The 45,659-nt window shown below is 74.4% G+C and carries 39 protein-coding genes; 15 read left to right on the top strand and 24 right to left on the bottom strand.

What is annotated here, in order from left to right; translation table 11 throughout:
* Positions 1-406: 406 nt before the first annotated feature.
* Complete coding sequence (locus tag ACFVXH_RS40650) at positions 407-1,411, bottom strand: stage II sporulation protein M (RefSeq protein WP_049660346.1); 1,005 nt, start codon at positions 1,409-1,411, stop codon at positions 407-409.
* A 320-nt stretch (positions 1,412-1,731) separates the two neighbouring features.
* Here ACFVXH_RS40650 and ACFVXH_RS40655 point away from each other — a divergent pair, with 320 nt between their 5' ends.
* Entirely contained in the window at positions 1,732-2,763 is a 1,032-nt protein-coding gene (locus ACFVXH_RS40655; RefSeq protein ID WP_387831183.1) for an RDD family protein, read from the top strand.
* Positions 2,764-2,820: 57 nt separating this feature from the next.
* Here ACFVXH_RS40655 and ACFVXH_RS40660 read toward each other — a convergent pair whose 3' ends face one another.
* A complete protein-coding gene (locus ACFVXH_RS40660) occupies positions 2,821-3,459 on the bottom strand; it encodes a hypothetical protein (protein ID WP_074003857.1) in 639 nt (212 codons plus the stop codon).
* Positions 3,460-3,567: 108 nt separating this feature from the next.
* Here ACFVXH_RS40660 and ACFVXH_RS40665 point away from each other — a divergent pair, with 108 nt between their 5' ends.
* On the top strand, positions 3,568-4,080 hold the full coding sequence (locus tag ACFVXH_RS40665) for a SigE family RNA polymerase sigma factor (protein ID WP_049661338.1): 513 nt from the start codon (positions 3,568-3,570) through the stop codon (positions 4,078-4,080).
* Positions 4,077-5,102, top strand: coding sequence for a hypothetical protein (locus ACFVXH_RS40670; RefSeq protein WP_387831184.1), 1,026 nt, complete (start codon positions 4,077-4,079; stop codon positions 5,100-5,102). The genes ACFVXH_RS40665 and ACFVXH_RS40670 overlap by 4 nt, the downstream gene beginning before the upstream one ends.
* A 72-nt stretch (positions 5,103-5,174) precedes the next feature.
* Here the strand turns inward: ACFVXH_RS40670 and ahcY are convergent, their stop codons facing one another.
* The 6 genes from ahcY to ACFVXH_RS40700 all read right to left on the bottom strand — a co-directional run bounded on the left by ahcY (position 5,175) and on the right by ACFVXH_RS40700 (position 11,603).
* On the bottom strand, positions 5,175-6,623 hold the full coding sequence (ahcY, locus tag ACFVXH_RS40675; protein WP_049659437.1) for an adenosylhomocysteinase: 1,449 nt from the start codon (positions 6,621-6,623) through the stop codon (positions 5,175-5,177).
* A 369-nt stretch (positions 6,624-6,992) separates the two neighbouring features.
* Positions 6,993-7,970 (bottom strand): cation diffusion facilitator family transporter, encoded by a 978-nt coding sequence (locus ACFVXH_RS40680; RefSeq protein ID WP_387831185.1) that lies wholly within the window; start codon positions 7,968-7,970, stop codon positions 6,993-6,995.
* A 79-nt stretch (positions 7,971-8,049) separates the two neighbouring features.
* Positions 8,050-9,300, bottom strand: a complete 1,251-nt coding sequence (locus ACFVXH_RS40685; RefSeq protein WP_387831186.1) for an SIS domain-containing protein — start codon at positions 9,298-9,300, stop codon at positions 8,050-8,052.
* A gap of 96 nt (positions 9,301-9,396) precedes the next feature.
* Entirely contained in the window at positions 9,397-9,579 is a 183-nt protein-coding gene (locus ACFVXH_RS40690; RefSeq protein WP_049659271.1) for a Trm112 family protein, read from the bottom strand.
* Between the two features lie 144 nt (positions 9,580-9,723).
* Entirely contained in the window at positions 9,724-11,109 is a 1,386-nt protein-coding gene (locus tag ACFVXH_RS40695; protein WP_387831187.1) for a phosphomannomutase/phosphoglucomutase, read from the bottom strand.
* A 128-nt stretch (positions 11,110-11,237) separates the two neighbouring features.
* Positions 11,238-11,603: a DUF3499 domain-containing protein gene (locus ACFVXH_RS40700; protein WP_049659269.1), complete on the bottom strand. Its 366-nt coding sequence runs from the start codon at positions 11,601-11,603 to the stop codon at positions 11,238-11,240.
* A gap of 164 nt (positions 11,604-11,767) precedes the next feature.
* Here ACFVXH_RS40700 and ACFVXH_RS40705 point away from each other — a divergent pair, with 164 nt between their 5' ends.
* The gene (locus tag ACFVXH_RS40705; protein WP_049659268.1) at positions 11,768-12,220 is read left to right on the top strand and encodes a metallopeptidase family protein; all 453 of its coding nucleotides are present in this window, start codon (positions 11,768-11,770) and stop codon (positions 12,218-12,220) included.
* Between the two features lie 51 nt (positions 12,221-12,271).
* Here the strand turns inward: ACFVXH_RS40705 and ACFVXH_RS40710 are convergent, their stop codons facing one another.
* The 3 genes from ACFVXH_RS40710 to ACFVXH_RS40720 all read right to left on the bottom strand — a co-directional run bounded on the left by ACFVXH_RS40710 (position 12,272) and on the right by ACFVXH_RS40720 (position 18,415).
* Positions 12,272-14,053 (bottom strand): DUF5719 family protein, encoded by a 1,782-nt coding sequence (locus ACFVXH_RS40710; RefSeq protein ID WP_387831188.1) that lies wholly within the window; start codon positions 14,051-14,053, stop codon positions 12,272-12,274.
* Between the two features lie 6 nt (positions 14,054-14,059).
* Positions 14,060-17,917 carry a glycosyltransferase gene (locus tag ACFVXH_RS40715; RefSeq protein ID WP_387831189.1) on the bottom strand — a complete coding sequence of 1,286 codons (3,858 nt, stop codon included), beginning with the start codon at positions 17,915-17,917 and terminating at the stop codon, positions 14,060-14,062.
* Between the two features lie 225 nt (positions 17,918-18,142).
* Positions 18,143-18,415: a WhiB family transcriptional regulator gene (locus ACFVXH_RS40720; RefSeq protein WP_030062195.1), complete on the bottom strand. Its 273-nt coding sequence runs from the start codon at positions 18,413-18,415 to the stop codon at positions 18,143-18,145.
* Positions 18,416-19,038: 623 nt separating this feature from the next.
* On the opposite strand from ACFVXH_RS40720, the gene ACFVXH_RS40725 reads away from it, so the two are divergent.
* From ACFVXH_RS40725 to ACFVXH_RS40735, 3 genes are read left to right on the top strand one after another with little or no spacing between them, the layout of a single operon-like run.
* Positions 19,039-19,719 (top strand): cysteine dioxygenase family protein, encoded by a 681-nt coding sequence (locus ACFVXH_RS40725; protein ID WP_234348590.1) that lies wholly within the window; start codon positions 19,039-19,041, stop codon positions 19,717-19,719.
* Between the two features lie 41 nt (positions 19,720-19,760).
* Complete coding sequence (gene cofD, locus ACFVXH_RS40730; RefSeq protein WP_387831190.1) at positions 19,761-20,720, top strand: 2-phospho-L-lactate transferase; 960 nt, start codon at positions 19,761-19,763, stop codon at positions 20,718-20,720.
* A complete protein-coding gene (locus tag ACFVXH_RS40735) occupies positions 20,717-22,009 on the top strand; it encodes a coenzyme F420-0:L-glutamate ligase (protein ID WP_387831191.1) in 1,293 nt (430 codons plus the stop codon). Before cofD ends, ACFVXH_RS40735 begins: the two co-directional genes overlap by 4 nt.
* Before the next feature lie 15 nt (positions 22,010-22,024).
* On the opposite strand, the gene ACFVXH_RS40740 is transcribed toward ACFVXH_RS40735, so the two are convergent.
* Positions 22,025-22,936, bottom strand: coding sequence for a DNA-3-methyladenine glycosylase (locus ACFVXH_RS40740; RefSeq protein WP_049657265.1), 912 nt, complete (start codon positions 22,934-22,936; stop codon positions 22,025-22,027).
* Positions 22,937-23,021: 85 nt separating this feature from the next.
* Complete coding sequence (locus ACFVXH_RS40745; RefSeq protein WP_387831192.1) at positions 23,022-24,149, bottom strand: peptidoglycan recognition protein; 1,128 nt, start codon at positions 24,147-24,149, stop codon at positions 23,022-23,024.
* Between the two features lie 104 nt (positions 24,150-24,253).
* Between ACFVXH_RS40745 and ACFVXH_RS40750 the strand changes: the two genes are divergently transcribed.
* The 3 genes from ACFVXH_RS40750 to ACFVXH_RS40760 all read left to right on the top strand — a co-directional run bounded on the left by ACFVXH_RS40750 (position 24,254) and on the right by ACFVXH_RS40760 (position 28,215).
* Positions 24,254-25,045 carry a TIGR03089 family protein gene (locus ACFVXH_RS40750; RefSeq protein WP_380741186.1) on the top strand — a complete coding sequence of 264 codons (792 nt, stop codon included), beginning with the start codon at positions 24,254-24,256 and terminating at the stop codon, positions 25,043-25,045.
* 36 nt (positions 25,046-25,081) lie between these two features.
* Entirely contained in the window at positions 25,082-26,374 is a 1,293-nt protein-coding gene (locus tag ACFVXH_RS40755) for an LCP family protein (RefSeq protein ID WP_387831193.1), read from the top strand.
* 224 nt (positions 26,375-26,598) lie between these two features.
* A complete protein-coding gene (locus ACFVXH_RS40760) occupies positions 26,599-28,215 on the top strand; it encodes an LCP family protein (protein WP_380741188.1) in 1,617 nt (538 codons plus the stop codon).
* Here ACFVXH_RS40760 and ACFVXH_RS40765 read toward each other — a convergent pair whose 3' ends face one another.
* The 6 genes from ACFVXH_RS40765 to ssuE form a co-directional block, all read right to left on the bottom strand.
* Positions 28,216-28,830, bottom strand: a complete 615-nt coding sequence (locus tag ACFVXH_RS40765) for an acyltransferase (protein WP_387831194.1) — start codon at positions 28,828-28,830, stop codon at positions 28,216-28,218.
* A 116-nt stretch (positions 28,831-28,946) separates the two neighbouring features.
* The gene (locus ACFVXH_RS40770; protein ID WP_049659498.1) at positions 28,947-29,987 is read right to left on the bottom strand and encodes a glycosyltransferase family 2 protein; all 1,041 of its coding nucleotides are present in this window, start codon (positions 29,985-29,987) and stop codon (positions 28,947-28,949) included.
* 161 nt (positions 29,988-30,148) lie between these two features.
* A complete protein-coding gene (locus ACFVXH_RS40775) occupies positions 30,149-32,140 on the bottom strand; it encodes a hypothetical protein (RefSeq protein WP_380777150.1) in 1,992 nt (663 codons plus the stop codon).
* 215 nt (positions 32,141-32,355) lie between these two features.
* On the bottom strand, positions 32,356-34,926 hold the full coding sequence (locus tag ACFVXH_RS40780) for an ABC transporter permease (protein WP_387831198.1): 2,571 nt from the start codon (positions 34,924-34,926) through the stop codon (positions 32,356-32,358).
* 16 nt (positions 34,927-34,942) lie between these two features.
* Complete coding sequence (locus ACFVXH_RS40785; protein WP_049658694.1) at positions 34,943-35,731, bottom strand: ABC transporter ATP-binding protein; 789 nt, start codon at positions 35,729-35,731, stop codon at positions 34,943-34,945.
* Positions 35,732-36,056: 325 nt separating this feature from the next.
* Entirely contained in the window at positions 36,057-36,611 is a 555-nt protein-coding gene (gene ssuE / locus ACFVXH_RS40790) for an NADPH-dependent FMN reductase (protein WP_049658692.1), read from the bottom strand.
* Positions 36,612-37,450: 839 nt separating this feature from the next.
* On the opposite strand from ssuE, the gene ACFVXH_RS40795 reads away from it, so the two are divergent.
* Both ACFVXH_RS40795 and ACFVXH_RS40800 read left to right on the top strand, forming a co-directional pair.
* Positions 37,451-38,419 (top strand): LCP family protein, encoded by a 969-nt coding sequence (locus ACFVXH_RS40795; RefSeq protein WP_387831195.1) that lies wholly within the window; start codon positions 37,451-37,453, stop codon positions 38,417-38,419.
* Positions 38,420-38,457: 38 nt separating this feature from the next.
* The gene (locus ACFVXH_RS40800) at positions 38,458-38,943 is read left to right on the top strand and encodes a hypothetical protein (RefSeq protein WP_049650010.1); all 486 of its coding nucleotides are present in this window, start codon (positions 38,458-38,460) and stop codon (positions 38,941-38,943) included.
* Positions 38,944-38,974: 31 nt separating this feature from the next.
* On the opposite strand, the gene ACFVXH_RS40805 is transcribed toward ACFVXH_RS40800, so the two are convergent.
* Both ACFVXH_RS40805 and ACFVXH_RS40810 read right to left on the bottom strand, forming a co-directional pair.
* The gene (locus ACFVXH_RS40805) at positions 38,975-39,556 is read right to left on the bottom strand and encodes a hypothetical protein (RefSeq protein WP_049650011.1); all 582 of its coding nucleotides are present in this window, start codon (positions 39,554-39,556) and stop codon (positions 38,975-38,977) included.
* 294 nt (positions 39,557-39,850) lie between these two features.
* Complete coding sequence (locus ACFVXH_RS40810; RefSeq protein ID WP_049650012.1) at positions 39,851-40,345, bottom strand: peptidylprolyl isomerase; 495 nt, start codon at positions 40,343-40,345, stop codon at positions 39,851-39,853.
* A gap of 217 nt (positions 40,346-40,562) precedes the next feature.
* On the opposite strand from ACFVXH_RS40810, the gene ACFVXH_RS40815 reads away from it, so the two are divergent.
* The gene (locus ACFVXH_RS40815) at positions 40,563-40,940 is read left to right on the top strand and encodes a MerR family transcriptional regulator (RefSeq protein ID WP_049650041.1); all 378 of its coding nucleotides are present in this window, start codon (positions 40,563-40,565) and stop codon (positions 40,938-40,940) included.
* Between the two features lie 28 nt (positions 40,941-40,968).
* On the opposite strand, the gene ACFVXH_RS40820 is transcribed toward ACFVXH_RS40815, so the two are convergent.
* From ACFVXH_RS40820 to ACFVXH_RS40830, 3 genes are all read right to left on the bottom strand, one after another.
* A complete protein-coding gene (locus tag ACFVXH_RS40820) occupies positions 40,969-41,628 on the bottom strand; it encodes a class I SAM-dependent methyltransferase (RefSeq protein WP_387831196.1) in 660 nt (219 codons plus the stop codon).
* Positions 41,629-41,679: 51 nt separating this feature from the next.
* Complete coding sequence (locus tag ACFVXH_RS40825) at positions 41,680-42,186, bottom strand: GNAT family N-acetyltransferase (RefSeq protein WP_380741194.1); 507 nt, start codon at positions 42,184-42,186, stop codon at positions 41,680-41,682.
* Positions 42,187-42,306: 120 nt separating this feature from the next.
* Entirely contained in the window at positions 42,307-43,473 is a 1,167-nt protein-coding gene (locus ACFVXH_RS40830) for an acyl-CoA dehydrogenase family protein (protein WP_049650015.1), read from the bottom strand.
* A gap of 286 nt (positions 43,474-43,759) precedes the next feature.
* Here ACFVXH_RS40830 and ACFVXH_RS40835 point away from each other — a divergent pair, with 286 nt between their 5' ends.
* On the top strand, positions 43,760-45,097 hold the full coding sequence (locus ACFVXH_RS40835; RefSeq protein ID WP_387831197.1) for a UDP-glucose dehydrogenase family protein: 1,338 nt from the start codon (positions 43,760-43,762) through the stop codon (positions 45,095-45,097).
* Between the two features lie 42 nt (positions 45,098-45,139).
* Entirely contained in the window at positions 45,140-45,553 is a 414-nt protein-coding gene (locus tag ACFVXH_RS40840) for a CoA-binding protein (protein ID WP_049650017.1), read from the top strand.
* The last annotated feature ends 106 nt before the right edge of the window (positions 45,554-45,659 follow it).

Here is a 45,659-nt window from a genome sequence, read left to right on the forward strand (position 1 = left end):
CACGCTGTTGAGTTCTCAAGGAACGGACGCTTCCTTCGGACCGCCTTCCAGCGGACCCTCCGGGCTTCGTTCTTTCGTGTTTCCAGCTTACCAGACGTTTTCCGCTCCGTTTACCGGCGCTTCATTCATCCGATTCCCACTGGGGGGATTTCCTGCGAACTTCGTTCCGAAGCCTATCAAGGCTTTCGGAGTGATCCGTCCGTGGGATTTTGCTTCGTCAGAGGACGCGTATTCCGTGGAACACGCTCGCCTCGATTCGGCGGTGTCGTAGACACTAACGCCCGGGACCGACCGTTGTCCAGTCAGTCCCAACCGTTCAAACCTACTAGCCCACCCTCACCACGTCAATGGTTTTGGCCGGACGAGTAGAAGACTAGCAGGTCAGAGACCTGTCGATCACATCGGCTCAGGCCGCGACGGGCTGGAGGTCCGCCCGGTCGGCCGCGTCCAGATCGCCGAACTCCCCGTCCCCGGCGGCCCGCCGGCCCAGCACCAGGGCATAGAGGAGGAAGGCCGCCTCGGCCAGCACACCGATGGAGATGCGGGCCCAGGTCGGCAGGCCGGACGGGGTCACGAAGGCTTCGAGGACGCCGGAGACCGCCAGGACCGTCGCCAGGCCGATCGACATGCCGATGATCGCGCGGCCCTGTTCCGCCAGGGCCACCGAGCGGGTGCGCGGGCCGGGGTCGATGACGGTCCAGCCGAGGCGCAGCCCGAGGCCGCCGGCCACGAAGACCGCGGTCAGCTCCAGCAGGCCGTGCGGGATGAGCAGGCCGAGGAAGACGTCGAGGCGACCGGCGGAGGCCATCAGCCCGACGCCGATGCCGAGGTTGAGCACGTTGGTCCACATCACGTAGAGCACCGGAATGCCCAACGCGATCCCGAACAGCAGGCACTGCACGGCGATCCAGGCGTTGTTCGTCCAGACCTGTGCCGCGAAGGAGCTGGCCGGCCGGTCCGAGTAGTACGTCTCGTACTGGCCGCCGGGGCGGGTCAGCTCCTGGAGGTGTTCGGGCGCGACCAGGCTGTTGCGGACCTCGGGGTGGGTGGCCATCCACCAGGCGAGCAGTGCGGTGGCGACCATCGAGACCACCGCCACCGGCACCCACCAGCGGCGCGAGCGGTAGAGCGCGGCCGGGAAGCTCACCGTGTAGTAGCGGGCGACGTCCTGCCAGCCGTTGGTCCGGGCGCCGGTCACCGCGCTGCGGGCGCGGGAGACCAGGCCGGTCAGCCGGCTCACCAGGGCCGGGTCCGGCGCGGCGGCCTGGACCTTGGCGAGGTGTCCGGTGGCGCGCTGGTAGAGCGTGACCAGCTCGTCGGCCTCCTCCCCGCCGAGCCGGCGCCGGCGGGCGAGGGCGTCCAGTCGGGCCCACTCCCCCTGGTGGGTGGCGACGAAGACGTCCAGGTCCATTTCGGCGGCTCCATAGATCGGCGGCGTGCGCGGACGTGCGTGCACGGGCGGGTCCGCGGGCGGGCGGGTCCGGGCTGGCGGGTCCGGGCGGACACGCGCGGCCCAGCATGCCAGCAGCGGCCGCCGCCCCGGCCGTCGGGATCTCACTTCCCGTGCGCCCACCGGGCCCCGTATGTTTGCGGCTGCGGATCAGACTGCGGAGAGCGCGTCACGGGGAGCCGGTCCGGGGTGGTTCCCTCCCCCGGCACCGCCGCCCTCCCAGGCGCCGGATCCCCATGGGCGAGCCGTACCGGCTCCAAGAACGTGAACGGACAGGTGTCTTGAGCGACCTGGTGACGGGTGAGGCGGTCGTCCTCGGCCTGCAGACGGCGAAGCTTCCGAGCAGGGCCCTGGCGATCGTGATCGACCTGCTGGTGGAGTTCGCCGCCCTGCTGGTGTTCACGCTGCTGCTGAGCCTCGCGCTGATCGGGCTCGACGGCGCGGCCCTGGCCGCCACGATGATCGGCCTGATGGTGTTCTTCCTGGTCGCCGTGCCCGTGATGGTCGAGACCCTCACCCGCGGCCGCTCGCTCGGCAAGGCCGCGCTCGGCCTGCGCGTGGTGCGCACCGACGGCGGGCCGGTGCGCTTCCGGCACTCGCTGGTGCGCGGGCTGGTCGGCTTCTTCGAGATGATCGTGCTGACCGGCGCCCCGGCCGTGATCACCTCGGCGGTGCACTCGGACGGCAAGCGGCTCGGCGACATCTTCGCCGGGACGGTGGTCGTCCGCGAGCGCACCCCGGGTGCGGGCGGCTCCGCCACCCCGCTGCCGCCGGTGCACCCGCACCTGCTCCAGTCGATGGGCCACGAGCTGGTCGCGATGGACCTGTCCGCGGTGCCGGAGCCGCTCTGGCTGGCCGTCCGCCAACTGCTCGGCCGGACGAGCCAGTTGGACCCGGCGGTGATGCACCGGATGTCCACCCGGCTGGCCGAGGACCTGTCCGCCCTGATCGGCCACCCGATCGCGCCGGGGCTGCACCCGGCGGCGTACCTGGGCGCGGTGCTCACCGAGCGCCAGCGGCGGGAGTGGACCCGGGCCCAGCAGCAGCTGTGGGCGGCCGGGCCGATACCCGGCCGACCGGTACCCGCCCAGGTGCCCGCCCAGGTGCCCGCTCCCCGCCCGGCCTCCGGTCCGCTCCCCGCGCCGGCTCCGACCGGCCCGGCCGACGGACGGCCCGTCCGGGTCCTCGGCCTGCCGGCCCAGCAGCCCGCGCCCACGGCTCCCCCGGCCCCCGCCGCGGCCCCGGCAGCCGCACCGACCGCCCCGTCCTTCGACAAGCCCGCCGCCGGCAGCGGCTTCGCCCCGCCCGCCTGAGGCGAACCGCCCCGGCCGCAGCAGCCCTGCCGCACGGGCCCCGGCCGCGAAGGCCCGCTACTCCTCCTCCGCCCCCACCCGCCAGGCGTTCGGCGGCGACTCCAGCTCCTCCAGCTCGATCCCCTCCGCCGCCAGCACCACATCGCCCGCCAGGTGCACGACCTGCTGCTCACCCGTCTCCAGGTCCGCCACCTGGTACCGCTCGACCAGCAGCGGCCCCGAATCCGTCTCGTGGGTGTCGACGCCCTCCAGCAGCCACCCCTGGTCGAGGGTGCGCGGCGCCAGCACCGGCTCGGTGAAGGCCACCAACCGCACCCGCGCGCTCGCCCCCTCCCGCAGCCGCAGCAGCCGGGCGGTGGCGACCAGGAAGCCCGGCGAGCGGCCGGTGAAGGCGTGCGCCCGGTCGTGGCCCTCCGCCGCGTGCTCGCCGCCGGGGTCGGCCGCGTCGGTCCGGACCCAGGCCACCCCGTCCACCGCCCCGCCGCGCACCTGCCAGCCGCCGGCCCGCAGCTCCAGCCGCAGCGGCCGGGCGCGCGAGTCCAGCGTCAGGTCGGTGCTGCCGAGCACCCGGCCGTCCGGCGCGTAGGTCTTGGAGACGTACCTCCACCCGGCCGCCCCGGGGGCGCAACTGAAGCGCTCCTCCCCGAGCGGGACGTGGTCGTGCGGGTCGTGGAGCGAGTACCGGCCGTTGGGCATGCCGGAAAGCCTACGTGCGCGGTTCGCGTGCAACGTTCCGGCCGGTGCCCGCATTAGAGGGGCGGACGGCGCGCCGGTGCGCCGCCACCACGACGAGAGGGGGTGCGGATGGCGAAGCAGACGCGCGACGTGGAGTTCACGGAGTACGTGGCCTCCAGGAGCGGCTGGCTGCGCAAGGTCGCCTATCTGCTGTGCGGGGACTGGCACCGGGCCGACGACCTGGTGCAGGAGTGCGCGACCAAGCTGTACGTGAACTGGTCGCGGGCCGGCCGGGTGGAGAACCTGGACGGCTACGCCCGCAGGGTGCTGGTCAACACCTTCCTCGCCGAGCAGCGCTCGTCCTGGTGGCGGCGGACGTCACGGACCGCGGCGCCGGTGGACGTGGCGTCGGTGGCCGCCGACCTCGACGCCCGGCTCGACCTGCGCAAGGCGCTGGCCGCGCTGCCGCCCAAGCAGCGGGCCACCGTGGTGCTCCGGTACTACTGCGACCTCACGGTCGATCAGACCGCCGATGCGATGAGCTGCTCCTCGGGCAATGTGAAGAGCCAGACCTCACGGGCGCTCGCCACCCTCCGGACGACGCTCTCCCCCCGTCCCACCACCGCCGAGAGGACGTCATGAGGTCGCACGAGCAGCGTGATCTGACCGCCCGGCTGAGCGCCCTCGCCGAGGCCCCGGCACCGCCCGCCGCACTCGACACCTCGGCGGTGATCGCCCGCGGCCGGGTCCGGCTGCGCCGCCGCCGGCAGGCCCTGGTCGGTGTGGTGGCCGGGTCGACCGCCGCCGTCCTGGCCGGCGTCCTGCTGCTGCGCCCGGCCGGGGCGCCGCCCGCGCCGGCCGTCCCCGCGCCCACCGCCCCGGTCTCGCTCGCGCCGTCCCCGACGGCCGCGCCGACCCCGGCGGCGCGGACCGGTCCGCTGAGCGCCGAGGCCCGCTTCGGCTGGCTGCCGTCGTGGCTGGCCCGGCCGGCCGTCGGCTACGCGAACAGCGACAGCCGTTCCGTCGCCACCGCGGCCACCACCACCGCCGTCCTCAACGCGACCCCCGCCCTGAAGCTGGAGCTGCTGCGCGGCCCCGGCGAGTCCCTCGCCCCCGGACAGCACACCGCCCCCGCGCCCCCGGTCGCCGGCCGGGAGGCCCAGTGGCTGCTCACCGACGCGTCGGGGTCCCTGGGCGGGCTGCGCTGGCTGACCGCCTCCGGCCGCTGGGCCCAGCTGACCGCCACCCTGTGGTTGGACGCGAAGGTCCAGGACGACCTGCTCCGGGTCGCGGCCGGCGCCGAGTTCGGCAGTCGGGACGTCCCGTTCCCGGTGCGCCCGACCGGCCTGCCCGCCGACCTCGGGCTGCGGAACGCCGAGGTCCACCGGCCCACCAGGGACTCCGAGCCCCCGTGGAGCGCCATCCTGTCGTACACCGTCGGCGACAAGTGGCTGAGCGTCACGGTCCAGCCGGACGGCTTCGGGAAGTTCGCGGACGGCCGGCCGAACGGCGGCACCCCGGTGTGCCGGGTCGAGAAGGGCGTCCAGCTCTGCGCCAACGGCACCGCGGCGGGACTCCCGTCCGTCCAGGGGGCCGGCGGACTGGCGGGTCTGCTCGAGCGGTTCGAGGTGCTCGGCGCGGACGAGGCCTCCTGGACCCGCTGAACCGCCCCGGCGGAACGCCGACGGCCGGCGCCCCCGGAGGGGAGGGCGCCGGCCGTCGGATCCGCTGATCGGTCAGTAGCGGTACTGCTCCGACTTGAACGGGCCCTCGACCGGGACGCCGATGTAGTCGGCCTGCTCCTGGCTCAGGGTGGTCAGCTTCACGCCCAGCGCGTCGAGGTGCAGGCGGGCGACCTTCTCGTCCAGGTGCTTCGGCAGCACGTAGACGCCGATCGGGTACTGCTCGGTCTTCGTGAACAGCTCGATCTGGGCGATCGTCTGGTTGGCGAAGGAGTTGGACATCACGAAGGACGGGTGGCCGGTCGCGTTGCCCAGGTTCAGCAGGCGGCCCTCGGAGAGGACGATGATGGTGCGGCCGTCGGCCTTGCGCCACTCGTGGACCTGCGGCTTGACCTCGGTCTTCACGACGCCGTCGAGCTTGGCCAGGCCGGCCATGTCGATCTCGTTGTCGAAGTGGCCGATGTTGCCGACGATGGCCTGGTGCTTCATCCGGGCCATGTGCGAGGCCATGATGATGTCCTTGTTGCCGGTCGTGGTGATGAAGATGTCGGCGATCTCCACGACCTCCTCCAGGGTGGTGACCTGGTAGCCGTCCATCGCCGCCTGCAGCGCGCAGATCGGGTCGATCTCGGTGACGATCACGCGGGCGCCCTGGCCGCGCAGCGACTCGGCGCAGCCCTTGCCGACGTCGCCGTAGCCGCAGACGACCGCGACCTTGCCGCCGATCAGGACGTCGGTGGCGCGGTTGATGCCGTCGATCAGCGAGTGGCGGCAGCCGTACTTGTTGTCGAACTTCGACTTGGTGACCGAGTCGTTGACGTTGATGGCCGGGAACAGCAGCTGGCCGTCACGGTGCATCTCGTACAGGCGGTGGACACCGGTGGTGGTCTCCTCGGTCACGCCCTTGATCGTGGAGGCGACCTCGGTCCACTTGTTCGGGGTGTCCTTGAGGGTGCGGTTGAGCAGCTCCAGGATGATCCGGAACTCGTCGTTGTCCGCGGTGGACGGGTCCGGCGCGACGCCGGCCTTCTCGAACTCGACGCCCTTGTGGATCAGCAGGGTGGCGTCGCCGCCGTCGTCCAGGATCATGTTCGGGGTCTTGCCGTCAGGCCAGGTCAGGGCCTGCTCGGTGCACCACCAGTACTCCTCCAGGGTCTCGCCCTTCCAGGCGAAGACCGGCACGCCCTGCGGGTTCTCCGGGGTGCCCTCCGGGCCGACGGCGATGGCGGCGGCCGCGTGGTCCTGGGTGGAGAAGATGTTGCAGGAGCACCAGCGGACCTCGGCACCGAGCGCCGTCAGCGTCTCGATCAGCACGGCGGTCTGGATGGTCATGTGCAGCGAGCCGGTGATGCGGGCGCCGGCCAGCGGCTGCGCCTCGGCGTACTCGGCGCGGATCGCCATCAGACCGGGCATCTCGTGCTCGGCCAGCTGGATCTCCTTGCGGCCGAACGGCGCCAGGGAAAGGTCGGCGACCTTGAAGTCACCGGTGATGTCGGTCGACATGCGTCTGCTCCTCGCTGATGGGGGTGGGGCCATAGGTCCGGGCGTGCGTCGCGTGCGTCAGGCCGTACGGGTGCACGGCCACGCCGGGACCGCCGGGTCCGTGGTGGTGGACCGGCTTCCCGTTGCGCAGCACAAACCGTCGGAGGACCTCTCTCCCTCGACCGGCGCGCGCCCCGCGGGGTGCGGACCGCCGATCGACCGCCATCAGCAGCGACGTTCTGGCTCTGGTGACGAATCTACACCGATGGCCCCGTCGGCCGTCCGACGATGACCGATTTCGGCCCCCGGTCCGACCCGCTCTCAAGCCGGGCCCCAGGACGGGCCGGCGCGCGGAACGGGTCGGTCAGCGGGTCGGGGGCGCGGGAGGGGTCAGTGCGCGCCGCCCGGGCCGGGGCCGCCGGGCGTGGCGGCCGGGTCGTCGCCCGCCGCGGCCTTCTCGGCGCTGTACACGTCGGGCTCCAGGTAGATCGCCCGGGCGATCGGGACGACGGCGCGGACCCGCGCCTCGGCGGCGTCGATCGCCTCCGCGACCCGGGCGGCGCTGTCCTCCGCGTTGACGGCGATCTTGGCCGCGACCAGCAGCTCCTCCGGGCCGAGGTGCAGGGTGCGCATGTGGATCACCCGGGTGACCGCCTCGCCGTCCACCAGCGCCTCCCGGATCCGGCGCACCGAGTCCTTGTCGGCCGACTCGCCGAGCAGCAGCGACTTGGTCTCCAGGGCGAGCACCACGGCGATCACCACCAGCAGGAGGCCGATGCACAGGGTGCCGATGCCGTCCCAGACGCCGTCGCCGGTGATCACGGTGAGCCCGACGCCGAACAGCGCGAGCACCAGGCCGATCAGCGCGCCGGTGTCCTCCAGCAGCACCACCGGCAGCTCCGGCGCCTTGGCGGTGCGGATGAACTGGGTCCAGCTCTGCTTGCCCCTCGCCTTCTCCGACTCCCGCACCGCGGTGAGGAAGGACCAGCCCTCCATGCCGATGGCGAAGACCAGCACGCCGACCGCCCAGCCCCAGGAGTCCAGCGCCTCCGGATGGCTGATCTTGTGCCAGCCCTCGTAGACCGCGAACAGGCCACCGACGCTGAACAGCACGATGGCCACCAGGAAGCCGTACACGTAGCGCTCGCGGCCGTACCCGAAGGGGTGCTCCTCGTCGGCCGCCCGGCGCGCCCGCTTGCCGCCGACCAGCAGCAGCACCTGGTTGCCGGAGTCGGCCACCGAGTGCACGCCCTCGGCCAGCATCGAGGAGGAGCCGGTGAAGCCGAAGGCGGTGAACTTGGCCACGGCGATCGCCAGGTTCGCGGACAGCGCCGCGATCAGTGCCTTGGTACCGCCTTCGGTGCTCATGCTTCCAGGTCCTCACGGGTCGGTCGGCGTCGTCGAGCGCTTACCGTACCGGCCCCGGGGGCCCGACCGGCCGACCGTCTCAGGACTGCGCGGCGGCGAGCCCCAGGTAGACGGCGGCGAAGTCGGTCAGCGCGACCAGGTCGGCCAGCGCGTGCAGCGCGTCCGGCCGGGTGCTCGCGTACTCGGTCAGCCGGACGTCGTGCGCGGCGGCCAGCCGGTGCGCCCGGGAGACGCCGAAGCTGCGCGGCCCGGCGTCCTCCTCCGGGACCTCGGCCGGGCCGTCCTGCTCGTCCGGCGCCGCCGGGCCGGCCGCGCCGGGGGCGTGCCGCAGCAGCAGGACCTGGAGGTGCAGCGGGTCCGGCTCCTCGACCCGGTCGCGGAAGAAATCGTCCGGATCGGCGCCCGCGCCCAACTGCCCGGTGAACATGCCGCGGTGGGCGGTGAGCACCTGCGGCAGCGGCCCGGCCAGCGCCGGGCGCCCGGCCCGGTCGGCCAGCTGGGCGGCGAACCGGGTGGCGGCCGCCCCGGCGATCGGGCCCTCGGCCCACAGCAGCGGGACGGTCCCGGCCAGCCGGGCGGCCAGGCCCTTCGCCGGGTTGGTGTACGCGGCGGCGTCCGGGCGGCAGCGCACCGCGGCGGCGTCCAGCAGGTCGGCGAGGGCCGGCAGCGCGTCGTACGGGAGCTGGGTGAGGCCGATCTTCTGGGCGAGCGCCAGCAGCGGGGCGAGGTGGGACCAGAGCGCCGCCGGGTCCTCGGCCGGCAGGTCCGGCTCGACGGCCGTCACGGGCGCGAGGTCCTCGGGCAGCACCGAGGCCACGAAGGGCAGCGGCAGCGCGCGCACCTGCAGCGCGGCCCCGGCCAGCGCGCTGCCGGCCGGGGCGGTCACCACGATCGCGCAGCCGCGCGCGTACGCCTGCTCGGCGAGGGCGACCAGGCCCTGCTCGCCGCCGTCGGCGGAGCTGATCACCAGCAGGTCCAGCGGGCCGGCCCAGCCGGGCAGCTGCCAGCCGAGCCCGGCGGTGAAGGCGGGCGGGGCGCCGGCCCGGTCGGCGCGCGGGGCGGCCGCCTCGGTCGGCGGCAGCGGGGTGACCAGGGAGCCCGTGCCGGCCAGCGCCGAGAGCATCTCGGCGGCGGTCAGCGCGCTGCCGTGCCCGGCGACCAGGACGGCACGCGGGCGGCCGTCCGGACGCAGCCGGTCGAGGCCGGCCGCCTCGGCCTGCCGCAGTGCGGTGCGGACCCGCGCACCGGCACCGGCCAGGGCCAGCAGGGCGCGGTCGTGGTCGGCGCGCTGGAGCGCGGCCGGGTCGTCGAGCAGGGTGTCGTCGAGCATGCGGCGAACCTCCGGCTGCGGTCCTGGACGGTCGGTCGGGGCGGGCTGCGTCCCGGGGCTCATCCCGGGGCTTCGTCCCGGGCGTCGCCCCCAGGATCAGGCCGGGCGGCGGGCCTCGTCCACCAGGAGGACCGGAATGCCCTCGCGGACCGGGTACGCGAGGCCGCAGTCCGCACCGGTGCAGACCAGCTCGGGCTGCTCCTCGGTGCCGCCCTCGACGAGCGCGGCCCGGCACTGCGGGCAGACCAGGATCTCCAGCAGGAAGGATTCGAGCTTCATGGGGCTCTCCAAGGTTCGGGGGTGGCACGGAGGTGCCCCGGCCGATAGGAAACCCTACCGGCCGGGGCACCGGGGCCCGTGCTCAGGCGCTCCGCGCGGGCGGGGGCCCGGGCGGGGGCCAGGGCTCGGCGTCGGGCGAGGGGCTCAGCCGCGGACGACGGCGAGCACGCCGTCGCGCAGCTCGGCCATCTTCGCCGGGTCCTTGGCCTCGACGTTCAGGCGCAGCAGCGGCTCGGTGTTGGAGGCGCGCAGGTTGAACCACCAGTCCGGGCCGGCCACGGTCAGTCCGTCCAGCTCGTCCACCGTGGTGCCCTCCCCGCCCGCGAAGGCGGCGCGGACGGCGGCGGTGCTGGCGGCCTGGTCGGCCACGGTGCTGTTGATCTCGCCGGAGGCGGCGTAGCGGTCGTACTCGGCGGTGAGCCCGGACAGCGCGGACGGCTGCCCGCCGAGCGCGGCCAGCACGTGCAGCGCGGCCAGCATGCCGGTGTCGGCGCGCCAGAAGTCGCGGAAGTAGTAGTGCGCGGAGTGCTCGCCGCCGAAGACGGCGTCGGTCTCGGCCATCTCCTGCTTGATGAAGGAGTGGCCGACCCGGGTGCGCACCGGCTTGGCGCCGAGCTCGCGGACCACCTCGGGGACGGTCCAGGAGGTGATCAGGTTGTGGATGACGGTCGGCTCGGCCTCGCCGGCGGCCCGGGCGCGGGCGATCTCGCGGACGGCGACCAGGGCGGTGATCGCCGACGGGGAGACCGGCTCGCCGCGCTCGTCCACGACGAAGCAGCGGTCGGCGTCGCCGTCGAAGGCCAGGCCCACGTCGGCGCCGACCTCGCGGACCTTCGCCTGGAGGTCGACCAGGTTCTTCGGGTCGAGCGGGTTGGCCTCGTGGTTCGGGAAGGTGCCGTCCAGCTCGAAGTACATCGGGACGAGCTCGATCGGCAGGCCGTCGAAGACGGTCGGCACGGTGTGGCCGCCCATGCCGTTGCCGGCGTCCACCACGACCTTGAGCGGGCGGATCGCGGTGAGGTCGACCAGGCCCAGCAGGTGGTCGGCGTAGCCGCGCAGGGTGTCCTGGGCGGACAGCGCGCCCGGCTTCACGTCCCTGGCCGGGACGGTGACGGTGTCGTCCTCGGCGGTCCAGGACTCGACCAGCTCGCGGATCTCGGACAGGCCGGTGTCCTGGCCGACCGGGGCGGCGCCGGCCCGGCACAGCTTGATGCCGTTGTACTGGGCCGGGTTGTGGCTGGCGGTGAACATCGCGCCGGGCAGGTCGAGCTTGCCGCTGGCGTAGTACAGCTGGTCGGTGGAGCACAGCCCGATCTGCACCACGTCGGCGCCGTAGGCCGCGGCGCCCTCGGCGAAGGCCAGGCTCAGCGACGGCGAGGAGGGCCGCATGTCGTGCCCGACCACGATCGCGGTCGCGCCGGTGACCTGCACGAACGCGGCACCGAAGGCCCGGGACAGGCTCTCGTCCCACTGGTCCGGGACAACGCCTCGGACGTCGTACGCCTTCACGAGCTGCTTGAGGTCGCGCACTGCGGCTCCACCCTGGTTTTAGGACTGATCACGATTCGTCGCGGCCACCGCGCGTCGGTCGACGGGCGCGGTGACGGTAGACGGGCAGCGTACCCGGGCCGGACGAACGCCCCGTGCCGGGAAGGGTGTCAGTTGTCGGGCGAGCGCAGCACCCGGAGGTGGCCGCGACGGCCGCCCTCGGTGGACTCGCCCTCGAAGCCGCGGCCCTGACGGGGGGTCTGCGGGCGGGCGGCCTCGCGCACGGCGTTGGCCAGCGCCTCCAGGTCGTCGCTGCTGCGGCGCAGCGGCCCGGCCTCGGCGGCGAGCCGGACGACCTCCCAGCCGCGCGGGGCGGTGAGGCGCTCGGCGTGCTCGGCGCACAGGTCGTAGCAGTGCGGCTCGGCGTAGGTGGCGAGCGGCCCGAGGACGGCGGTGGAGTCCGCGTAGACGTACGTCAGCGTCGCGACGGCCGGCCGGCCGCACGCGGTCCGCGAACAACGACGTACAGAGCTCACGAGGGTGGACGGTACCGCACTCCCCGCCGGGGAGCGAAGACCGCCTGCCCGGAGGGGGTGCCGTGTCGCCCCGCGGGCGCCGGGTCCGCGTATCCGACGCCCCGTGCGATTCCCGGTCGGAGTGGTCCACTTCCGACCGTCCAAGGACTACCCTCGGCAGTGATATGGACAGCTCCGCACCGCAGTCATCGACAGGCCCGGCGCGCCGCCCCCGGCACCGCGACCGGCACGGGCGGGGCCTGCGCGGCCCGCTGGCGCCGCCCCAGGTGCCGATCTCGCTCACCCGCTCCGAACTGTTCGACGACTACGTGCGCGAGTCGGTGGAGCGCCTCGAACGGCGTTGGCCGCAGTTGATCGAGGTGGAGTTCGCCGTCCAGGAGGTGCCGCTGCACGAGCCGGACGGCGCCGACGCCGAGGACGGCGTGCCGCTGGGGCGGGTGTCGCCGGGCCAGCAGGGGCGCAAGAGCCAGATCGTGGTGTACCGGCGGCCGGTGGAGATCCGGGCGAAGACCCGGGAGGACCGCGCGGCGCTGGTGCACGAGATCCTGATCGAACAGGTCGCGGAGCTGCTCGGGCTGTCGCCGGACGCCATCGACCCGCGCTACGACGAGGACTGAGACGGGTCGGGGCCCGCGCCGGGTGTCCGGCGCGGGCCCCGCTCGGCGCGCTCAGCGCAGGACGACGCCCGGGTCCTGGCCGGCCTGCGGGACCTTGACGGTGCTGCGGTCGTCGCGCAGCGCCTGGACGGTGAACATCGGCACGTCCTTGGCCGGCAGGGAGAGCATCCGGGCGGCCACCACCGGGCCGCCGGAGACGGTCTCCACGGTGAGCGCGAAGACGCCGTTCAGCCCGGCGGGCTCGGGCGCCGGGAGGGCGACCGTGCCGCCGGCCGGCAGCTGGACCTCCTTGGTGGCCGGGGTGCCGCCGCCGCTGCCGGCCGAGGCGGTGACCCGGACGGTGGCGGCCTCGCCGCTGGAGGTCAGGTAGAGCGTGGAGGCGCCGGCCCGGTTGTCGGCGACGGTGGCGCGGGCGCCGACCGGGTCGCTGCCGGTCAGCCAGGCCGCGTCGGTCTTGCCGTTGGCCGCCGCCCGGTCGACCCGCAGCCCGGCCACGACCGGGGTGCGGTGCTTGTCGTCGCTGGGCGACAGCCGCAGCCCGGCGACCTCGTCCCGGGTGAGCTTGCCGAGGTCGACGGCGGCCACCATGCCCGCCTTGACGTGGATCGACTCGTTGCCGGCCGGGCTGAACCAGCCGTTCTTGCCGGACAGCTGGATCTTCAGGTCGGCGTCGTCCTCCGGCGGCGCCCAGACCACCAGGCGGGCGGAGGCGGTGTCGGCGGGCAGGCCGGGCATCACCTGGACCGGGGCCGGGGCGTCCGAGGCGGGGACCCAGTCGGCGCCCTTGCCGCCGTCGGCGGCGTGCAGCGCGGCGCCGACCCGCCCGGAGCGCACCACCACGTGCACCGCGAGGTCGGCGACCGCGCCCTTGGTGAGGGTCGACAGCAGGACGGCCTGGGAGCTGCCGGGCGAGACGGTGATCCCGTTGGCGGCGTCGTTGTCGATCAGGCCCTTGTCGCCGTACAGCTTGATGTCCACCACTGCGGCGGCGGACTCGGTGTTGACCAGGCTGAGGTAGTCGACCCGGTCGGCGGCGGTGCTGGCCCCGGCGAACCAGAAGCTGGTCGCGGCCGGGGTGCAGGTGAGGCCGGACAGGCCGAGGCCGCGCTGCTCGGTGACCACCGTGGTCTGGGTGACGGTGAAGCCGGGGGCGAGGGCGCCGGTGGCGACGGCCCCGGTGCCGGGCGCGGCGTCGCCGTTGGCGGCCGGGCCGGTGGCCGGGGTGCCGGGCTTGGGTACGGTCAGCCGGGCGTCGGCGGGCGCCGCGTTCTTGTCCTGGACCGGGGCGCCCGGGGCGCCCGAGCCGGTCGGGGCCGGGGTGGCGGCGGCCGGGGCCGCGGGGGCGGTGGTCGGCTGGGCGGCGGGCACGGCGGGCGCGGCCGCGTCGGAGAGCCAGCCGGCCCCGCCGGTGGCGGAGCCCGTCCCGGGCGGGGTGTAGGCGGTGAGCGTGGTCGAGCCGGTCAGGCCCTGGACCGGCTGCGGGCAGACCACCGAGGTCCGCTCGACCTGCGCGGTGGTCGCGGCGGCTCCGGTGCCGGCCTTGGCCGGGGCGGCCGGCGGGCGCACCTGGGCGATCCCGAACACCGCCGCGAGCACCACGGCCGCGGCGAGCAGGGACTGGGTGGTCTTCGCCGCCCCGCCGGACCCGGCTGCTCCGGCCCCCTCGGCTCCCCCTGCTCGCCCGGCTCCTCCGGCTCGCCCGGCGAGCGGGCCGCGGCCGCGGCCGGGGCGGGACGTCCGGGCCGGGCCGGACGGCTCCGCCGCGACGGCGGGCCCGGTCGGCTCGGCGGGCGAGCCGGCGCCGGACTTCTTCCTGAATGCGGGCTTCTTCATCGCGGGTCAGCTCCCCGATCCGTGCTGGTGCGGGTACCGGCCGGGGCCGTTGGGGTCGTTCGGGTCGTACGGGGCCTCGCCCTGCGACTGGCCGGGCAGCCAGGGCTGCTGCTGCTCGGGCTGCTGCCCGCCGTCGTAGCCGTGGACCTCGTAGTACGGCTGCTGCTCGGGCTGGTACGGCTGCTCGTAGCCCTGCTGCCGGCCGTACCCGTGGGCGTCGTACCCCTGGGTGTCGTAGCCCTGGCCGCCGTACGGCGCGGCGACCGGCTGCTGGGCCGCGTACTGGTCGTAGCTGTACGGGTCGGCCTGCTGGTACGCCTGGTACGGGTCCGTGTACTGCTCGGCGTCCTGGATGGCGGCGGCCGCCTGGACGGCGCCGGTCACCGGCTCGGAGCTCGGCTGGGCCGGGATCGCGCCCGGCCGGTCGTACACCCCGGACTCCTCGGCACCGCCCTCGGCGCCCTCCGCGCCCTCGCCGCGCTCGGCCATCCGGCGGGCCCGGCGGCTGCCGGGGGCGGGGGCCTGCGCCTGGGCGGCGGCGGCCAGCGCGGCGGTGGCGACGGCCTCCTCCGGCAGGTCGTCGTCCTTGTGGCTGCGGCGGCCGGGCAGGGCCAGCACCAGGATGGTGAGGCCGAGCAGCACCTGGGCCCAGATCCAGCCGGTGTGGGCGGCGCCGCCCTCGCGGGTGACGGCCAGCTTGCCGCCGGCGGCCGGGAGCTTGAAGCCCTGCGCCCAGCCGTCGACCGTGGTGGGCTCCAGCGCGGTGCCGTTGACGGTGGCCTTCCACTCCGGGGCGGCGGACTCGGCGAGCCGCAGCACCCGGCCGTCCGGGCCGGCCGCGACGGTGGCGGACAGGTCGCGGGCCCCGGACGGGACGACCACCGGGGTGGCCCCCGGGGCGGTGATCACCGCGCGGACCGCGGGGGTGCCGTTGACCTGCCAGAGCGCGGCGGCGCCGTCCTGGTTGGCCTTGACCAGGCCGGGGGTGGTGTCCAGGACGTCCTTGAAGGCGTCGATCACCGGCTGCTGGACCAGCACGTAGGCGATGCCGTAGCCGGCCAGGGCGCTCGCCTGGTCGGCGCCGGAGCCTGCCAGCAGGCTGCCGACCATCTTGTTCAGGCCGTCCTGGGTGCCGGTCGCCGGGTCGACGGTGGACTCGGCCTGGCCGAGCGTCAGACCGGCGCCGCGCAGCACGGTGTAGCGGACCGCGCCGCCGCCCTTCTCCCCGGTGACGACCAGGGTGCGGGCCCGGTCGGTGGTGCCGGCCTCCTCGGCGATGAACGCGGGGACCTGGTCGGCCTGGCCGCGGTGCAGCGGGCCGCCGGCGCCGGTCAGCGCCCACCACAGGCCGGTGCCCAGCGGGGCCAGCACGGCCGAGGCCACCACCAGGGCGGCCACCGGCTGGCGCCAGCCGAAGGCGATCCCGGCGACGCGGGCGTTGGCGCCGTCGGCGCCGATCGCGGCGGCGGCGAGCAGGGCGAGCCCGGCGATCAGGGTCGCCGGGCCGGTCCAGGCGGGCACCGCCGGACCGCCGGAGGCCGGGGTGACGGAGGTGCCCGCCACCACGACCGAGAAGACCAGGCCGGCGCCGGCCGCGCCCCAGGCGACGAGCACCGCACGGCGGCGGTCGGCGCGCAGCAGCGCGGCCAGCGCGGCCAGCACGACACCCGCCGAGAGCCAGACCGGCGGCACCCCGGCGCCGCCCGGGTTGACCAGCAGCAGGCCGGCCGCGCTCGCGCCGGTGCCGTGCAGACCGGGCAGCCCGGCCTCCAGCAGCAGCCACTGCGGGTGCGACAGCACCTTGAGCGACCACGGGGCCAGCACCGCGACCGGCACCGCCAGGATCACCAGGACGCGCAGGCCGAGCGGCCGCAGCGCCGCGCCGCCGGAGCCGAAGGCGCTGCCGCGCAGCACCCCGACGACCAGCATCGCCAGGCAGAGCGGCACCGCGAGCGCCCACGTTATCGGGACGAAGGCGGTGGCCAGGGTGAGCAGCAGGACGGTCATCCAGACCGGGCGCCAGCCCGGGCGGGCGCCCTTGGCGGCGCTCTCGGCGCGGATGCCGAGGCCGGCCGCGATGGCGGCGGCGCGGGCCAGCGGCGGCAGCAGCACGGCGAGCACGGCGGTGCCGATCCGGCCCTGGGCGAGCGCGCCGGTCGCGGCGGGCAGCAGCGCGTAGGTGGCGCTGGCCCAGGCGCGGACCAGCTTGGAGTCCAGCAGCGGCCGGGACACCAGGTAGGCGCTGACCGCGGACAGCGGGACGGAGAGCACCACGAGCAGGGTGAGCGCGAGGTCGGCGTGGTCGAACAGGATCCAGGAGAGCACCGCGAGCACGCCGAGGTACGGCGGTGCGGCGGCGGTGGACCCGGTGCCGACCGGGTGCCAGGCGTCCGCGTACATCGACCAGAGGCCGCCGGCCCCGTCGGCCGCCGGCAGCAGGGCGCCGCCGAACAGCTCGCCGCTGCCGAGCAGGCCGCGGCAGGCGATCAGGGCGAACACCAGCAGGGCCGCGAACAGCACCGGCGCCGGGCGCCGGGCGAGCTTCTTGAGCAGGGCGAACTGCTCGACGACCAGGTCCTCGGCGTCCTCGTCGCCGCCGGCCTCGGCCGAGCCGTGCCGGCCGGTGTCGTCGCCGCCCCCTATCCCGAGCGAGCCGACGACGCCCTCGACCGCCAGCCGGGTGGTGGCGCCGGGGGCCGGGAAGAGCGTGCGGTCGTCCAGGGCGTCCGCCGACCGGGACTTGGCGCGGCGTTTGCGCCCGGCCAACAGCCGTGGGAAGCGGACGAGTTCGTGGCCGAGGCCGGCGAGTTCGTCGAAGGCCTGGCGCGGGTCCTTGCCGAGCAGGTTGGTGACGGCCCGCAGCAGGGTGCCGAGCACCAGCCGCAGCAGGACGTAGGGGAAGAGCGCGCCCTTGCAGTTGGTGAGCAGGGTGTAGACGGCGCCGGCCTTGTCCATCCGGTGCGGGTGGGCGGGGCCGCAGTCGATCGCCCGGCGCTCGCGGGCGGCCGCCTCGGCGTGCCGCAGCACGGCGTCGGGGGCGACCACCACGCGGTGGCCGGCGGCGTTGACCCGCCAGCAGAAGTCGGTGTCGTCCCGCATCAGCGGGAGGGCCCGGTCGAAGCCGCCGAGCTCCTCGAAGACGTCCCGGCGCACCAGCATGCCGGCGCTGGAGACCGCGAGCACCGGGCGGACCTGGTCGTGCTGGCCCTGGTCCTGCTCGCGGCGGTCGAGGCCGGTCCAGCGGCGGCCGGAGCGGGCGATGGTGACGCCGACCTCGAGGAGCTGGCGGCGGTCGTACCAGCTGCGCAGCTTGGGGCCGACCACGGCGGCGCTGGGGGTGGAGTCGGCGACCTGGAGCAGTCGGCGCAGGGCGTCGGTCTGCGGCTCGCAGTCGTCGTGCAGCAGCCAGAGCCACTCGACCGGCCGGGTCTCGCGCGGGCCGCCGCGGCCGAGGTCGTCCTCCTGGGCGAGCGGGTCGCCGAAGTCGTCCCAGCCGCCGGTGACCGGGTCGTAGCCGGAGGGGTCGAGCCGGTACGGGAGGTCCTCCGGGCGCAGGGGCGCGCTGCCCGCCACGGCCTCGTGGACGGCGGTGCCGAAGCCGGCCCGGCGGCCGAGGACCAGCGGTCCGCTCTCGGGCAGCCAGTCGGCGAGGGTGTCCGCGAGCAGTTGCGGAGAGTTGTCGGTGGATCCGGTGTCGACCGCGAGGACGCGCTGGACCTGGCGGTCCTGACCGAGCAGGCCGGCCATGGCCCGCGGGAGCCAGCGGGCGCCGTCGTGCGAGACGATCACGGCGGTGACCAGGTGGCGCGGATAGGCGGGCGGCCGGGAAGCGGTGGAGCCGCTCTGGTGGCTGTAGACGGTCATCGCGTGCGCGGGCCCCAGTTCTCGGTGGACACAGCCGGTGAACGGCAACCGGATGGCGCACCACACTAACGGCTCCGGGTGGCCGCTTCGTCCGGGGTGTGCGTGCGGGGACGGTGAAGGGGCCCCGGGAACACGAAAGCGCCCCACCACCGCGGTGAGGCGCCCGTACAGCTGTGCGGTTGTCCGTCGCTGTCGAAGGGTCAGCGGGGGGCGGGGGCCGCCCGGTCAGACCGCGCTCTTCTTGAGCCGACGGCGCTCGCGCTCGGAGAGGCCGCCCCAGATGCCGAAACGCTCGTCATTGGCGAGGGCGTACTCCAGGCACTCGGAACGGACCTCGCAGGCGAGGCAGACCTTCTTGGCCTCGCGGGTCGAGCCGCCCTTCTCGGGGAAGAAGGACTCGGGGTCGGTCTGGGCGCACAACGCGCGCTCCTGCCAGCCGAGTTCCTCCTCGTCCTCCGCGATGCCGTCCCCGATCAACAGCTCAAAGAGCTCGCTCATGTGGCGCGCCTCCTCTGCCCCTACTTGGCGTCCCCGTGGTTGCCGTTGCCTCGTGCGGCTGACGACACGAGTGAAATTACAGTTGCGTCACTCTGGCCCAGTCAAGCCGAGCTCTGGTATTGGGGCTGGGATTCACTCCCTGGCACCAAGCCGTTACGAATAGTGTACATATCCGGACACATCGGACCTTCCACCTCAAGGTCCTGAACGGTGCCGAACCATCCGCAACCATTCACCGGGTGACGCTCGGTCACCGTCACAGGCCGGTCATCGGCCTGCCTTCCCGGCGATCTTCCCATCGAAACATAGAGAGTGATGAATCACCCCATCAGGGAAAGATCCGGACCTAACCCACTCGAATGCCGCATCCTTCGGTTTGACACCGCCCCTGCGGATGCGGTGTCCTTGCTCCTATGTCAGAGTTCGCCAGCCCCCGGAGCGGTTCCACGCTCCGCCGTGCCGTGAACTCTTGTTGTCGCCTCTGTTCCTGCTGTATCTAGGCGCCCGCGTCCCACCGCGCGCCGCCCCCAGGAAGCACAGAGGCCGCCCGCGATTCCCGTCCCAGGACATCCCGGATCCGGCCGATCCCGACGAACCGGCCGACCCTTCCGAGGACGACTCCCGTGCGCATGATCCGCATCCGCAAGCGGAACCGCGACCGCAACAAGCTCTCCCGCCGTGGCCCCGCCACCGTCCGCACCGGCACCCCCGCCGACGCCCGGACCCGCCAGTGGGCCGACGGCCTCAGCGACGTCTCCATCGCCGGCGACCCGCTCGCCTTCCCGCACCTGGCGCGCACCGACCTGCCCGCCCACCCCACCACCGTCGCCGAGTACGCCCGGCTGGTGCGCGAGATCGCCGCCGACCGCTCCCGCTGGGAGCCGCTGGTCCGCTACGACGCGCTGACCCGCTGGTACGCCCGGCTGGAGACCGGCCCCGGCTACGAGGTCTGGCTGCTCAGCTGGCTGCCCGGGCAGTCCAGCGGCTTCCACGACCACGGCGAGTCCTCCGGCGTGATGAGCGTCGTCCGGGGCGAGCTGATCGAGCGCTCCCTCACCCTCCCCCAGCCCTCGGCCGGGGGCGACCCCAGCGGCGCGATCGCCCGCACCCTGCGGCCCGGCGGGCAGCGGGTGTTCTCCTCCGGCTACCTGCACGAGGTCGTCAACGGCGCGCTCGAACCCGCCGTCTCCATCCACCTCTACGCCCCCGGCCTGACCGAGATGAACCAGTACGGCGCCACCGCCGTCCCCGAGCAGCACCAGGAGCAGCACACCGGGCGGCAGGCGCAGGCCGGGTCGCACTGATCACGGCTGACGGAAAGTCGGACCGTGGCAGGATGAACCCCATGCGCATCGTGGCACTGGCAGGCGGAATCGGCGGGGCGCGCTTCCTGCGCGGACTCCTCGCGGCGGTCGGACCGCAGGACGAGATCACCGTCATCGGCAACACCGGCGACGACATCCACCTCTACGGCCTCAAGGTCTGCCCCGACCTCGACACCGTGATGTACACCCTCGGCGGCGGCATCCACGAGGAACAGGGCTGGGGCCGGACCGACGAGACCTGGTCCATCAAGGCCGAGATGAAGGAGTACGGCGTCGGCCCCGAGTGGTTCGGGCTCGGCGACCGCGACTTCGCCACCCACCTCGTGCGCAGCCAGATGCTCACCGCCGGGTACAGCCTCAGCCAGGTCACCGAGGCGCTGTGCGTGCGCTGGAAGCCGGGCGTGCGGCTGCTGCCGATGAGCGACGACCGGGTCGAGACCCACGTGCGGATCACCGACGAGCAGGGCACCCGGGCGGTCCACTTCCAGGAGTACTGGGTCCGGCTGCACGCCGAGGTGGACGCCGAGGCGATCGTCCCGGTCGGCGCGGACACCGCCAAGCCCGCGCCCGGCGTGCTGGAGGCGACCGCCGAGGCGGACGTCATCCTCTTCCCGCCGTCCAACCCGGTGGTCTCGATCGGCACCATCCTCGCCGTCCCCGGCATCCGGGAGGCGGTCGCCGCCGCGCCCGCGCCGGTGGTCGGGCTCTCCCCGATCATCGGCGGGGCGCCGGTGCGCGGCATGGCCGACAAGGTGCTCGCCGCCGTCGGCGTCGAGGCCACGGCGGAGGCGGTCGCGCTCGACTACGGGCCGGCGCTCGTCGACGGGTGGCTGGTGGACACCGTGGACGAGGCCTCGGTGGCCGCCGTCGAGGCCGCCGGGATCGCCTGCCGGGCCGTCCCGCTGCTGATGACCGACGTCGAGGCCACCGCCGAGATGGCGCGGGCGGCGCTCGCGCTGGCCGAGCAGGTGCGCAAGTGACGCTGGAGGTCCTCGGCGTCGACGGGCTGCCCGAGGTCACGGCCGGGGCGGACCTCGGCGAGCTCATCGCCAAGGCGGGGACGTACCAGGACGGCGACATCCTGCTGGTCACCTCGAAGATCGTCAGCAAGGCCGAGGGCCGGCTGCTGCACGCCGCCGACCGCGAGGCCGCGATCGACGCCGAGACCGTCCGGGTGGTCGCCCGGCGCGGGCCGGTCCGGATCGTGGAGAACCGCAACGGCCTCGTCATGGCCGCCGCCGGGGTCGACGCCTCCAACACCGCCCCCGGCACCGTGCTGCTGCTGCCCGAGGACCCGGACGCCTCCGCCCGCGCGCTGCGGGCCCGGCTCCAGCGGCTGACCGGCCGCCGGCTCGCCGTCGTCGTGACCGACACCTTCGGCCGGCCCTGGCGCAACGGGCTGACCGACGTGGCGATCGGCGCCGCGGGCCTCTCCGTCCTGGAGGACCACCGCGGCCGCACCGACAGCCACGGCAACCGGCTGGAGATGACCGTCACCGCGACGGCCGACGAACTCGCCGCCGCCGCCGACCTGGTGAAGGGCAAGGCCAGCGGCGTCCCGGTCGCCGTCGTGCGCGGACTCGGACACCTCGTCACCGCCGAGGACGGCGACGGCGCCCGGCCGCTGGTCCGGCCCGCCGTCGACGACATGTTCCGGCTCGGCACCTCCGAGGCGCTGCGGCAGGCCGTCACCCTGCGGCGCACCGTCCGCTCCTTCACCACCGAGCCGGTCGACCCGGCCGCCGTCCGCCGCGCCGTCGCCGCCGCCGTCACCGCGCCCGCCCCGCACCACACCACGCCCTGGCGGTTCGTGCTGCTGGAGTCGGCGGACACCCGGGTCCGGCTGCTCGACGCGATGCTCGCCGCCTGGCAGCGAGACCTGCGCGAACTCGACGGCTGGGACGAGGCGAAGATCGCCCGGCGCACCGCCCGCGGCGACGTCCTGCGCGACGCCCCGTACCTGGTGGTGCCCTGCCTGGTGACGGACGGCTCGCACGACTACCCGGACCCGCGCCGGGCCACCGCCGAACGGGAGATGTTCACCGTCGCCGCCGGCGCCGCCGTGCAGAACCTGCTGGTCGCGCTCACCGGCGAGGGGTACGGCTCCGCCTGGGTCTCGTCCACCATGTTCTGCCGCGACACCGTGCGGGAGGCGCTGGACCTCCCGCAGGGGTGGGACCCGATGGGCGCCGTCGCCGTCGGCCGGCCCGCGGAGGCGCCGAAGGTCCGTCCGGAACGCGACGCGGGGGCCTTCATCACCGTCCGGTAGCGGCAGCCGCCGGGGTCAGCGGTGGCGGTGGTCGTTGGGAGTCAGCCGGGGGCCGTAGCGGGGGGCGTGGGCGGCCGTGGCCAGCAGGAGGCGGCAGACCCGGTGGCGCTGGGGGCGGTAGGGCTCCAGGAGCGCGAGCATCTGGGCGTCGTCGCTGCGGGGGCGGCCGGCCAGCGCCCAGCCGACCAGGTTGGGCAGGTGGAAGTCCCCGACCGAGACCGCGTCCGGGTCGCCGTTGCTGCGCTGCAGCGTCTCGGCGGCCGTCCAGGGCCCGATGCCGGGGACGGCGGTGAGGCGGGCGAAGGCCTCCTCGTGGCCCATGGCCGAGGCCTCCTCCAGCCGCGGCGCCAGGCGGACGGCGCGCACGACCGTGCCCGAGCGCTTCGGGTCCACGCCCGCCCGGTGCCACTCCCAGCTCGGCACCAGTGCCCACTCGCGGGCCGACGGCGCCACCCGCATGCCCTCGGCCGGGCCCGGCGCCGGGGTGCCGAAGTCCCGCAGCAGGAGGCGCCAGGCGCGGTAGGCCTCGTCGGTGGTGACCTTCTGCTCCAGGATCGCCGGGACCAGCGACTCCAGCACCAGGCCCGTCCTGGTCAGCCGGACCCCGGCGGTACGGCGCTGGGCGTCCCGCAGCGGGCCGGGCGGCAGGACCAGCGCCTCCGGGGCGTCCTCGGCACCGAGCAGGGCGGGGAGGCGGTCGAGGAGCCACTCCGCACCGGGGCCCCAGGCGCTCGCCTCGACCTCGCCGGCGGCCGGACGCGGCAGCACCCGCAGGGTGCCGATGCCGCCCGGAGTGCGGGAGGCGCGCCAGACGGCGCCGTCGCCGGTGCTGCGGTACGCCGGGTCGGCGGGGCCGCGGCGCAGCGGGAGCAGGGTGCGGGCGACGTCCAGCGGGAAGCCCGGGCGCCAGCGCCGTACCGCTTCCACCGCCGTCGCCTCCCGGGTCGCCTCCGGACATGAACGATACGCGGGGGGTCGGACAGCGCCGGCGGGACGGCGGAGGGCCCCGGGGTCAGCGGGTCTGGAGGCGGGCCGCCGCGGCGCGCAGGGCGGGGAGGCGGGCGTAGAGGGCGTTGCCGGGGCACTCGGTGTCGAAGGCGTCGCGGTGGCCGGAGACGGCGTCGAAGTCGACGGTGCTGCCCTTGGGGTAGCGGCTGGCGTCCGAGGAGGAGGTGAGGCGGGCGCGGCCGTCGGCGGGGCGGGCGGCGAGGCCGAGCTTCCAGGCGGCGAGGGCGGCGAGGCCGTCGAGGAGGGGGCGGGACGGCTGGTCGCCGGTGTAGGTGCCGAGGGCGGCGACGCCGGCGGAGTCGGTGTTGAAGCCGAGGGTGTGGGCGCCGTGGACGGGCTGGTCGACGCCGCCGGCCCGGCCCTCGTAGACGGTGCCGCAGCGGTCGACCAGGAAGTTGTAGCCGATGTCCCGCCAGCCGTTGGTCTTCACGTGGTACTGGTAGATCGCCCGGACCACCCGGGGCGCGTCGGCGCAGGCGTAGTCGGTGGTGGTGGCGGTGTGGTGGACGAAGACCTCGCGGACCGGGCCGGTGTATTCGAACTCCGGGTCGCGCAGCGACTCGTCGGCGCCCCAGCCGGCCCGGGTGACGATCCTCGGGCGCGGGGCCTGCCCCTTGGTCGGCCCGGCGGGCGGCGCGGTCGGCGGTTCCGCGGGCAGGGTCCGTACGGCGGCCGGGGCGGCGCCGTGTCCCGGGTCGACCAGGTCGAGCCGCAGTCCGGGCGGTGCTCCGGCGGGCCCGGGCCGGAACTCGACGGCGACGCCGTCGCTGCGGCCGGTCCAGAGCGGGGCGGTGGCGCCGTGCGCCGTGTGGTCGGGGCCGTCCTCGGCGTCGGCCTCCAGCCGGTGCCAGCCGCTCCAGCGGCCGGTGGCCGCGTCCCGGGTGCGGACCCGGAGCACCGCGCCGGCGAGGGCGTCCGCCGGGCCGTCCCAGCCGAGGCCGAGGAGTTCGAACGGTGCGGTGCCGCGCGGGGCGAGGCCGGTCCCGGCGGGCAGCGGGAGCGTGGTGGTGGAGCCGCCGCCGGCGAAGTCGTGGCGGCGCGGGGCGGACGAGGGGGTCGCACCGGCGGCGGGCTGGAGCAGGAGGGCGGCGGTGCAGCCGGCGAGCAGGGCGGCCGGAAGTGAGAGGCGCATAAACCGGATCGTCGCCGCAAACCGGACCGCCCGCCACGCCGCTCCGCGCCCGTTCGGCCGCCCCTCCCGACCTCCCACCCGAAGGCCGTAGGCTGGGGCGCACCATGACTGCGCCCTTCGCTGCCGACGCCCGCACCCCCGTCGAGCTGCTGCACGCATTCCTGCGCGGCGGCACGCCTTCGGTCGATCCCGCGGCCCCTCTGGTCACCTTCTACGACGACGCCACCGGCGAACGGGTGGAGCTGTCCGCCCGGACCTTCGACAACTGGGTGGCCAAGACGGCCAACCTCCTCCAGGACGAGCTGAACGCCGGCCCCGGCGACCGGGCGGCGCTGCTGCTGCCCGCCCACTGGCAGAGCGCCGTCTGGCTGCTGGCCTGCTGGTCGGTCGGGGTGACGGCGGTGCCGGGCGGCGACCCGGCCGCCGCCGACCTGGTGGTCAGCGGCCCGGACGGGCTGGAGGCCGCCCAGGCCTGCGAGGGCGAGCGGGTCGCGCTCGCCCTGCGTCCGCTCGGCGGCCGCTTCCCGCAGCGCCCGGACGGCTTCCTCGACTACGCCGCCGAGGTGCCCGGCCAGGGCGACCGCTTCGCCCCGTACTCCCCCGTCGCCCCGGAGGGGCCGGCGCTGGAGACCGCGGTGGACGGGCTGCCGCTGAAGCTGACGGGCGAGCAGACCGTGGCGCTGGCCCGGGAGGGGGCGGCACGGCTCGGCCTGAAGCCCGGCGACCGCGTGCTGTCCACCCTCTCGTACGACGACTGGACCGGTCTGGAGGCCGGTCTGCTGGCGCCGCTGGCGGCCGGCGCCTCGGTGGTGCTCTGCCGCAACTCGCAGACGCTGGACGCCGGGCAGTGGGAGAAGCGGACCGAATCCGAACGGGTGACACTGCGCCTCGGCTAACCCCCGGCCCGGGCCCGGCGGGTAGGGATCGCTGCCATGGCCGAGGACGACACCGAGCACCCCCCGACCGCCACTCCCCCGACGAACGGCGCGGCCCAGGACGGCCCGCCGACGGACACCCCTCCGGGCGGGAGCGGACGCCCGCGCAGGCGCCGGCGGTGGCTGATGATCACCGCCGGCGCCGTCGCGTTCCTGCTGGTCGCCACCGGGGTGCTGCTCTGGATCGCCTACCGCACGCTGGACGGCAACATCCGCGCGGACTCGGCCACCGACCGGCTGCTCGCCAAGCTGGAGGCCGAGCGGCCGAGCCGCACCGCCGGGGCGCGGGGCGCCGAGAACCTCCTGCTGATCGGCAGTGACGACCGCTCCGGCGCGAACGGCTCGTACGGCGGCGAGCCGGGCAGCCAGCGCTCGGACACCACGATCCTGCTGCACCTGGCCGCCGACCGCAGGCACGCGACGGCGGTCTCCGTGCCGCGGGACGTCATGGTCACCGTCCCGGCCTGCGAGAAGCCGGACGGCACCCGCAGCAGGCCCGCGCTGATGCAGTTCAACTGGGCCTTCGAGACGGGCGGTCCGGCCTGCTCGATCCGGGCCGTCGAGCAGTTGAGCGGCATCCGGATCGACCACTACGTGATCCTCGACTTCAGCGGCTTCAAGACGATGGTGGACGCGATCGGCGGGGTCGAGGTGTGCGTGCCGCAGCCGATCCACGACAAGGACGCCAAGCTCGACCTGGCCGCCGGCCGGCGGACCCTGCACGGCGAGCAGGCCCTCGGCTACGTCCGGGCCCGGGAGAGCCTGGGCGACGGCAGCGACACCCAGCGCATGGGCCGTCAGCAGCAGTTCCTGGCCGCGCTGATCCGCAAGGTGCAGTCGCAGGGCGTGCTGCTGAACCCGGCGAAGCTGTGGCCGGTGCTGGACGCCGCGACCTCCTCGGTCCGGGCGGACGGCGCGCTGTCCTCGCTCGGCGCGCTGTACGACCTCACCCAGGACCTGCGCGGCATCCCCTCGGCGGACGTGGTCTTCCTGACCGCGCCGCGCCGCCCGTACCGCTACGACTCGGACCGGGACGAGTTCGTGCAGCCGCAGACCGGCCAGCTGTTCGCGGCGCTGCGGGACGACCGGCCGGTCGCCGTCCGGCCGCCCGGGTCCACGCCGTCCCCGGGGCCGGTCCCGGGGGCGGGCCGCTCGCCGGCGGCGGGGCCGGGCGCCGGGACCCAGCCGACGGCCGAGGTGGCGGCGCTGGCGAACGCGTCACCCTCGGCGGGCGCCGCGCCCACCTTCGAGGGACGCACCGCCGACGTGGACGCCTGCGCCCAGCACTGAGCCGGGCACCCCCGGCCGCCCCGGCCGCCCCGGGCCGGCCGCGCCGACCGATCCGGACGCTTCCGCAATTGGTCGGCCACGTACGGTATTTACCTCCGCATTGCCGGAACATGGCGGAGATCACACCGGGAACGACTCCCGCGTTCGGCTCGTCTACTGTGTCCGGATCGGCCCGTCCGTACGGGCGGTCCACAGCCGTGACCGGTCGAAGGTAGGGAACCCCCGTGCACGAGGAGCAACCGGAAACCGGACGGTACCGGGTGGACCCGGCCCCCGGCGTCCCCCGGCAGCGCCGCGGGGCCGCCGCACCGACCGCCGAGGAGCCCGCCGCACCGGCCCCGGAGGGCCGCCGGGACACCCGTCGGCGGGCCGCCGCGCTCGCCAGGCGCAGCCGGCGCCGACGCGCCCTCAAGTGGACGGCCGGGGCGGGCGCCCTGGTGATGGTCGCGGGCTGTGGCGGGGCGTACTACCTGTACCGGCACTTCAACGACAACCTGACCTCGGTCAAGGTCCAGCTGGGCGACGAGTCCGAGCGCCCGCCGGCCGCCGGGGACGCGCTGAACGTCCTGGTGATCGGCACGGACAGCCGGGAGGGCCTCGGCCGGGAGTACGGCGACGAGGGCAGCACCGGGCACGCCGACACCACCCTGCTGTTCCACATCGCCAAGGACCGCACCAACGCGACGGTGATCAGCCTCCCGCGCGACCTGATGCTGCCGATCCCGGAGTGCCAGAGCACCCAGGGCAAGAAGATCCCCGGCTCGGCGCGGGAGGAGTTCAACAACAGCCTCGGCCAGGCCGGGCGCGACGCGGGCTGCACCTGGAAGACCGTCGAGAAGAACACCGGGATCCGGGTCGACCACTTCGTGCAGGTCAACTTCGAGGCGGTGAAGAGCCTGTCCACCGCCGTCGGCGGGGTCGAGGTCTGCGCGGCCAAGGACATCAACGACTCCGGCTCCCACCTCAAGATGACCAAGGGCCGGCACGTGGTCCAGGGCGAGGAGGCGCTGGCCTTCGTCCGCACCCGGCACGCGGTCGGCCAGGGCGGCGACCTCACCCGGATCCCGCTCCAGCAGCAGTTCATCAGCTCGATGATCCGCAAGATCAAGAGCGACGACACCCTGACCAGCCCGACCAAGCTCTACAAGCTCGCGGACGCCGCCACCAAGGCGCTCACCGTGGACTCCGGCATCGGCAGCGTGGACAAGCTCAAGGACCTCGCGCTGGACATCGGCAAGGTCGACACCAAGAACATCACCTTCACCACCGCGCCCGTCCTGGACGACCCCAAGGACGAGAACCGGGTGATCCTCAAGCAGCCGGACGCCGGGCAGCTGTTCGCGATGGTCGCGGCCGACCGCTCGCTGACCGAGACCGCCGCCCCGCCCGCCCCCGAGGCACCGGCCGCCGACGCCTCGGCGGCCCCGGCGGCCCCGGCCCCCACCACGCCGGCCGCCACCCTCCCGGCGATCCACCTCAAGACCGCCCAGCTGACGGTCCGCAACGGCAGCGGCAAGCGCGGACAGTCCGGGCCGACCGTGGAGAAGCTCCGGGCGAAGGGCTTCGACCGGGCCGCGGTGGGCAGCGACGCACCGCCCGCCGACACCACCACGGTGTCCTACCCGAGCGGCATGGAGGCCGAGGCCGGCGCCCTGGCCGCCGCCCTCGGCCTGCCCGGCGACGCCGTCCGGCCGGCCGAGAAGTCCGACCCGAAGAACGGGCTGCTGCTGGTGCTCGGCAAGGACGTGCTGACCGCCCCCGCCACCCCGGCGGTGCCCACCGAGGCGCCCGAGGACCTCCAGCGGGTGCAGGCGGACGACACCGACGTCTGCGCCAAGTAGCTACAGCGGTACGAGGGTTCCGCCCTGCTCGCGGTAGCGCTCGGCGGTCCGGGGGCACTGCCAGCCGCCGTCCCCGGCGGGCCGCAGCGGCTCGCCGGCCCGGCCCACCCAGCCGATCCGGCGGGCCGGGACACCGGCGACCAGGGCGAAGTCCGGGACGTCCCGGTGCACCACGGCGCCGGCCGCGACCAGGGCCCAGCGGCCGACCGTCACCCCGGCGACCAGCACCGCCCGGCCGCCGATCGAGCAGCCGTGACGGAGCGTCACCCCTTCGGCACACCAGTCGAGTTGGCCCTTGGGGCGGCCGTCTGGGGTGACCGCGCGCGGGTACCGGTCGTTGGTGAGGACGGCGGCCGGGCCGATGAACACCCCGTCCTCGACCACCGCCGGCTCGTACACCAGCGCGTGGTTCTGCACCTTGACCCGGTCCCCGATCCGGACGCCGGGGCCGACGTACGCGCCGCGGCCGATCACGCAGTCCGCGCCGACCACCGCGTCCTCGCGGACCTGGGCGAGGTGCCAGACCGTCGTCCCGGCGCCGATCGCGGCCCGTTCGTCGACGTCCGCGCTCGGCTCGATCCGGGCCGCGCCCGACCCGTCCTCAACTGTCGCCATGCGCACCGACGATAGCGGTGCCGAGAAGGGTGCCGGACGGGTTCCGGGTGGTGCCGCCGAGGAGGCGTCGAGAAGGCGCCGGGGCGGCTGCCGAAACGAATCGGCGGATCCGCGGATCAGCCGGTCTTCGAGAGCACGTCCTTGGCGGCCGGGCCGACGCTGGCGATCACTCGCCGGGCCAGCGAGCGCGGTGAGGTCAGGAAGCCGAAGCCCCAGCTGAGGTGCATGGTCGCGAAGGCCACCGGCAGCAGCGCCTTGGCCTTGAACGACAGGCCGCGCCCCTCGACCGCCGCGCCGCCGAGGATGCCCAGCAGGTACGCGCCGGGCACCGCGAGGAAGGCCGGGTGGACGGCGGCGCCGAGCCCCAGCCCGAGCAGGACCGCCGCCAGCGCGGCCGGCGGGGCGAGGTAGCGCAGGTTGACCGAGCCCCGGTGGTAGCGGGTGACCACCCGGCGCCAGCGGCCGTAGTCCTTGTACTGCTTGGCCAGCGCCCGCACCGAGGGGCGGGGCCGGTACGTCACCTTGAGCTGCGGGGTGAACCAGACCAGGCCGCCGTCCTGGCGGATCCGGTAGTTCAGCTCCCAGTCCTGGGCGCGGATGAACTCCTCGTTGTAGCCGCCGAGCTTCTCCAGCACCTCGCGCCGGAACACCCCGAGGTAGACGGTGTCCGCCGGGCCGGCCAGGCCGCCGGTGTGGAAGGCCGCGTTCCCGACGCCGATCTTGGAGGTCATCGCGGCGGCGACCGCGTTCTCCCACTCGGTCTCGCCCTCGGCGTGCATGATGCCGCCGACGTTGGCCGCGTCCATCTCGCCGAGCAGCCGGACCGCCGTGGTGATGTAGCCGGGGGTGAGCAGGCCGTGGCCGTCCACGCGCACGACTATCGGGTGCCGGGAGCCCCGGATCGCGGCGTTCAGCCCGGCCGGCGTCCGGCCGGTGGGGTTCGCCACCGTCCGCACCCGCGGGTCCTCGGCCACCAGCTCGGCCGCGATCTCCGCGGTGCGGTCGGTGGAGGGGCCGAGGGCGATCACCACCTCCATCGGCCCGGGGTACTCCTGGTCCAGGATGCGCCGGACCGCCGTGCGCAGGTGACGTTCCTCGTTGAGCACCGGCATGATCACGGAAACAGCCGGCAGCTCCTCAGCAGCCTTGGTGTTCATCGGGGCCAACCGTACCGGTGCGGACGTGTCCTCGTCTTGTCCCGGTCCGGGCTGCCGGGGACGCCTCGCGGTGCCGCGCCGGTGCTGTGATCAAGAACACCGTACTCCCCCTTACGCGCAGGCCGGAAGCGGTGTGGATCCGGTGGCGGTCCGGGGTGGGTTCAGAGTGCGTAGTGGGCGACGGTGAACACCGCGTAGCCGGTCAGCGCGAGCCGGTTCACCAGGTGCTGGGGGCCGCCCAGCCGGTCCGGCAGGGCCTGTGCCGGGCGCAGGTCGGGGCGGTGGGCGGCGGTGGCGACGGTCCGGGCCACCGCGCCCGGGTCGTACCGGCCGCCGAAGAGGGCGGCCAGCCAGACCGCCGGGCGGCTGAAGAAGGAGAACTCCCGCCCGCCGTGCAGCCGGATGGTGAGCAGGTTCCGGTGCGCCGCCGCCGCCGAGATCTCCGCCCACCGGTAGCAGCGGGTGCGCAGCGCGGTGGCCACCCGCAGGCCGTTGCGGTCGGCGACCAGCTGCCAGGACAGCGTCTGGGCGCAGGCCAGGATCGCCAGCGAGCCGATCCACAGCGGGCGCAGCAGCCCCTCCCACCAGCCGTCGTCGTCGAGCAGCACCACGGCGGCGGCGACCACCAGGGCCGCCACCGGTCCGGCGGCCGCGCGCAGCGGCAGCGGCATCTCCCAGCGGCGGGCGGCCAGCGGCTCGGCGTCCGGACCGGCCGCCGGGGCGGCGGCGACGGTCTCGGCGGTCAGCGCGGCGACGGCCAGGTCGCGCTCGCGGTAGCGCCCGGAGCGCCGGCCGACGCGCGGGGGCCGGGCGGCGGGGGCGACCACGGCCGCCACCCAGTGCGGGTCGCCGTCCAGCAGGCCGGGGCGGACCAGGAGCTGGTGGTCGGGCCCGTCCGGGCCGCCGTACAGCACGGCGGGCACGCTGCGGCCGGCCCGGGCCAGCCACTCGGCAGCCTCGGCCGGGGTCGCCCGGTCGAACAGCTCCCAGTGCTCCTCCTCGTCCTCGTCGTGGTCGAGCACCGGGTCGGGGTAGTCGGCGTCCTCGTCCTCGGTCTCCAGGTGTTCGGGCACCCAGGCCGGGGCCGCGCCGTCCGGGGCGGCGTTCCGGGCCCAGCGGTAGCGGTCGCGCTCGACCAGCCGCCAGAGCCCGGGGCCGTCCGGCGGGCCGTCCAGCGGCAGCACCAGCAGGTCGCCGCGGGCGTCGGCGCGCACCCGGACGGCCAGCGCGGGGCCGGCGCCGGCGAAGGCGGGCCTGCCCCGACGGGCGCTCGCGACGGCGGCCGAGCCGAGCAGCACCAGGCCGGGCAGGGCGATCAGGCCGCCGGCGGCCAGCTGGCCGGAGACGTCGTAGTCGTCGCCCAGGGCGCGCACCGAGTCGCCGTCCACCAGCAGCGGGACGGGCTCGCCGGGCTGGGGTCGGCGCTGCCACCAGACGTCCAGGGCGGCGGTGCGCTCGGGGCCGCCGCCGGGCGGCTGGAAGCGGACGGTCAGCGCGCCGTCCCGGTCGCTCCCGTCCGCGGTGCCGGTCACCCGGGTGGCCCGCTCGGCGGCGCCGTCCGCCCGGGCCTGCGCCCAGAGGCCGTACACCGGGAAGGCCGCGGCGACCACCAGCAGCAGGACGCCGAGGGCGCGGCGCAGCACGGGCGGGCCGTCCCGGTGGACGGGCGAGGGCCCGCCGGCGGCGCTCCAGGGATAGGGGACGGGCGGGGCCATCAGCTCGTCCAGCTGCTGGCGGGCGCGGCGGCGGCCGGACTCGGCGCCGAGCAGGACGGCGGTGAGCAGCACGTGCAGCAGCACCGCCGACCAGCGGGCGACCGGGGTGACCAGGCCCTCCGGGAGGTACCAGAGCAACGCCAGGACGACCGGCGGGACGAGCACCCGGACCCGGGCCCTGGTGGCCAGCAGGACGATCTCGGCCAGCACCGACCAGCCGGCCAGCCCCGAGCCCCAGGTGTCCCGGCAGACGTTCTGGACGTTGCACCGGCCCACGTCCGGCTCCACCGCGCCGGCCAGGACCACGAACGCGAGCGGCACCAGCGCGAGCCAGCGGCCGTCCAGCCGCCAGGCGGTCCGGGCGGCGCGCCAGCGGGCGGCGGCCGCGCTGGTGAGGGGCGCTGCGCTGGGCAGGGGCGGGGCGTCCGAGGGGAGCATCGGACGATCATCCCAGCACCCGGGAAGCGGACGGTACGCCCGCCGGACCGGCCCGGACCTGCGGGGGCGGGGCACGGCGCAGGGGCCGGGCGCTGTGCGCACCCGGCCCCTGTCCCCCGTGCCCCCCGGTCCCCCGTGGGTCCCCCCGTTCCCCCGTTCCCCGCGGGTCCCCCCGTGTCCCCCGTGGTCCGGGCCCGGCGCCCCCCGGCGCCGGGTCAGTCCGTCGCGATGGCCGCGAGGACGTTCATGCGTCCGGCCCGGAAGGCCGGGACGAGTGCGGCGAACAGGCCGATCAGCACCGAGGCGACCAGCGTGACCGCCACCGTGACGGTCGGGACGGAGAGCGTCCCGAGGCCCTGGTCCCGCAGCACCCGCTGGGCGGTGACGCCCCAGCCGAGGCCCAGTCCGGTGCCGAGGACGGCGCCGAACACCGCGATCACCACGGACTCCAGCCGGATCATCCGGCGCAGCTGGCGGCGGGAGAGCCCGATCGCCCGCAGCAGGCCGATCTCGCGGGTCCGCTCGACCACCGACAGCGCCAGGGTGTTGACCACGCCGAGCACCGCGACCGTGATCGAGAGGGCGACCAGCCCGTAGATCAGGTAGAGCAGGGTGTTGATCTGGGACTGGGCGAGCTCCTTGTAGCCGGCCCGGTCCTTGATGGTGAGCTGCGGGTACTCCTTCAGCCCGTCCTCCAGCGCGGTCAGCGTCCGGTCGACGTCGGCGCCCGGGGAGGCCTTGGCGAAGAAGGTCCACACCGGCGGCTGCTCGGCGGCCGGGACGACCTTCTCCATGGTGTCCATGGCCACGAAGGAGCCGTCGCCGAACAGCTCGCCCTTGCCGAAGACCGCGCCGACCGGCACCGTCTGGGTGCGGCCCTGGCCGTAGTCGACGGTGACCTGGTCGCCGACCTTCAGGCCGTGGTCCTTGGCGAAGGCGGCGCCGATCCCCAGCGAGCCGCGCTGGAGCGAGTCCACCGCACCGGAGTCGACGGTCGGCCGGAAGTCGGTGCCGAAGAAGGACGGCGGCACCGCGGTCAGCGGGGTCTTGGCCTTCTGCCCGTCCGGCAGCTGGACCTTGGCGGCGAAGAACCGCTGGGTGGTGACGTGGTCGATGCCCGGGGTCTTCCGGACCGCGTCCGTCATCTCGGGGGTGATCGCGGTACGGCCGCCGGAGACGATGTAGTCCGCGCCCACCGACTTGTCGATCTGCGCGCTGGTCGAGGTGACGGCCGAGGAGCTGAACACCGCGGAGGCGATCACCAGCGCCAGGCCGATCATCAGCGCGGCGGCGGTGGCGCCGGTGCGGCGCGGGTTGCGCATCGCGTTGCGCTGGGCGAGCCTGCCGGACGGGCCGAACAGCGCCGGCAGCAGCGCGCCGAGCACCCGGACGACGGCCGAGGCCAGCAGCGGGCCGAGCACCACGAAGCCGATCAGGGTGAGCACCACGCCCAGGCCCAGGTACCGGCCGCCGGTGGCCGCCTTCTCCGCCCCCGCGCCGAGCACCAGGACCGCGCCGCCGCCCGCCGTCAGCAGCAGGCCGAGGCCGGTGCGGACGAGGTTGGCCCGGGCCTCCGCCGGGGTGCCGTGGTCGCGCAGCGCGGCCATCGGCGAGATCCGGCTCGCCCGGCGGGCCGGGAACCAGGCCGCGACCAGGGTGACCACGATGCCCAGCGCGTACCCGGCGACGAACACGTCCGGCCCGATCTGCAGGTCGGCCGCCTCCAGGTCCATGCCGATCGCCGTCATCAGCTTGATCAGGCCGACCGCCACGCCCAGGCCGGCCGCGACCCCGAGGGTCGAGCCGAGCACGCCCAGGATCAGCGCCTCGACCAGCACCGAGCGGTTGACCTGCCGCCGGCTGCCGCCGATGGCGCGCAGCAGGCCGATCTCCCGGGTGCGCTGGGCGACCAGCATCGAGAAGGTGTTGACGATCAGGAAGGCGCCGACGATCGCCGAGACGAAGGCGAAGCCGAGCATCGCGTACTTCATGAAGCCGAGGCCCTTGCCGACCTGCTCGCTGCGGTCGGCCTTCTGCTCGGCCGCCGTCTTCACCTGGTACCCGCCGCCGAGCTGGGCCAGCGCGTCGGCCTTGAGCCGGTCGTCGCCGCGGCTGCCGTCGCCGTACGCCTCGACGGTGCTGAAGGCCGGCCCGCCGAGCAGTGCCTGCTGGGCGGTCGGGGTGTCCAGGAAGCCGAGCGCCGCGCCCGGGTTGGTGGTGGTGAAGGTGCCGATGCCGACGATGGTGAAGTCGTGCCGGCCGAGGGGGTTCTCGACCCTGAGCGTGTCGCCGAGGGCGAGCTTGGCCTTCTTCACGGTGTCCGCGTCCAGCAGCAGCTCGGTCGGGCCGCGCGGCGTGTGGCCGGAGGTGACCTTCAGCGGGTTGCCCGGGGTGTCGGTCCAGTTGCCGAGCAGGGTGGGCGCGCCGGTGGTCGGGCCGACCAGCTTGTTGGTGGCCGGGTTGATCATGACGGCGTTCTCGACCAGGACCTGGCCGACGGCGCTCTTCACCCCGGGCAGCGCGGCGACCTGCCGCTCCAGCGCGACCGGGACGGTCGGCGGCTTGACGGCGGCCTGCTGCTCCTCGTCCTCGGCCGGCTTGGGCGGCTGGACCGAGACGTCGGAGGAGGTCGCGGCGAAGAGCTTGTCGAAGGTGCCGGTGGCGGTGTTGGAGAACACCAGGGTGCCGGAGACGAAGGCCACCGACAGCACGACGGCGATGAGCGAGAGCGCCATCCGGCCCTTGTGGGCGAGGAAGCTCCGCAGTGAGGTCTTGAGCAGCATGATGGTGTCGTCCCGCCGCTCAGCTGGTGCGCTTGCCGTCGAAACGGCGCATGCGTTCGAGGACGGAGTCGGCGGTGGGCGCGTACATCTCGTCCACGATCACGCCGTCGGCGAGGAAGAGCACGCGGTCCGCGTAGCCGGCGGCGACCGGGTCGTGGGTGACCATCACGATGGTCTGGCCCAGCTCGTCCACCGAGCGGCGCAGGAAGGTCAGCACCTCGGCACCGGACCGGGAGTCCAGGTTCCCGGTGGGCTCGTCGCCGAAGATGATCTCGGGGCGGGCGGCCAGTGCCCGGGCCACCGCGACGCGCTGCTGCTGGCCGCCGGAGAGCTGGGCGGGGCGGTGCTTGAGCCGGCCGGACAGGCCGACCGTCTCCACCACCTGGTCCAGCCAGGCCTGGTCGGGCCTGCGCCCGGCGATGTCCATCGGGAGCGTGATGTTCTCCAGCGCGTTCAGCGTCGGGAGCAGGTTGAAGGCCTGGAAGATGAAGCCGATCTTGTCGCGCCGGAGCCTGGTGAGCTGCTTGTCCTTCAGGCCGGTGATCTCGGTGTCGCCGATCCGGATCTGCCCGGAGGTGACCGTGTCGAGGCCCGCCAGGCAGTGCATCAGGGTGGACTTGCCGGAGCCCGACGGCCCCATGATCGCGGTGAACCGGCCGCGCTGGATGTCGACGTCGACCGCGTCGAGCGCGGTCACCCTGGTCTCGCCCGAGCCGTACGCCTTGGTGACCTGACGGGCCGACGCGGCGACGGCGGGCGCCCCGCCGGGAAGCTGGGGGTCGTACACGGCTGCTGCTGCCGTCGTCACTGGGACACTCCTAAGGAAGATGCGCTCACCCGTTGGCCCCCAGCCTCACGGGCCCGCCCGCCGCGCGACATGGCGCGGGCGGTAGTCCTCGACCGGGAGTTGTCTCCACCCTCCCGGTGGACCTGGCCACCGGACCCGGCGCAACCGGGCCGCTTCCTGGCGGGTGGGGATGTGTGAACCACGTTAGGAGTCGGCGGCGGAGCGCTCGTCATCCGCCGGAATGAAGCCTCTCAACCAAGGTTCTACGGGCCACGGAGCGGCTCCCCCTAGGGGTCGCCGCGGCCCGTCTCGGGGACGCCCCGTACGGGCCGGCGGCGACGGTCCGTCAGCTCGTCAGCGCGGGTGCGGCCAGCCGCTCCAGGGCCGTGGCGAAGCCGTCCACGACCGGGGCCAGCAGCGTCTCGGTCTCGCGCTCCACCAGGGTCGTCCCGTCCTCCCGGGCGGTGATGTGGCGGTCGAGCACGAACCAGCCCTGGGTGATGTGGCCGGCGCCCATCGAGCTGAGCACCGGGCGCAGCGCGTAGTCCACCGCGAGGACGTGCGCGGGCGAGCCGCCGGTGGCGAGCGGCAGGACGGCCTTGCCGGCCAGGGCGTACTGCGGGAGCACGTCCAGCAGGGCCTTCAGCAGGCCCGAGTAGGCGGCCTTGTAGACGGGGGTGCCGACGACCACGCCGTCGGCGCGGGCGAACAGCTCGGTGACGGCGACGATCTCGGGGTGGTCGAAGTCGCCCGACAGCAGCGCGTGCGCGGGCAGGCTGCGGGCCTCGAAGGGGACGACGTGGTGGCCGCGCTCCGCCAGCCGCGCGTCGACGTGGCGCAGCAGGCGGGTGGTGCGGGAGGTGGCGGACGGGGAGCCGGAAACGGACAGGACGACGGCCATGGGTTTCACCTCTGGCTGGAAGCGGGGCGGCGCGGTGCGGCGGAGTGCGGCGGCGGGGGAAGGCGCCGCGGTGGGGGCCGGTACCGGGGGCGGTGCGGGAACGGTGCGGGGGGGGCGTTGCGGGGCACCGGGGCGCTACGTCGGCGGACGTGCGGGGCCTGCGGGGAGTACGGGGACCCGACGGGCGCGTGTCAGCCGCGACAGAGCGAACAGGCCACACCGCGCCGCAGGTCGACGTGCCGCCGACGCGTGAGTGCCCAACGCTGATCCATGCCTGGAATGCAAACACGCTGTGTTCGAGCTGGTCAAGAAACGTTTCAGCCGCTGGAACGGCGGGTGTCCGGATGTTTCGGCGGAACGATTCGGGGCGTGCATCAAAACTGCTACAAGAGGCCTGGTGGGCCCCCCGGGGGGAGTCAGCCCGACCGGGGTCGGGCATCCTCGTCGGCATGAACACGTGGCAGGAGGGCCGCCCGGGGGGCGGCGGGAACCCGTACGGCGGCAGCGGTGGAGGCGGCTCGGCCGAGCCGCCGCTGCCGTCCTCGCTGAACCCGCGCGGGCCGGGGGCGGCCGCGCCACGGCAGCCGCGACAGCCCGGGGGGCAGCCGGGGCAACCGGGGCAGTCCCGGCTGGGCGGCGTCCCGCCGCAGGGGGCCGGCGCACCCGGCGCCCGTCCCGGCGGCCCGGGGCGCCCCGGTGGTCCCGGCGGCCCGGGCGGGCCCGGCGGTCCCGGTGGCCAGGGTGGCCAGGGTGGTCAGGGCCGCCCCGGCGGTCCCGGCGGCCCGGGCGGCACCCGCCCGCCCGGTGCCCAGGCCCGGCGCTGGCCGCGGCGGCGGATCGTGAAGTGGTCCGTCTTCGGCCTGCTGATCGCCGTCATGGTGACCGCCGTCTCCACCTGGTTCTGGGCGGACTCCAAGCTCAACCACGAGAACGTGCTCGCCGACTACCCCGGCCGCCCCGCTGCGGGCAAGGGCACCAACTGGCTGATCGTCGGCTCCGACAGCCGCCAGGGCCTCACCGACTCCGAGCAGGACGACCTGCACACCGGGCACGACACCGAGGGCAAGCGCAGCGACTCGATGATGATCCTGCACGTCGGGGACAACGGGAACACCCTGATGAGCATCCCGCGCGACTCCTGGGTGCCGATCCCCGAGCACCCGGGCAGCAACGGCAAGCCGGTCAAGGGCACCACCGCGAAGATCAACTCGGCCTTCGGCAACGGCGGCGGCCGCCTCCTGGTCCAGACCGTCGAGCAGAACACCGGCATACGGATCGACCACTACGCCGAGATCGGCTTCGGCGGTTTCGTCGGCATCGTCGACTCGATCGGCGGCGTCGAGATGAAGATCGACCAGGACGTCAAGGACAAGGACTCCGGGCTCGACCTCAAGGCCGGCGACCAGACCCTCACCGGCAAGCAGGCCCTGGCCTTCGTCCGCCAGCGCCACCAGATGGCCGACCAGGACCTCGGCCGGATGCGCAACCAGCAGAAGTTCCTCGGCGCCCTCGCCCACCAGGCCGCCTCCCCGGGCAACCTGATGAACCCGTTCACCTTCTATCCGCTGGTCGACTCCGCGCTCGGCACCCTGATCGTCGACGAGGACTGCGGGCTGACCGACCTCGGCTCGCTCTTCCTCGCCATGAAGGACGTCAACGGCGGCAGCGGCAAGTCGCTGACCGTGCCGATCGGCAACCCGGACTACCGGACCAAGACCGGCGAGTCCGCCGTGCTCTGGGACGCCGGCAAGTCCAAGCAGGTCTTCGACGCCTTCAAGAACGACACCGCGGTGCCGGAGTTCAAGTAGTCGGCCACTTCGCGTGACCGCTCCACCACAATGAGTGGATGCCACTCGTCACCGCACTGATCCGCCGCCGTCGCCACCGCCTCCTGGGCCGCCTGGTCCAGGAGGCGCTCGCGTTGTACGGGATGGAGGTGCCCGCCGCCTGCGAGATCGGGCCCGGGCTGATGGTCTTCCACCGCGGCTTCGGCACCGTGCTGCACCCGTACACCACCCTCGGCGCCGGCGTGACGCTCTACAACGGCGTGACCATCGGCCGGGCCGACCCGTGGGTGCCGCAGGAGGAGAGCGCGATGCGGCGGGTGGTGGTCGAGGACGGGGCGGTGCTGTGCGCGGGCGCCAAGGTGGTGTGCAAGGAGGGCGTGCTGACCGTCGGCGCGGGCACCGTCGTCGGGGCCAACGCGGTGCTCACCCGCTCGACCGGCCCCGGCGAGATCTGGGCCGGCGCACCGGCGCGCAAGGTGGGGACGCGGGCGGGCGACTGGGGGCCCGCGGCGGCACCGGCCCGGCCCGCTCCGAGCCCCGCCTGAACCCGCGGGGGTACGGGACGTGCCATGCGGCCTATACGTACGGCAGCAGGCCGGTGCCGCACTCCGGGAAGCGGACCAGCCACTCCCCCTCGCCGCCGGCCGCCTCCTCGGTCGCGCCCGAGAAGCCGTAGTGGATCGGCTGCCCGTCGCCGCCCAGCCACCGCGCGTGGGTCAGCTGCACCGACAGCGAGGCCGGGCGGTGCGCGGCGGCGGCCGCCGATACGGGCGGCGCGGGCTGCTCCAGCACCAGCTCGTGCTCGGTCTCGCCCGGCCGGAAGGTCACCACGGTCTCGGTGCCCGGGCGGCGCGGGAAGGCGCCAGCCGGGTCCGTCCAGTACGCGGCGACCATCACCGCGAGGGTGCCCTCCAGGCTGCCGGTGTCCGGCCGCACGTACTCCTCGTCCGCGATCCAGCGGGAGTGGTGGCGGACCTCCTCCGGACCCCACCGCTCGTCCCAGCGCACCCAGTAGCCCGCCACCCGCTTGACGGTCATGCCCTCGCGGGCGACCCGGACGGCGAACCGCGCCGGGCCGACCGGCTCACAGCCGGCCAGGGAGACCACCGTCACCTGTTCGTAGGTCACCTCGCCGTCGTCGGCGCCCTGCTCCATCATCGGTCAACCACCTTGCCGCAGAGTCGAGTTCGGCCGCGGCTGGGGCCGCGTCCGAATCGAGCGTAGGGCTCCGGCGCAGGCAGGCCGCACGATTGCCCGGTTCCGGCCCGGACGGCCGCGCTCCGGGCTACCCTGCCCGCCGCACGGCGGCGCCCGGCGCGAAAGGGGGCGGGAACCGGGCGGCGTCCGGGCGCGGGCGCGGGTACGGGGGCGGACGCGAAACCGCCCCGGAGCGGGAGATCGGAAGATCCGACGTCCCGCTCCGGGGCGGTGCGTGCCAGGTGGCGGCGGTGCTTAGGCGACCACGCCGGACTTGGCGATGGTGATCTTGGCCGAGGTGCGGCCGCTCTGCGAGCCGAGGCCCTCGATCTTCTTGACCAGGTCCATGCCCTCGAGGACCTCGCCGAAGACGACGTGCTTGCCGTCCAGCCAGTCGGTGACGATGGTGGTGATGAAGAACTGCGAGCCGTTGGTGTTGCGGCCGGCGTTGGCCATCGACAGCAGACCCGGGCGGTCGTGCTTGATCTTGAAGTTCTCGTCGGCGAACTTCTCGCCGTAGATGCTCTTGCCGCCGGTGCCGTTGTGGTTGGTGAAGTCACCACCCTGGAGCATGAAGGCCGGGATCACGCGGTGGAAGCCGGAGCCCTCGTAGCCGAAGCCGTTCTGGCCGGTGGCCAGCTCGCGGAAGTTCTGGGCGGTCTTGGGGACGACGTCGTCGTAGAGCTTGAAGACGATCCGGCCGGCCGCCTCGCCGTTGATCTCGATGTCGAAGAAAACGTTGGAAGACATGCAGGGATCATGGCACGATCGCCTGTTCCTCGCGCGTCACCCCCGGTCGGGCCGGGCCGGACACCGCTGTGTTATCCGGTTCCGCCCCCCGCGCCGGGACCGGGAAGCTACCATCGATGTCAGGTTTCCGGGCGGCCCGATCCGCGACGGCGGGCGGGGCCGGTGAACGGCGACGGCGGACGGCGACGGCGGCACGGGACGGGACGGGGTGGACGGCATGCGGATCGGCGAACTGGCCCGGCGGACGGGTGTGAGCGAGCGCTCGCTGCGCTACTACGAGCAGCAGGGCCTGCTGGCCGCCCGCCGCACCGAGGGCGGCCACCGGGAGTACCCGGAGGCCGCCGTCGACCGGGTGGTGCACATCCAGGAGCTGTTCGCGGCCGGACTGCACAGCCGGACCATCTACAAGATCCTCCCCTGCATGCGGGACTCCGACGGCAGCCCGAACGAGATCGCCACCCCGCTCCTGGTCGAGGAGCTCACCGCGGAGCGCCAGCGGATCGACCGGACGATCGACGACCTGCTCCGCTCCCGCGAGGTGCTGGACGAGGTGATCGCGACCGCCTCCGGGCAGCCGTCGGCCCCGGCCGCCTGACCTCCATACCCTCGGCGCGGCCTCCGATTCAGCCCCCGGCCACCGGCTTGCGGGCCAGCAGGTAGGCCTGCGGGGTCCTCTCGTCGCCCTCCGGCTCCCGGACCGTACGGGAGGTGACCGGCAGGCCGGCCTCCCGGGCCAGCTCCTCGACGTGCTCCGGCCGCAGCCGGCGGAAGTCCAGCGACACCGGCTGCCCGAACGGCCGCTCCAGGTACAGGGGCCGGTCGCCGACCTGGAAGGCGAGCATCAGGTGGCCGCCGGGGGCGAGCACCCGGGCGAACTCGGCGAACACCTCGGGGAGCCGCTCCGCCGGGGTGTGGATGATCGAGTACCAGGCCACCACGCCGGTCAACTCCCCGTCCCGGAAGGGGAGGTCGAACATCGAGCCGACGCTGAACGGCACCTCCGGGTGGGCCTTCCGGGCCAGCTCGACCATCCGCGGCGAGAGGTCGATCCCGTGCACGTCCACGCCGAGGCCGTGCAGGGGCCCGGTCATCCGGCCCGGGCCGCAGCCGACTTCGGCCGTCCTGCCGTCCGGCCGCTCGGCGCGGACCAGGTCGGCGAAGAGCGCCAGCATCGCCCGGTCCATCGGCATGCGGTCCAGCGCGTCCCGGAAGAGATCGGTGTACTCGGTGGCGACGGCGTCGTAGAACGCCCTGGTCTCGGTGAGGAAGCCCGGCTCGGTCATGGCCCCGGACCCTACCCGGCGGCCGCCGGACCGCGGCAGGCCGTGGCGGTCCTACAACTCCCGTTCGGCGACGGCCTGGTCGCCGCTGAGCTCACCGGTCGGGCGGAAGCCGAGGCGGGCGTAGAACTCCGCCGGGCCGTCCGGGCCCGGGTGGTAGGTGACGGTGGCGCGGATGCCGCCGCGGCGGCGGATCTCGGCGCAGACCTGCTCGACGGCGAAGCGGCCGTACCCGCCGCGCTGCTGCCCGGCGTCGACCAGCAGCCGCCACAGGCCGGAGCGGGGGCGGTCGCCGGGGTGGTCGGGGTGGAAGACGATGTCGAAGAAGGCCATCACGAAGCCGACCGGCCGCCCGTCCTCCAGGATCAGCCGGGGCCAGGCCGTCTCCCCGTACGCGTACGCCTCGGCCAGCGACTTCACCACCGGCGCCACCAGGTGCTCCTGGTCGGGGCGGACCCGCAGGGCGAGGGCGGCGTCGATGTTCCCGGGGGTGATCGGGGCCAGGCTGAGCGTGGCGGGCGGTGCGGACGGCGTGGTCGTCGCGGCGGGCGTGGAGGACATGGCGGGCAGCCTACGGAGCACGGCCGCCCGCCGTCGCACGGTTTTCCGGCCCCCGACCGCGGACGGGCGGTCGGGGGCCGTGGCTGTACGCCGGTGCGTGCCGGTGCGTGTGTGTGCGCGTTACGGGAGGTTGCGGGCCATCACGATCCGCTGGACCTGGTTGGTCCCCTCGTAGATCTGCGTGATCTTCGCGTCCCGCATCATCCGCTCCACCGGGTAGTCCCGCGTGTACCCGTACCCGCCCAGCAACTGCACCGCGTCCGTCGTGATCTCCATCGCCGCGTCCGACGCGAAGCACTTCGCCGCCGCACCGAAGAACGTCAGATCCGCGTCCCCCCGCTGCGACTTCGCCGCCGCCGCATACGTCAACTGCCGCGCCGCCTCCAGCTTCATCGCCATGTCCGCCAGCATGAACTGCACACCCTGGAACTCCGCGATCGCCTTCCCGAACTGCCGGCGCTCCCGCACATACCCGTTCGCGTAGTCCAGCGCACCCTGCGCGATCCCGATCGCCTGCGCGGCGATGGTGACGCGGGTGTGGTCCAGGGTCTTCATCGCCGTCGCGAAACCCGTGCCCTCCGCACCGATCATCCGGTCCGCCGGGATCCGCACGTTGTCGAAGTACACCTCACGCGTCGGCGACCCCTTGATACCCAGCTTCTTCTCCGGCGCACCGAAGGACACCCCCTCGTCGCCCTTCTCCACCACGAACGCCGAGATGCCCTTCGACCGCTTCTCCGGATCCGTCACCGCCATCACCGTGTAGAACTCGGACACCCCCGCGTTGGTGATCCAGCGCTTCACACCGTTCAGCACCCAGAAGTCCCCGTCACGCACCGCCCGGGTCTTCATCCCCGCCGCGTCCGAACCCGCCTCCGGCTCCGACAGGCAGTACGAGAACATCCCCTCGCCCCGCGCCAGCGCCCCCAGGTACTTCGCCTTCAACTCCTCCGAACCCGACAGCTGCACCGGCAGCGACCCCAGCTTGTTCACCGCCGGGATCAACGAGGACGACGCGCACACCCGCGCCACCTCCTCGATCACGATCACCGTCGCCAGCGCGTCCGCCCCCGCACCGCCGTACTCCTCCGGCACGTGCACCGCGTGCAGGTCGTTGCCCCGCAGCGCGTCCAACGCCTCCTGCGGGAACCGCCCCTGCTCGTCCACCTCCGCCGCGAACGGAGCGATCTTCGCCTCGGCCAGCGAACGCACCGCCTCACGGAGCATCCCGTGCTCCTCGGAGATCCGGAAGAGATCGAAGTCAGCCGCCCCTGCGCTGCCCGCCATGATGCCTGCCTCGTCGTTCAGTGACCGACGCCCGGGCGAGGCCCGATCGAGGTCCGATCGACGCCCGGTGCGAGTCGAATCCGCGGTTAACTACCGTTCAGTAGAGATCCTAGGGCGCCGACCTGCGGCTGCCTAGCGTCCAGCGGCCGCCCGGTCGTTCATGTCCGCGCCCCGGGGGCGACCGGCGGGGCGGCCCCTCCGGCGTGCAGGTGATCCCGGGGCGCCCCCGGCGGGCGGATAGCATCAGGGCATCCGTACTGGTCGCGTCCGCATCCAAGGAGAACCCGTGACCCTCCGCATCTCCGTGATCGGCACCGGCTACCTCGGCGCCACGCACGCCGCCGCGATGGCCGAGTTCGGCTTCGAGGTGCTGGGCCTGGACATCGACCCGGACAAGATCGCCATGCTGACCGCAGGGCGGGTCCCGATGTACGAGCCCGGGCTGTCCGAACTGCTGCTCAAGCACGTGGCAGGGCACGAGGGTTCGACCGGACGGCTGCGCTTCACCACCTCCGCCCGGGAGGCCGCCGAGTTCGGCGACGTGCACTTCATCTGCGTCAACACCCCGCAGCGCAAGGGCGAGTTCGCCGCCGACATGTCGTACGTCGACACCGCGCTGGACGAGCTCGCGCCGCACCTGACCCGCCCCGCCCTGGTGGTCGGCAAGTCGACCGTCCCGGTCGGCTCGGCGGCCCGGCTGGCCGAGCGGCTGGCCGCGCTGGCGCCGATCGGCGAGGGCGCCGAACTCGCCTGGAACCCGGAGTTCCTGCGCGAGGGCTTCGCCGTGCAGGACACCCTGCGGCCGGACCGGATCGTGGTCGGCGCCCACAGCGAGCGGGCCGAGCGGCTGCTGCGCGAGGTGTACGCGGAGCCGATCGCGGCCGGGGTGCCGTTCATGGTCACCGACTACGCGACCGCCGAACTGGTCAAGGCGGCCGCCAACTCCTTCCTGGCCACCAAGATCTCCTTCATCAACGCGATGGCCGAGGTCTGCGAGGCGGCCGGCGCGGACGTCACCCAGCTCAGCAAGGCGCTCGCCTACGACGAGCGGATCGGCGGCAAGTTTCTCAACTCCGGCCTCGGCTTCGGCGGCGGCTGCCTGCCCAAGGACATCCGCGCGTTCATGGCCCGGGCCGGCGAACTCGGCGCCGACCAGGCGCTGACCTTCCTGCGCGAGGTCGACTCGATCAACATGCGGCGCCGCTCCCGGATGGTCGAGCTGGCCCGCGAGCAGTGCGGCGGCGGCTTCCTGGGCCGCCGGGTCGCCGTCCTCGGCGCCGCCTTCAAGCCCAACTCGGACGACATCCGGGACTCCCCCGCCCTCAACGTGGCCGCCCAGATCCAGCTCCAGGGCGCCCAGGTCACCGTCTACGACCCCAAGGCCGTGGACAACGCCCGCAAGATGTTCCCCTCCCTCGCCTACGCCCATTCCGCCCTGGAGGCAGCCGAGGGCGCCCACGTCGTCCTCCACCTCACCGAGTGGTCCGAGTTCCGCGAGCTGGACCCGGCCGTCCTCGGCGCCGTGGTCGCCGAACGCCGCCTCCTCGACGGCCGCAACGTCCTGGACGCCGAGGCCTGGCGCGCCGCCGGCTGGACCTACCGCGCCCTGGGCCGCCCGAGCTGACCGGGCAGGAATCCCGCACCGCCGCCCGGCGTTCCCACCGGCATGACGAGCTACGGCGACGACGCGGCGGTCCGCGAGATCCTCACCCGCACCGGTGACACCTGGGCGGTGGTGGGCCTGTCCACCAACACCGCCCGGGCCGCGTACGGGGTGGCCCGGGTGCTCCAGGAGTACGGCAAGCGGATCGTGCCCGTGCACCCGAAGGCCGAGACGGTCCTCGGCGAGCGGGGCTACGCCTCGCTCGCCGAGATCCCGTTCCCGGTCGACGTGGTGGACGTGTTCGTGAACAGCGCGCTGGCCGGGGAGGTGGCCGACCAGGCGGTCGCCGCCGGGGCGAAGGCGGTCTGGTTCCAGCTGGGCGTGGTGGACGAGGCCGCCTACGGGCGGACCCGGGAGGCCGGGCTGGCCATGGTGATGGACAGGTGCCCGGCCATCGAGATCCCGCGCCTCGGTTAGGGCCTGTCCGTCTAGGGCCTGTGTGATGTTGTGATCAATCTTCGGGTTCTGCCCCGCTCTGGGGCAGAACCCGGTAGGACTGTTGGATGTGACGCGCAGGCAACTC

Origin of the sequence: Kitasatospora sp. NPDC058184 (assembly GCF_042883725.1) — a bacterium.
In the GTDB taxonomy this organism is placed as follows: Bacteria; Actinomycetota; Actinomycetes; order Streptomycetales; family Streptomycetaceae; genus Kitasatospora.

What these genes read in the sequence shown, in the direction of transcription:
- ACFVXH_RS40685 (WP_387831186.1), bottom strand. Translation starts at nt 9,300, where the DNA reads ATGCTCGACGACACCCTGCTCGACGACCCGGCCGCGCTCCAGCGCGCC.
- ACFVXH_RS40665 (WP_049661338.1), top strand. Translation starts at nt 3,568, where the DNA reads ATGGCGAAGCAGACGCGCGACGTGGAGTTCACGGAGTACGTGGCCTCC.
- ACFVXH_RS40775 (WP_380777150.1), bottom strand. Translation starts at nt 32,140, where the DNA reads ATGCTCCCCTCGGACGCCCCGCCCCTGCCCAGCGCAGCGCCCCTCACC.
- ACFVXH_RS40755 (WP_387831193.1), top strand. Translation starts at nt 25,082, where the DNA reads ATGGCCGAGGACGACACCGAGCACCCCCCGACCGCCACTCCCCCGACG.
- ACFVXH_RS40770 (WP_049659498.1), bottom strand. Translation starts at nt 29,987, where the DNA reads ATGAACACCAAGGCTGCTGAGGAGCTGCCGGCTGTTTCCGTGATCATG.
- ACFVXH_RS40810 (WP_049650012.1), bottom strand. Translation starts at nt 40,345, where the DNA reads ATGTCTTCCAACGTTTTCTTCGACATCGAGATCAACGGCGAGGCGGCC.
- ACFVXH_RS40830 (WP_049650015.1), bottom strand. Translation starts at nt 43,473, where the DNA reads ATGGCGGGCAGCGCAGGGGCGGCTGACTTCGATCTCTTCCGGATCTCC.
- ACFVXH_RS40750 (WP_380741186.1), top strand. Translation starts at nt 24,254, where the DNA reads ATGACTGCGCCCTTCGCTGCCGACGCCCGCACCCCCGTCGAGCTGCTG.
- ACFVXH_RS40710 (WP_387831188.1), bottom strand. Translation starts at nt 14,053, where the DNA reads ATGAAGAAGCCCGCATTCAGGAAGAAGTCCGGCGCCGGCTCGCCCGCC.
- ahcY (WP_049659437.1), bottom strand. Translation starts at nt 6,623, where the DNA reads ATGTCGACCGACATCACCGGTGACTTCAAGGTCGCCGACCTTTCCCTG.
- ACFVXH_RS40840 (WP_049650017.1), top strand. Translation starts at nt 45,140, where the DNA reads ATGACGAGCTACGGCGACGACGCGGCGGTCCGCGAGATCCTCACCCGC.
- ssuE (WP_049658692.1), bottom strand. Translation starts at nt 36,611, where the DNA reads ATGGCCGTCGTCCTGTCCGTTTCCGGCTCCCCGTCCGCCACCTCCCGC.
- ACFVXH_RS40805 (WP_049650011.1), bottom strand. Translation starts at nt 39,556, where the DNA reads ATGATGGAGCAGGGCGCCGACGACGGCGAGGTGACCTACGAACAGGTG.
- ACFVXH_RS40720 (WP_030062195.1), bottom strand. Translation starts at nt 18,415, where the DNA reads ATGAGCGAGCTCTTTGAGCTGTTGATCGGGGACGGCATCGCGGAGGAC.
- ACFVXH_RS40815 (WP_049650041.1), top strand. Translation starts at nt 40,563, where the DNA reads ATGCGGATCGGCGAACTGGCCCGGCGGACGGGTGTGAGCGAGCGCTCG.
- ACFVXH_RS40670 (WP_387831184.1), top strand. Translation starts at nt 4,077, where the DNA reads ATGAGGTCGCACGAGCAGCGTGATCTGACCGCCCGGCTGAGCGCCCTC.
- ACFVXH_RS40690 (WP_049659271.1), bottom strand. Translation starts at nt 9,579, where the DNA reads ATGAAGCTCGAATCCTTCCTGCTGGAGATCCTGGTCTGCCCGCAGTGC.
- cofD (WP_387831190.1), top strand. Translation starts at nt 19,761, where the DNA reads ATGCGCATCGTGGCACTGGCAGGCGGAATCGGCGGGGCGCGCTTCCTG.
- ACFVXH_RS40650 (WP_049660346.1), bottom strand. Translation starts at nt 1,411, where the DNA reads ATGGACCTGGACGTCTTCGTCGCCACCCACCAGGGGGAGTGGGCCCGA.
- ACFVXH_RS40800 (WP_049650010.1), top strand. Translation starts at nt 38,458, where the DNA reads ATGCCACTCGTCACCGCACTGATCCGCCGCCGTCGCCACCGCCTCCTG.
- ACFVXH_RS40820 (WP_387831196.1), bottom strand. Translation starts at nt 41,628, where the DNA reads ATGACCGAGCCGGGCTTCCTCACCGAGACCAGGGCGTTCTACGACGCC.
- ACFVXH_RS40745 (WP_387831192.1), bottom strand. Translation starts at nt 24,149, where the DNA reads ATGCGCCTCTCACTTCCGGCCGCCCTGCTCGCCGGCTGCACCGCCGCC.
- ACFVXH_RS40705 (WP_049659268.1), top strand. Translation starts at nt 11,768, where the DNA reads ATGGACAGCTCCGCACCGCAGTCATCGACAGGCCCGGCGCGCCGCCCC.
- ACFVXH_RS40660 (WP_074003857.1), bottom strand. Translation starts at nt 3,459, where the DNA reads ATGCCCAACGGCCGGTACTCGCTCCACGACCCGCACGACCACGTCCCG.
- ACFVXH_RS40680 (WP_387831185.1), bottom strand. Translation starts at nt 7,970, where the DNA reads ATGAGCACCGAAGGCGGTACCAAGGCACTGATCGCGGCGCTGTCCGCG.
- ACFVXH_RS40825 (WP_380741194.1), bottom strand. Translation starts at nt 42,186, where the DNA reads ATGTCCTCCACGCCCGCCGCGACGACCACGCCGTCCGCACCGCCCGCC.
- ACFVXH_RS40715 (WP_387831189.1), bottom strand. Translation starts at nt 17,917, where the DNA reads ATGACCGTCTACAGCCACCAGAGCGGCTCCACCGCTTCCCGGCCGCCC.
- ACFVXH_RS40765 (WP_387831194.1), bottom strand. Translation starts at nt 28,830, where the DNA reads ATGGCGACAGTTGAGGACGGGTCGGGCGCGGCCCGGATCGAGCCGAGC.